50 protein-coding genes (2 of these 50 only partly in view) are annotated in these 56642 nt (G+C 67.4%); 25 read left to right on the plus strand and 25 right to left on the minus strand.

Going from position 1 to position 56642, the window contains the following annotated elements:
• Window positions 1-29 carry the start of a zinc-finger domain-containing protein gene (locus H4O10_RS13680; RefSeq protein ID WP_005410967.1) on the minus strand. The gene continues 169 nt to the left of window position 1, outside the view, so 29 of the gene's 198 nt are visible here — the first part of the coding sequence; its start codon is at window positions 27-29; its stop codon lies beyond the left edge, outside the window.
• Between the two features lie 421 nt (window positions 30-450).
• On the opposite strand from H4O10_RS13680, the gene H4O10_RS13685 reads away from it, so the two are divergent.
• Window positions 451-3795, plus strand: coding sequence for a GH92 family glycosyl hydrolase (locus H4O10_RS13685; protein WP_049453156.1), 3345 nt, complete (start codon window positions 451-453; stop codon window positions 3793-3795).
• Complete coding sequence (locus tag H4O10_RS13690) at window positions 3792-4535, plus strand: basic secretory protein-like protein (protein WP_005410969.1); 744 nt, start codon at window positions 3792-3794, stop codon at window positions 4533-4535. The genes H4O10_RS13685 and H4O10_RS13690 overlap by 4 nt, the downstream gene beginning before the upstream one ends.
• Before the next feature lie 535 nt (window positions 4536-5070).
• On the opposite strand, the gene H4O10_RS13695 is transcribed toward H4O10_RS13690, so the two are convergent.
• The gene (locus H4O10_RS13695; protein WP_049453701.1) at window positions 5071-7362 is read right to left on the minus strand and encodes an NADP-dependent malic enzyme; all 2292 of its coding nucleotides are present in this window, start codon (window positions 7360-7362) and stop codon (window positions 5071-5073) included.
• Window positions 7363-7591: 229 nt separating this feature from the next.
• On the minus strand, window positions 7592-8935 hold the full coding sequence (locus tag H4O10_RS13700) for a dicarboxylate/amino acid:cation symporter (RefSeq protein ID WP_005410972.1): 1344 nt from the start codon (window positions 8933-8935) through the stop codon (window positions 7592-7594).
• Between the two features lie 332 nt (window positions 8936-9267).
• Here H4O10_RS13700 and H4O10_RS13705 point away from each other — a divergent pair, with 332 nt between their 5' ends.
• Together H4O10_RS13705 and H4O10_RS13710 are read left to right on the plus strand one after the other, a co-directional pair.
• A complete protein-coding gene (locus tag H4O10_RS13705) occupies window positions 9268-10437 on the plus strand; it encodes a porin (RefSeq protein WP_005414426.1) in 1170 nt (389 codons plus the stop codon).
• A gap of 66 nt (window positions 10438-10503) precedes the next feature.
• Complete coding sequence (locus H4O10_RS13710) at window positions 10504-13146, plus strand: PAS-domain containing protein (protein ID WP_049452981.1); 2643 nt, start codon at window positions 10504-10506, stop codon at window positions 13144-13146.
• Between the two features lie 558 nt (window positions 13147-13704).
• Here the strand turns inward: H4O10_RS13710 and H4O10_RS13715 are convergent.
• The 4 genes from H4O10_RS13715 to H4O10_RS13730 are packed head-to-tail and all read right to left on the minus strand — an operon-like array spanning window position 13705 to window position 17509.
• Window positions 13705-14355 (minus strand): response regulator transcription factor, encoded by a 651-nt coding sequence (locus tag H4O10_RS13715; protein ID WP_005414428.1) that lies wholly within the window; start codon window positions 14353-14355, stop codon window positions 13705-13707.
• Between the two features lie 28 nt (window positions 14356-14383).
• Window positions 14384-15439, minus strand: a complete 1056-nt coding sequence (locus tag H4O10_RS13720) for an ABC transporter substrate-binding protein (RefSeq protein ID WP_005414429.1) — start codon at window positions 15437-15439, stop codon at window positions 14384-14386.
• Entirely contained in the window at window positions 15436-16827 is a 1392-nt protein-coding gene (locus tag H4O10_RS13725; protein ID WP_005414430.1) for a sensor histidine kinase, read from the minus strand. The genes H4O10_RS13720 and H4O10_RS13725 overlap by 4 nt, the downstream gene beginning before the upstream one ends.
• Window positions 16820-17509 carry a response regulator gene (locus H4O10_RS13730; RefSeq protein WP_005414431.1) on the minus strand — a complete coding sequence of 230 codons (690 nt, stop codon included), beginning with the start codon at window positions 17507-17509 and terminating at the stop codon, window positions 16820-16822. The genes H4O10_RS13725 and H4O10_RS13730 overlap by 8 nt, the downstream gene beginning before the upstream one ends.
• A 242-nt stretch (window positions 17510-17751) precedes the next feature.
• Between H4O10_RS13730 and H4O10_RS13735 the strand changes: the two genes are divergently transcribed.
• The 6 genes from H4O10_RS13735 (at window position 17752) to H4O10_RS13760 (ending at window position 24837) form a co-directional block, all read left to right on the plus strand.
• Window positions 17752-18891 carry a porin gene (locus tag H4O10_RS13735; RefSeq protein ID WP_033835202.1) on the plus strand — a complete coding sequence of 380 codons (1140 nt, stop codon included), beginning with the start codon at window positions 17752-17754 and terminating at the stop codon, window positions 18889-18891.
• Between the two features lie 74 nt (window positions 18892-18965).
• Window positions 18966-20294, plus strand: a complete 1329-nt coding sequence (locus H4O10_RS13740) for a CitMHS family transporter (RefSeq protein ID WP_005419191.1) — start codon at window positions 18966-18968, stop codon at window positions 20292-20294.
• A 24-nt stretch (window positions 20295-20318) separates the two neighbouring features.
• Complete coding sequence (gene phbB / locus H4O10_RS13745; RefSeq protein ID WP_088470112.1) at window positions 20319-21059, plus strand: acetoacetyl-CoA reductase; 741 nt, start codon at window positions 20319-20321, stop codon at window positions 21057-21059.
• 182 nt (window positions 21060-21241) lie between these two features.
• A complete protein-coding gene (locus H4O10_RS22330; RefSeq protein WP_065426815.1) occupies window positions 21242-21862 on the plus strand; it encodes a hypothetical protein in 621 nt (206 codons plus the stop codon).
• Window positions 21837-22379, plus strand: a complete 543-nt coding sequence (locus H4O10_RS13755; protein WP_049450563.1) for a hypothetical protein — start codon at window positions 21837-21839, stop codon at window positions 22377-22379. Before H4O10_RS22330 ends, H4O10_RS13755 begins: the two co-directional genes overlap by 26 nt.
• Before the next feature lie 160 nt (window positions 22380-22539).
• Window positions 22540-24837, plus strand: a complete 2298-nt coding sequence (locus H4O10_RS13760; protein ID WP_049452530.1) for a TonB-dependent receptor — start codon at window positions 22540-22542, stop codon at window positions 24835-24837.
• 519 nt (window positions 24838-25356) lie between these two features.
• Here H4O10_RS13760 and H4O10_RS13765 read toward each other — a convergent pair.
• On the minus strand, window positions 25357-26610 hold the full coding sequence (locus H4O10_RS13765; protein ID WP_049453363.1) for a flavohemoglobin expression-modulating QEGLA motif protein: 1254 nt from the start codon (window positions 26608-26610) through the stop codon (window positions 25357-25359).
• Window positions 26611-26820: 210 nt separating this feature from the next.
• A complete protein-coding gene (gene rsgA / locus H4O10_RS13770; protein WP_032965961.1) occupies window positions 26821-27930 on the minus strand; it encodes a ribosome small subunit-dependent GTPase A in 1110 nt (369 codons plus the stop codon).
• A 114-nt stretch (window positions 27931-28044) separates the two neighbouring features.
• Here rsgA and H4O10_RS13775 point away from each other — a divergent pair, with 114 nt between their 5' ends.
• Genes H4O10_RS13775 through H4O10_RS13785 form a run of 3 tightly spaced genes read left to right on the plus strand, consistent with a single transcriptional unit; the run spans window position 28045 to window position 30663 of the window.
• Entirely contained in the window at window positions 28045-29319 is a 1275-nt protein-coding gene (locus H4O10_RS13775; RefSeq protein ID WP_005414441.1) for a pyridoxal phosphate-dependent aminotransferase, read from the plus strand.
• Window positions 29320-29321: 2 nt separating this feature from the next.
• Window positions 29322-29939 (plus strand): SGNH/GDSL hydrolase family protein, encoded by a 618-nt coding sequence (locus H4O10_RS13780; RefSeq protein WP_033835206.1) that lies wholly within the window; start codon window positions 29322-29324, stop codon window positions 29937-29939.
• Window positions 29940-29943: 4 nt separating this feature from the next.
• Window positions 29944-30663 (plus strand): class I SAM-dependent methyltransferase, encoded by a 720-nt coding sequence (locus H4O10_RS13785; RefSeq protein ID WP_049453361.1) that lies wholly within the window; start codon window positions 29944-29946, stop codon window positions 30661-30663.
• Window positions 30664-30783: 120 nt separating this feature from the next.
• Here the strand turns inward: H4O10_RS13785 and H4O10_RS13790 are convergent, their stop codons facing one another.
• The gene (locus tag H4O10_RS13790; RefSeq protein ID WP_033835208.1) at window positions 30784-31563 is read right to left on the minus strand and encodes a polysaccharide deacetylase family protein; all 780 of its coding nucleotides are present in this window, start codon (window positions 31561-31563) and stop codon (window positions 30784-30786) included.
• A gap of 59 nt (window positions 31564-31622) precedes the next feature.
• On the opposite strand from H4O10_RS13790, the gene grxD reads away from it, so the two are divergent.
• The gene (gene grxD, locus H4O10_RS13795; RefSeq protein ID WP_033835209.1) at window positions 31623-32549 is read left to right on the plus strand and encodes a Grx4 family monothiol glutaredoxin; all 927 of its coding nucleotides are present in this window, start codon (window positions 31623-31625) and stop codon (window positions 32547-32549) included.
• 77 nt (window positions 32550-32626) lie between these two features.
• On the opposite strand, the gene H4O10_RS13800 is transcribed toward grxD, so the two are convergent.
• Together H4O10_RS13800 and H4O10_RS13805 are read right to left on the minus strand one after the other, a co-directional pair.
• Complete coding sequence (locus H4O10_RS13800; protein ID WP_005410992.1) at window positions 32627-33166, minus strand: DUF924 family protein; 540 nt, start codon at window positions 33164-33166, stop codon at window positions 32627-32629.
• A gap of 43 nt (window positions 33167-33209) precedes the next feature.
• Window positions 33210-33986 carry an AMP nucleosidase gene (locus H4O10_RS13805; protein ID WP_005414446.1) on the minus strand — a complete coding sequence of 259 codons (777 nt, stop codon included), beginning with the start codon at window positions 33984-33986 and terminating at the stop codon, window positions 33210-33212.
• A 152-nt stretch (window positions 33987-34138) separates the two neighbouring features.
• On the opposite strand from H4O10_RS13805, the gene H4O10_RS13810 reads away from it, so the two are divergent.
• From H4O10_RS13810 to H4O10_RS13830, 5 genes are all read left to right on the plus strand, one after another.
• A complete protein-coding gene (locus H4O10_RS13810) occupies window positions 34139-35548 on the plus strand; it encodes an amidohydrolase (protein WP_049453359.1) in 1410 nt (469 codons plus the stop codon).
• Window positions 35548-36831, plus strand: coding sequence for an amidohydrolase family protein (locus H4O10_RS13815; RefSeq protein ID WP_080353449.1), 1284 nt, complete (start codon window positions 35548-35550; stop codon window positions 36829-36831). Before H4O10_RS13810 ends, H4O10_RS13815 begins: the two co-directional genes overlap by 1 nt.
• A gap of 20 nt (window positions 36832-36851) precedes the next feature.
• Window positions 36852-37484: a 2-hydroxychromene-2-carboxylate isomerase gene (locus H4O10_RS13820; protein ID WP_049433577.1), complete on the plus strand. Its 633-nt coding sequence runs from the start codon at window positions 36852-36854 to the stop codon at window positions 37482-37484.
• A 94-nt stretch (window positions 37485-37578) separates the two neighbouring features.
• Entirely contained in the window at window positions 37579-38520 is a 942-nt protein-coding gene (locus tag H4O10_RS13825) for a DegV family protein (RefSeq protein ID WP_005410997.1), read from the plus strand.
• 77 nt (window positions 38521-38597) lie between these two features.
• Complete coding sequence (locus tag H4O10_RS13830; protein WP_005410998.1) at window positions 38598-38936, plus strand: hypothetical protein; 339 nt, start codon at window positions 38598-38600, stop codon at window positions 38934-38936.
• A 77-nt stretch (window positions 38937-39013) separates the two neighbouring features.
• Here the strand turns inward: H4O10_RS13830 and H4O10_RS13835 are convergent, their stop codons facing one another.
• From H4O10_RS13835 to H4O10_RS13850, 4 genes are all read right to left on the minus strand, one after another.
• Window positions 39014-40426, minus strand: a complete 1413-nt coding sequence (locus H4O10_RS13835; RefSeq protein ID WP_049403547.1) for an efflux transporter outer membrane subunit — start codon at window positions 40424-40426, stop codon at window positions 39014-39016.
• Window positions 40423-41505, minus strand: coding sequence for an HlyD family secretion protein (locus H4O10_RS13840; protein ID WP_012481236.1), 1083 nt, complete (start codon window positions 41503-41505; stop codon window positions 40423-40425). The genes H4O10_RS13835 and H4O10_RS13840 overlap by 4 nt, the downstream gene beginning before the upstream one ends.
• Before the next feature lie 21 nt (window positions 41506-41526).
• Window positions 41527-43056, minus strand: a complete 1530-nt coding sequence (locus H4O10_RS13845; RefSeq protein ID WP_033835214.1) for an MFS transporter — start codon at window positions 43054-43056, stop codon at window positions 41527-41529.
• 153 nt (window positions 43057-43209) lie between these two features.
• Window positions 43210-44127, minus strand: coding sequence for a LysR family transcriptional regulator (locus H4O10_RS13850; protein ID WP_049453357.1), 918 nt, complete (start codon window positions 44125-44127; stop codon window positions 43210-43212).
• 141 nt (window positions 44128-44268) lie between these two features.
• Here H4O10_RS13850 and H4O10_RS13855 point away from each other — a divergent pair, with 141 nt between their 5' ends.
• The gene (locus H4O10_RS13855) at window positions 44269-44715 is read left to right on the plus strand and encodes a universal stress protein (RefSeq protein WP_049453355.1); all 447 of its coding nucleotides are present in this window, start codon (window positions 44269-44271) and stop codon (window positions 44713-44715) included.
• A 5-nt stretch (window positions 44716-44720) separates the two neighbouring features.
• Window positions 44721-45191: a hypothetical protein gene (locus H4O10_RS13860; RefSeq protein WP_005411004.1), complete on the plus strand. Its 471-nt coding sequence runs from the start codon at window positions 44721-44723 to the stop codon at window positions 45189-45191.
• A 39-nt stretch (window positions 45192-45230) separates the two neighbouring features.
• Here the strand turns inward: H4O10_RS13860 and H4O10_RS13865 are convergent, their stop codons facing one another.
• The 6 genes from H4O10_RS13865 to H4O10_RS13890 form a co-directional block, all read right to left on the minus strand.
• Window positions 45231-46676, minus strand: a complete 1446-nt coding sequence (locus H4O10_RS13865; protein WP_049403544.1) for a GGDEF domain-containing protein — start codon at window positions 46674-46676, stop codon at window positions 45231-45233.
• Window positions 46677-46834: 158 nt separating this feature from the next.
• A complete protein-coding gene (fghA, locus tag H4O10_RS13870; protein WP_049453354.1) occupies window positions 46835-47665 on the minus strand; it encodes an S-formylglutathione hydrolase in 831 nt (276 codons plus the stop codon).
• Between the two features lie 63 nt (window positions 47666-47728).
• The gene (locus H4O10_RS13875; RefSeq protein ID WP_049433572.1) at window positions 47729-48088 is read right to left on the minus strand and encodes a YqcC family protein; all 360 of its coding nucleotides are present in this window, start codon (window positions 48086-48088) and stop codon (window positions 47729-47731) included.
• 8 nt (window positions 48089-48096) lie between these two features.
• A complete protein-coding gene (locus H4O10_RS13880) occupies window positions 48097-49206 on the minus strand; it encodes an S-(hydroxymethyl)glutathione dehydrogenase/class III alcohol dehydrogenase (RefSeq protein WP_033835220.1) in 1110 nt (369 codons plus the stop codon).
• Window positions 49207-49264: 58 nt separating this feature from the next.
• Entirely contained in the window at window positions 49265-49540 is a 276-nt protein-coding gene (gene frmR, locus H4O10_RS13885) for a formaldehyde-responsive transcriptional repressor FrmR (protein WP_005411009.1), read from the minus strand.
• Between the two features lie 70 nt (window positions 49541-49610).
• Complete coding sequence (locus H4O10_RS13890; protein ID WP_049433571.1) at window positions 49611-50516, minus strand: LysR family transcriptional regulator; 906 nt, start codon at window positions 50514-50516, stop codon at window positions 49611-49613.
• Between the two features lie 129 nt (window positions 50517-50645).
• Between H4O10_RS13890 and H4O10_RS13895 the strand changes: the two genes are divergently transcribed.
• On the plus strand, window positions 50646-51749 hold the full coding sequence (locus tag H4O10_RS13895; RefSeq protein ID WP_088470117.1) for an alkene reductase: 1104 nt from the start codon (window positions 50646-50648) through the stop codon (window positions 51747-51749).
• 112 nt (window positions 51750-51861) lie between these two features.
• Here the strand turns inward: H4O10_RS13895 and H4O10_RS13900 are convergent, their stop codons facing one another.
• Window positions 51862-52539 (minus strand): SMI1/KNR4 family protein, encoded by a 678-nt coding sequence (locus H4O10_RS13900; RefSeq protein ID WP_049433570.1) that lies wholly within the window; start codon window positions 52537-52539, stop codon window positions 51862-51864.
• A gap of 114 nt (window positions 52540-52653) precedes the next feature.
• Here H4O10_RS13900 and H4O10_RS13905 point away from each other — a divergent pair, with 114 nt between their 5' ends.
• Window positions 52654-53070, plus strand: coding sequence for a VOC family protein (locus H4O10_RS13905; protein WP_005414461.1), 417 nt, complete (start codon window positions 52654-52656; stop codon window positions 53068-53070).
• A 12-nt stretch (window positions 53071-53082) separates the two neighbouring features.
• Here the strand turns inward: H4O10_RS13905 and H4O10_RS13910 are convergent, their stop codons facing one another.
• Window positions 53083-53778: a hypothetical protein gene (locus H4O10_RS13910; protein WP_049453352.1), complete on the minus strand. Its 696-nt coding sequence runs from the start codon at window positions 53776-53778 to the stop codon at window positions 53083-53085.
• Window positions 53779-53854: 76 nt separating this feature from the next.
• Between H4O10_RS13910 and H4O10_RS13915 the strand changes: the two genes are divergently transcribed.
• Entirely contained in the window at window positions 53855-54517 is a 663-nt protein-coding gene (locus tag H4O10_RS13915) for a TetR/AcrR family transcriptional regulator (protein WP_024956057.1), read from the plus strand.
• A gap of 109 nt (window positions 54518-54626) precedes the next feature.
• On the opposite strand, the gene H4O10_RS13920 is transcribed toward H4O10_RS13915, so the two are convergent.
• Window positions 54627-55511 carry a LysR family transcriptional regulator gene (locus H4O10_RS13920; protein ID WP_005411016.1) on the minus strand — a complete coding sequence of 295 codons (885 nt, stop codon included), beginning with the start codon at window positions 55509-55511 and terminating at the stop codon, window positions 54627-54629.
• Between the two features lie 107 nt (window positions 55512-55618).
• Here H4O10_RS13920 and H4O10_RS13925 point away from each other — a divergent pair, with 107 nt between their 5' ends.
• Window positions 55619-56642: the 5' portion of an NAD(P)-dependent alcohol dehydrogenase gene (locus H4O10_RS13925; protein ID WP_049453350.1), read on the plus strand. The gene runs 35 nt beyond the window's last position; the window shows 1024 of its 1059 coding nt (coding positions 1-1024); its start codon is at window positions 55619-55621; the stop codon falls past the right edge of the window.

The following is a 56642-nucleotide window of genomic DNA, read 5'->3' on the forward strand; positions in this document are numbered from 1 at the left end:
TTGGCGGGCGCAGTGGCGGTATGGCTCATGGCGGATGTCGATGAACGGGTTGCGAGGCCTGTGATTCTAGCATCCAGGCCGCCCCGACATTGCGCCGCAACGGGTCTTTGCGCGTACCGGGCCGATTCCCTGCGACCTTGCGTGCCACTTCGGGATGAGGTGCCGGCGGGAATTCCCGACCGATCCTGCAGATTCACCCCGGGAAACCACCGACAACGATATTTACCGCATTTGGATCGAACTAAATGGCACTTGTCAGGTTGCCACGGCTGTTGCAGGATCGGGCCAGGTCGTGAACCGGCCTGCCCCAATCCGACCCGATCGCATGGCCCGCCCCCACCGGACCGGCATCGCCTCTTCCACTGCCATCGCGGCGGGCGGAGCGATGCTGTCCGTGGTGTCCGCCGATGCGGGTTATGCCCGCCGCCAGCCCTTCCGGGAGACCCTTGCATGACCCTGTCCGATCCACGCCGCGCCCTGCTTCCGCTCGCCCTGGCCCTGGCCTGTGCGACTACCGCGATGCCGGTGCTGGCACAGGGACTGCAGAGCTCGTTCGAGCCGGGCCAGCCGGCTCCGGAACCGGCCGCAGGCGCATTGCAGGTCATGATCGGCAATGGCCCCGCGGCGCCCTACGCCGCCAAGCGCAATGTCGGCTACAGCGGCCTGCACGCACTGCGCTACAGCAGTGAAGGTGGCAATGTGCGGCGCGAACTGTTCAAGGCGGACGTGACCATCGAGGCCGATACCACCCTGTCGTGGTTGGTGCTGCCGGAGATCGTCGGCAAGGACACCGTGGCTTCGACCTATGTGTCTCTGGACCTGCTGCTGGACGATGGCAGTCGGGTTTCGGCCGGCGCTGCGCGTGACCAGCATGGGGTGGCCCTCGGCGCCCGCGCGCAGGGCGACTCGAAGACGCTGTACCCGCAGCAATGGGCGCGCAAGGCGGTGCGGCTGGGCGATGTGCCCGCGCTGAAGGGCCGCCGCGTGGTGGCGATCGAACTGGAGGTGGCCAGTGCCGACGGCGCACCGGTCTCCGGCTGGATTGATGACGTTCGCCTGGACGCAGTGCCACGGCAGCAGCCAGCGCGCGTCTCCGACTGGGTGCTGACCACCCGCGGTACGCAGGCCAACGGCACCTTCTCGCGTGGCAACAATTTCCCGGCCACGGCGGTGCCGCACGGGTTCAACTTCTGGACCCCGGTCACCGATGCCGGTGCGCTGAACTGGCTGTACCGCTGGAACGAGCAGAACGACGCTCAGAACCGTCCGCAGCTGCAGGCGCTTGCGCTGAGCCATCAACCCAGCCCGTGGATGGGCGACCGCCAGACCTTCCAGGTGATGCCATCGGCCAGTCGTGGCGTGCCGGAGGCTGACCGCCGCAAACGTGCCCTGTCGTTCGACCGCAGCCACGAAAGCGCCCGCCCTTACCGCTACGACGTGCGCTTCGACAACGGCGTCGCGGCATCGATCGCGCCGACCGACCATGCCGCGCTGTTCCGCTTTGACTTCCCGGAGGGAGGCGACGCCAACCTGCTGTTCGACAACGTCGATGCCCGCGGTGGCCTGACTCTGGACGCCGCCACGCAGACGCTGTCCGGCTACACCGACACGCGCAGCGGCCTGTCCAACGGCGCCAGCCGCATGTACGTGGCAGCCAGCTTCGACAGACCCTGGCGCAGCAGCGGTCGCCTCGACACCGGCCGACCGACCGGTTACATCAAGTTCGATGCCGGCAGCGACCGGCGGGTGACCATGCGCATCGCCACTTCGCTGATCTCGGTGGAGCAGGCACGACACAACCTGGCGCTGGAAATCGCCGCCACCGATACGCTGGAGAGCGTGGCCGGCCGTGCGCAGGATGCATGGGACGCACGCCTGGCCCGCTTCGACATCGGCGATGCCAGCGACGACCAGAAGACCACGCTGTATTCCAGCCTGTACCGGCTGTTCCTGTACCCGAATTCAGGCCATGAAAACGTGGGCAGCGCCGCCGCACCGGAGTGGCGCTACGCCAACCAGGCCAGCGCCAGCGATGACAACACCGAGGGCAGCGCGACCCGCACCTTTGCCGCCGTGCGCGATGGCAAGGTGTTCGTCAACAATGGCTTCTGGGACACCTTCCGCACCACCTGGCCGGCCTACGCGCTGTTCACGCCCGACGATGCCGGGCAGATGGTGCAGGGTTTCATCGAGCAGTACCGCGCTGGCGGCTGGATCGCGCGCTGGTCGTCGCCGGGCTACGCGGACCTGATGGTCGGCACCAGCTCGGACGTGGCCTTCGCCGATGCGTGGCTGAAGGGCGTCGGCGGCTTCGATCCGGGCGAGGCCTACGCCGCCGCGCTGAAGAACGCGACCGTGGTACCACCCGACCGCCATGTCGGCCGCAAGGGCATGGACCGTTCGACCTTCCGGGGCTACGCCAGCGCCGACGTGCATGAGGGCATGTCGTGGACGATGGAAGGCGCACTCAATGACTTCGGCATCGCCAACATGGCCGATGCGCTGGCCAAGCGCGCGACCGCACCCGCCGCACGCGAGCGCTACAGCACCGAAGCCGACTACTTCCGCCACCGCGCTGCCAGCTACGCGACGATGTTCGACCCTGCCGCCGGCTTCTTCCAGGGCCGCAGGGCCGATGGCCGCTGGCGCGTGGACGCCAAGGACTACGACCCGCGCGTGTGGGGCCACGATTACACCGAATCCAACGGCTGGACCTTCGCCTTCACTGCCGCCCATGACGGCGAAGGCCTCGCCGCGCTGTACGGTGGCCGCGACAAGCTGGCGGCGAAGCTGGATACCTTCTTCGCCACGCCGGAAACCGCAGACCCGGCACTGGCCGGTTCCTACGGCGGCACCATCCACGAGATGACCGAAGCGCGCGACGTACGCATGGGCATGTACGCGCACAGCAACCAGCCGGCGCACCACATCCCGTGGATGTACCTGTATGCCGGGCAGCCGTGGAAGACCCAGCAGCACGTGCGCGAAATCCTGTTGCGGCTTTACGTCGGCAGCGAGATCGGCCAGGGCTATCCGGGCGATGAGGACAACGGCGAAACCTCGGCATGGTACGTGCTGGCCTCGCTGGGCCTGTACCCGCTGCGCATGGGCGCCCCGGAGTACGTGATCGGCTCGCCGGCCTTCGAGCATGCACGCGTGGAGCTGCAGGGTGGCGCGGTGCTGACCGTGAACGCGGCCAACAACTCGCGCGAGAACGTCTACGTGCAGTCGCTGAAGATCAACGGCAAGCCGTGGACGAAGACCTGGGTGCCCCACGACCTGATCGCCAAGGGCGCGACCCTCGACTTCGTGATGGGACCCCGTCCCTCGCGCTGGGGCAGCGGCGTGGACGATGTGCCGCGCTCGTTGACCGCGCGCGGCCAGCGCCCGCAGCTGCTGCACGACCTGCTCGGCAGCGGCGCGAAGGCGACGCTGGCCGACGGCCGCGCCCTGCCCGCACTGGTCGATGACGATGCGAGCACCACCGTGGGCCTGGGCGGCGGCGCAACCATCGCGCTGACCGGACTGAGCGACGGCACGCCGACGATGTACACGCTCACCAGCGGCGACGGCCGCATCCAGGGCGGTGAGTGGACGCTGGAGGCGCGCAACGGCGGCGGCAGCTGGACCGTGCTCGACCAGCGCAGCGGCGAAGACTTCGAATCCGCCCGCCAGACCCGTCCGTTCCGCATCGCCAGACCCGGCCGCTACAGCGAATACCGCCTGCGCCTGGCGGCACCGGCACGGCTGCCACTGGCGGAGATCGAACTGCTGGCGGCCGGCACCGTACAATGAGCGGCATGCGCTACCGTCTTCTGCCTCTGGCCCTTGTTGCCCTGTCCTTCTCAAGTTTCGGCCAGACCCAGGCGTTCGATACGCAGCTGACCCGCGACGGCGTGACGCTGAACTACCAGGACGCCCGTGGCGCCCTGGCCGCGCCGCAGCGCAAGCGGGTGATCGATACGTTCTTCTTCGCCTACCTGCGCGAACGCGCGGACTTCCACCCGGCCGCGCCGGCGATGGTGCGCATTGTGATCGATCCGGCCTACACCGGCATCGCCTTCGTCGGCGACAAGGACCAGGCAGCGACGATCACCATCAACCCAGGCTGGTTGGCGCAGCACCCGAACGACATCGACCTGGTCACCCATGAGGCGATGCACATCGTGCAGGGCTATCCAGGTTACGGCGATGCACGGGTGCCGGGCTGGCTGGTGGAAGGCATCGCCGACTACGCACGCGACCGCTACGGCATGGACAATGCCGCCGCAGGCTGGGTGCTGCCGGGCAAGGTCGAGAAGGGGCAGAATTTCGACAGCGGCTACCGGGTGACCGGCGCGTTCCTGAAATGGGCCGAGGCCGAGTATCCCGGCCTGGTGCTGGCGCTGGACAAGGCCCTGCGCGACGGCCGCTATACGCCGGCGCTGTGGCAGAAGCACACCGGCAAGGCACTGCCGGCGCTGTGGACGCAGTACGCCAAGCCGCGTTCGGATGCACCGCCGCCGGCACCAGCGCGCCGCGGCAAGCGGCGCTGACTGGGCGATCAACTGGGTATTGCGGCGACTGGGTAGAGTCGACTGTTAGTCGACTGCCTTTCGTACGGCCCCCGAAAACCCCGCGCTTCGCGCGATAGTCGACCAACGGTCGACTCTACCTCGCTGGCGTCTACGCCTCAGCGCGACTGCACGAAGCCGGCGTACAGCGCGAACAGCTGCTGGAAGTACCGCCGCGTCACTCGATTGCGCATGACACCCTCGCCCATGGAAAGTTGGTCGGGCCCAGGGTGGGAAGGCCGGTCCGGTCCCTTCCCACGGCCAGGCCGCGTGGACGTATTGGGCCGCAACGGCGTTGCAGGGACATGACCGGGTTGCGTAGCGCGTGTGGCAGCGGTGGGACCGGCATCGGGACCGGTAGAGTCGACTGCTAGTCGACTATCGCGCGATCGCGCGGGATTTTCGGCGTCCGAATCAAGAGCAGTCGACCAACAGTCGACTCTACCCGTTTCCGCTTTGCGGAAACAGAAACGCGCCCCGTGGGGCGCGTTTCTGCAGCTGTCGCTGAAAAGAGGGCTTACGCCTTCTTTTCCGCTTCCAGCTGCTTGCGAATCTGCGCATCCACCGCCGCAATGGCGGTCATGTTCAGGATCCTGCGCGAGGTCGCGCTGGTGGTCAGGATGTGCACCGGCTTGTTCACGCCCATCAGGATCGGGCCGATCGCCACGCCGTCGGTGAACACACGCACCAGGTTGTAGGCGATGTTGGCCGCTTCCAGGTTCGGCAGCACGAACAGATTGGCGCGGCCCTGCAGGGTCGAGCCCGGCAGCAGCTTCTGACGCAGCGCTTCATCCCACGCGGTGTCGCCCTGCATTTCACCGTCCACGTTCAGACGCGGGTTGCGCTTGAGCAGCAGCTCGCGCACCTGGCGCATCTTCAGCGCGTCCTTGGAATCGTGGCTGCCGAAGTTGGAGTGCGACAGCAGCGCCACCTTCGGCTCGATGCCGAACAGCTTCATGCGGTAGGCCGCCTGCAGGGTCGCTTCGCACAGCTGCTCGGCGGTCGGGTCTTCCTGCACGTGGGTATCGACGAAGAAGAACACGCCCTGCTGGTTGATCACGCCGGTCATCGCAGAGGTCGAGGTGACCTTCGGCTCCAGCGGCAGCACGCTGCGCACGTAGCCCAGCTTCTTGTGGAAGCGGCCGACGATGCCGGTCAGCATCGCATCGGCTTCGCCACGGGCCACCATCACCGCCGCGATCAGGGTCGGGCGCGAACGCATCAGGTTCTTCGCCGCGGCCACGGTCACGCCACGACGGCCGGTCAGGCCGTGGTAGTACTGCCAGTATTCGTTGAAGCGCGGGTCGTCGTTGATGTTGGTGACTTCAACGTTCTCGCCGATCTTCAGGCGCAGGCCGAGGCGCTCGATGCGCGACTCGATCACTTCCGGGCGGCCGATCAGGATCGGGCGCGCCAGGCCGTCGTCGACCACGTTCTGCACCGCCTGCAGCACCACTTCCTCTTCGCCCTCGGCGTACACCACGCGCTGCTTGTCGCTGCGCGCGCGGTCGTAGACCGGCTTCATCATCAGGCTGGTGCGGTAGACGAACTGGGCCAGCTTGTCACGGTAGGCGCCCATGTCCTCGATCGGGCGCGAGGCCACGCCCGAGTCCATCGCGGCCTGGGCCACGGCGGCCGACAGCTCCACCAGCAGGCGGCGGTCGAACGGGCGCGGGATCAGGTATTCACGGCCGAAGCTCGGCGTCTCGCCACCGTAGGCCGAGCCCATGTCGGTGGCCGCACGACGTGCCAGCGCCGCGATGGCGCGCACGCAGGCGATCTTCATTTCCTCGTTGATCGCGGTGGCGCCCACGTCCAGCGCACCACGGAACAGGTACGGGAAGCACAGCACGTTGTTGACCTGGTTCGGGTAGTCCGAACGGCCGGTGCCGATGATCGCGTCCGGACGGGCGGCGCGCGCCAGTTCCGGCATGATTTCCGGGGTCGGGTTGGCCAGCGCGAAGATCACCGGGTCCGGCGCCATGGTCTTGACCATGTCGGCGGTCAGGATGCCCGGTGCCGACAGGCCCAGGAAGATGTCCGCGCCGTCGACGATATCGGCCAGGGTGCGCTTGTCGGTGTCGCGCGCATAGCGCTGCTTTTCCGGATCCAGGTCGGTACGACCGGTGTGGATCACGCCCTCGCGGTCGAAGGCCAGGATGTTTTCCGGCTTCAGGCCCAGCTGCACCAGCATGTTCACGCAGGAAATGCCGGCTGCGCCCATGCCCGTGGTCGCCAGCTTCACGTCCTCGATCTTCTTGCCGGTGATCGCCATGGCGTTGAGCACGGCCGCACCGACGATGATCGCCGTGCCGTGCTGGTCGTCATGGAACACCGGAATCTTCATGCGCTCGCGCAGCTTGCGCTCGACCACGAAGCACTCCGGCGCCTTGATGTCTTCCAGGTTGATGCCGCCGAAGGTCGGCTCCAGCGAGGCGATGATGTCGACCAGCTTGTCCGGGTCGGTTTCATCCACTTCGATGTCGAACACATCGATGCCGGCGAACTTCTGGAACAGCACGCCCTTGCCTTCCATCACCGGCTTGCCGGCCAGCGCGCCGATGTTGCCCAGGCCCAGCACCGCGGTGCCGTTGGAGATCACCGCCACCAGGTTGCCGCGGGCGGTCAGCTCGCTGGCCTGCTGCGGGTCGGCCTTGATCGCTTCACAGGCGTACGCCACGCCCGGCGAATACGCCAGCGACAGGTCGCGCTGGGTCAGCATGGGCTTGGTAGCGGAAACCTTGATCTTTCCCGGCGGGGACATCCGGTGGTAATCGAGGGCGGCCTGTTTGAAATCTTCGTTGGACATCGATGTGGGTTACATGAATGGGCAGAAGGGACAGGGGATGATACCCCCGTTGGAGCGTCTGGACCTGTCGCTATCCTGTCGCAACCATGTTGCGACCGCACAATTCCGTGCCGTATGCGACCTGAGCCCAGACCAGCATCGGCGCTACCCATGACAGTCATGGGACGCCCTGAAACGCCGCGGGGCCGTACCACTGTCGTGATCGGCCCCGCGGTACCACACACCTGGGTCAGCCCTTGGCCGGCAGCGCCTCGGGCAGTGCGTCCACCGGCGGCGGCAGCTCGCTTTCGCGGCCATCCAGCGCCAGCTGCAGGCGGTTGCGGTCCAGCGCGCCTTCCCAGCGCGAAACCACCACGGTGGCCACCGCATTGCCGATGAAGTTGGTCAGCGAGCGGCATTCGCTCATGAAACGGTCCACGCCCAGGATCAGCGCCATGCCGGCCACCGGTACCTCCGGCACCACGGCAAGGGTGGCGGCCAGGGTGATGAAGCCGGCACCGGTGACGCCGGCCGCCCCCTTGGAGCTGAGCATGGCAACCAGCAGCAGGGCGATCTGGTGGCCCAGGGTCAGTTCGGTGTTGGTGGCCTGGGCAATGAACAGTGCCGCCAGGGTCATGTAGATGTTGGTGCCGTCCAGGTTGAACGAGTAGCCGGTCGGGACCACCAGGCCCACCACCGACTTGCTGCAACCGGCGCGTTCCATCTTCTCCATCAGCGACGGCAGCGCCGACTCCGACGAGGAAGTGCCCAGCACCAGCAGCAGCTCGGCCTTCAGGTAGCGCGCCAGCTTGAACACCGAGAAGCCGCACAGTCGGCAGACCACACCGAGGATCACTGCCACGAACAGGAACGCGGTGAGGTAGAACGAGCCCACCAGCCACGCCAGGTTGACCAGCGAACCGACGCCGTACTTGCCGATGGTGAAGGCGATGGCGCCGAAGGCACCGATCGGGGCGGCCTTCATCAGGATGTGCACCAGCTTGAACACCGGGGCGACCAGCGCCTCCAGGAAGTTCAGGATCGGCTTGCCCTTCTCGCCCACCGAGGCCAGCGCGATGCCGAACAGCACCGCGATGAACAGCACCTGCAGGATGTTGCCGTCGACGAAGGCGCTCACCAGCGTCTTCGGAATGATGTCCATCAGGAAACCGACCAGGGTCAGGTCGTGCGACTTCTCGACGTAGCTGTGCACCGCGGTCTGGTCCAGCTCGGCCGGGTTGATGTTCATGCCGGCGCCGGGCTGTACCACGTGCGCCACGATCATGCCCACGATCAGTGCCAGCGTGGAGAAGAACAGGAAGTACGCCATCGCCTTGGCGAACACCCGGCCCACCGTGCGCAGGTGGGTCATGCTGGCGATGCCGGTGACGATGGTGAGGAAGATCACCGGCGCGATGATCATCTTCACCAGGTTGATGAAGGCATCGCCGAGCGGCTTCATCTTCTCGCCGATCAGCGGTTCGTAGTGGCCGAGGATGGCGCCCAGGACGATCGCCACGATCACCTGGAAATACAGCTGGCGATAGATCGGCAACGGCTTTGCAGGCGCCGGGGCTGCGGTCGGGATGTGCATGGCGGACTCCGGAAGGGGCGTTTTCAGGCACGTACGGCCCCGGGACAGCACGGGAACCGTTACCGTGGAAACTGATCGCAGGCCCTGTGCTGCATGCGCAGGAGGTGCGACCAATGGACGCCTTTGTACGCGCCGGGCACGCCGGCGCAGATAACCTATTGGTACTAGCCCCCCGGTTCAGGTGGCGGCGATGCCTACACTGGCGCCGCACCGCCCGATCCTGGGGAGGCCGGTGGCCCGGGCTGAACGGCCGGGCGCGTCATTGCGAAAGTTTCGGCCCCTGCGGCCGTTGTTGTCCTGTCCACACGCAATCTGAGAGAGCCGCACCCAACATGCGCCCGATTCCCACCTTGCTGGCCCTGTCGCTGGCCGCGCTTCCCGCCTTCGCTTCGGCTGCCGATTTCGACAACTGGCCGACCAAGTACGCCTTCGGCGACGGCACCGAGTTGGCCGCTACCGCCAACATCGCCTACGACTACAACGATTTCTCCTCGGGCAGCGGCCTGGAGGACGACGACGCCGTGCGCCGCAAGGAGTTCGGTGCGACGCTGAAGAAGAAGGGCGTCTACGACGCGATGGTCTACTACGACTTCCAGTCCGATACCTGGCTGGACGTGTTCGTGCGCTTCGAGAGCAAGGCCTTCTTCGGTCGCGACATCGGTCGCTTCCGCTTCGGCTACATGAAGACGCCGGTCGGCCTTGATGCGAACACCTCTTCGCGCGCCGGCAGCTTCCTGGAAACCGCACTGCCCGTGCAGGCCTTCTACGAAGGCCGCCGCACCGGCGTGGAATGGGTGCTGGAGCGCCCGCAGTACCTGCTGCAGGCCGGCGCCTATGGCGGCAAGGACCTGCAGGGTGACAACCCCGGCACCACCCAGGCAGTACGTGCGGTGTGGACCCCGGTGAAGGCGCCCGGTGACGTGATCCACCTGGGCCTGGCCTACTCGCAGGAAAATCCGCGCGGTTACAGCGATGGCCGTGACGTGCACCACGAGGCCAGCGCGCGCCTTCGCGCACGCCCGGAAGCCGGCCTGACCGACATCCGCTACGTCGATTCCGGCGCCCTGGTCACCGCCGACCAGATCCGCCGCACCGGCCTGGAAGGCATCTGGATCCGCGGCCCGTTCTCGCTGCAGGCCGAAGCCCTGCGCGCCACGGTCACCCGCCATGACGGCAAGCCCGACTACACCGGCAGCGGCCAGTATGCGATGGCCAGCTGGGTGCTGACCGGCGAGTCGCGCCCGTACAACGCAGGTGCCGTGGCCAACATCAAGCCGGCGCACGACTACGGCGCGGTGGAACTGGTGGCCCGTTACAGCCGCATGGACCTGGACGATGGCAGCATCCTTGGTGGCCGCCAGCACGACCTGACCCTGGGCGCGAACTGGTACCTGACCAGCCACTTCAAGTTCCAGGCCAACTACGTGAAGGTCGACGCCAGCCGTCGCGGTGTGCACAGCACGCCGGAGATCTTCGAGCTGCGCGCGCAGATGCACTTCTGACCCCTTCCACGTCAGATCCCGGCGGGCGTGCACGCCACGCCCGCCGGCCCTGCGTAGACTGCCGCCATGTACTGGCTCAGCCGCCATCGGATGCTGTTGCTGACCATCCTGGTGATGGTCGGTGGCACCGTGCTGTGTGCAGTCGCCGCCGGCCACTACGCCTGGCGGCGCGCCCTCGGCGAGGAAAGCAGCCAGGTGCAACGCCAGCTGCAGCTGTACGGCCAGGGCCTGCAGCAGCGCATCGACCGCTTCGGCACGTTGCCGCAGGTACTGGCGCTGGATCCGGATCTGCTGCACGCCCTGCGTGTGCCACCCTCGCCCACCGAACAGCAGCGGCTGAACCTCAAGCTGCAACGCGCCAATGAAGTCACCCGTGCCTCGACCCTGACCCTGGTCGGCTACGACGGCGTGGCAGTGGCGGCCAGCAACTGGGACCAGCCGACCAGCAACGTCGGCGAGAACTACAGCTACCGCCCCTACTACCGGCAGGCACTGGCGCAGGGCCGCGGCCGCTTCTACGGCATCGGCATGACCACCGGCGTACCCGGCTACTACCTGTCGCAGGCCATCGAGGAAGACGGCAAGCGGCTCGGCGTGGTGGTGATCAAGGTCGAGCTGTCGGCGCTGGAGCAGGAATGGTTGAGCAGCCCGGACGTGGTGCTGGCCAGCGACGACCATGACGTGGTGTTCCTGGCCAACCGTGACAGCTGGCGCTACCGCCTGCTGCGCCCGCTGGGCGCCGATGAGCGCCGCGAAATGCTGGACGCCCGCCAATACGCCGACCGCGCGCTGCAGCCATTGCGCGCGCGTACTGAAGACGTGCTTGCCGATGGTGGCCGCATGGTGCGCCTGCTCGATCCCGCACTGCCGCAGCCGATGCTGTGGCAAAGCCTGCCGCTGCCCGCCGAAGGCTGGAACCTGCATCTGCTGCACGACGCCAGCGCCGCCACCGCCGCCGGTCGCGCGGCCGCCCTCACCGGCGGTGCCGCGTGGCTGGCGCTGGGCTTCCTGGTGCTGTTCGTGCAGCAGCGCCGACGCCTGGCCAAGCATCGCCTGCGAAGCCGCCGCGAACTGGAAACCCTGCTCAAGCAGCACGCACAGGAACTGCGCACCGCACAGGATGGCCTGCTGCAGGCGGCCACCGACGCCGACAGCGGACTCAGCCGCAGCCTCGAACACCTGCCGCAGGGCGTAGTGGTGATCGACCGCGAACTGCGCCTGGTCGCGTGGAACTCGCGCTACCTGGAACTGTTCCGTTTCCCACAGGACCTGGTTCGCGTCGGCCGGCCGATCGAGGAACTGTTCCGCTTCAACGCACGCCGTGGCCTGCTCGGTCCGGGCCCGGTCGATGAAGCAATCGAGCGCCGCCTGAACCACCTGCGCAGCGGCCGCCCGCACATGCGCGAGAGCGAGAAGGACGACGGCACGGTGCTGGAGATCCGTGGCAATCCGCTGCCTGACGGCGGCTTCGTCACCAGCTATGCCGACATCACCAGCTACAAGAACGCCGCGCGCGAACTTCGCTCGCTGGCCGATGCGCTGGAGCACCGCATCGCCGAGCGCACCCATGATCTGGAAGAAGCACGCCGCGAAGCCGAGCAGGCCAACCGCTACAAGACCCGTTTCGTTGCCTCGGCCGTGCACGACCTGCTGCAGCCCCTCAACGCGGCGCGCATGTTCGTCTCGGTGCTGCGCGGCAAGCTGAGTGACCCGGCGCAGCAACAGACCAGCGACCACATCGATGCTGCATTGGCCGCGCAGGATGCGATCCTCAACAGCCTGCTGGATATCGCGCGCCTGGAATCGGGCAGCCTGCCCACGCGCGTACAGGCGTTCCGGCTCGGGCCTTTGCTGCAGACGCTGGCACGCGAGTTCGGCATCGCCGCGCAGTCACGCGGGCTGGCGGTCGACTGGGTCGATACCGCTGCGGTGGTGGTCAGCGATGAAGCGCTGCTGCGCCGCATCCTGCAGAACTTCCTGTCCAACGCACTGCGCTACAGCGAACGTGGCCGCGTGCTGCTCGGCTGCCGTCGCCGCGAAGGCCTGCTGTGGATCGAAGTTCACGACCAGGGCCCCGGCATTCCCGATGCGCTGCAGGGCGAGATCTTCGAGGAGTTCCGCCGCCTGCACGACGGCCAGCAGCGCGGCGCCGGCCTTGGCCTGGCGATCGTCGACCGCATCGGTCGGCTGCTCGGCCACCCCATCCGCCTGCGCTCGCAGCTGGGCCAGGGCAGCGTGTTCGCGGTGGGCGTGCCGTTCGGCGAAGCCAGCGCGATTCCCGCTACTGCTCCTGTGCCGGTGCTGGTGCAGGAACCGGCCGCGGACAATCCGCTGCGCGGTCGCCGGGTGTGGGTGATCGACGACGATCCGCACGTCTGCGCCGCCAGCCGCGCGCTGCTGGAGCGCTGGGGCTGCGAGGTGGCGCTGGCCGACGGCCCGCAGGCGGCGCTGCAGCTGGCGGCAACAGGCGCGGTGCCGGAACTGGTGCTGCTGGATGTGCGCATGGGCGATCACCACGGGCCGGTGCTGTACGAGACGCTGGCCGAGTTGTGGCAGGCCCGTCCGCCGGTGGTGCTGGTTACCGCCGAGCGCGATGCGGGATTGCGTGAGATGGCCGCCGAGCGCGGCTGGGGAATGATGGCCAAGCCGGTGAAGCCGCCGGCGCTGCGGGCGTTGATGAGCCAGTTGTTGATCCGGCATCGCGGGTAGTTTCCAGCCAACGGCGCAGCCCCTCGTGGGTGGTCGCACAAAGCAGTTCATCGGTGGGGCCGGGCAGATGGGCTGCACAGGGGCCGCTGCAAGTACGTCCCTGTAAGCTCGGTCGCCGCATCCATGCGGCTCACGCCCCTGTGCAGCCCATCTGCCCGGCCACGGACACGTTACGTGCGCGTCCACCCTCGGAGAAGAAAAAAGATCAAAAGCGAGTCGCGCGCTGCGCTTGCTCGTGTAGAGCCGAGCCCATGCTCGGCCTCACGGACGGGCCGGAAAGCAGCCGAGCGTGGGCTCGGCTCTACGAAAAATGGCCTGCCAGGCTGCCTTTGCTTTTGATCTTCTTTTCTCTTCCGTGGGTGACAGGCCACCGAAATCTGTCAGAGGTCGGTCGGGTTGGGTGCGCGGGGGTGTCAGCCGCATGGATGCGGCTGCCAAGCCTCCAGGGACGGATTCACGGCGTCCCCCGCGCACCCAACCCGACCGGCCCGCTCGCAGCTTCTGCTTTCAGCGACCAACCCAAACCCACCCACGAGGGGCTGCGCCGTTGGCTGGAAACTACAACCCGATGCCGGCGTCGCCCTCAGGCTCCAGCGCCTTCACCAGCACCGCCGCCTGTGTGCGGCTGTGGCATTCGAGCTTCTTCAGGATCGCAGTGACATGTACCTTCACCGTGTTCTCGGCCAACCCCAGCGTGTAGGCGATCTGCTTGTTGAGCAGGCCATCGGCCAGGCACAGCAGTACCCGGAACTGCTGCGGGGTCAGCTGGGCCAGGCGGCTGGCCAGCAGTGCGTCGGCCTCGGAGCGTTCGGCGGCCATCGCCGGGAACCACAGGCCACCATCGAGCACCGCCTGCACCGCCTCGCCGATGGTCTCGGCCGGAGCAGACTTTGGAATGAAACCAGCCGCGCCGAACTGCTGGGCACGACGGATCACCCGCGGATGGTCGTTGGACGAGAGGATCACCACCGGAATGTCCGGATGCGAGCCGCGCACGTGCAGCAGGGCGGAGAAACCGTGCGCGCCGGGCATGGTCAGGTCGAGCAGCACCAGGTCCACGTCCGGGTGCGCGTCGAGTGCTTCGGCCAATGCCTCGGCGCTGGCGACCTCGCGCACCTGCGCCAGCGGCAGACTCTGCCGCAGTGACTGCACCACCGCCGAACGCAGCAGCGGGTGGTCATCGGCGATCAGGATGGTGTATTCGCTCATGCCGCCATTGTACGGGCAGGCCGGAGCCTCAGCGCCCCGCCGGCTCCACGCTGCTGCGCCAGGCATCGAGGAACTGGCGGCGCTTGAGCGCGTCCAGGTACACCAGCAGGCCCGGGCCGAGCTGGATCGGGCGGCGGCTGCGGCCGGGCGCATCGTCGCCACGTGCGTTGCCGGTCACGATCGGCATCAGGCGTGCCTCGCGCGACAGCACCTGCTGGCCACGCGGTGACAACAGGTAGTCGAGGAAGCGCCGGGCTTCTTCCGGGTGTGGGCCGGTACGTGGAATCACCGCGGTACGCAGCACCACCAGCGTGTAGTCCTCGGGCTCCACGATCGCCAGCGGCGCACCCGCGTCGATGCGCGCCTGCGCGTAGGAGCCGAGTACGTTGTAGACCAGCGACAGCTGTCCGCTGGCGACCTTGTCCAGCAGCACGCCGGTGCGCTCCTCGCGCACCACGTCGTTGTCGCCCAGCGCGCCCAGCAACGCGCCGGCGATGCTGCCACGCTGTGCATCCTGGGTAGACAACAGGTAGCCGACACTGCTGCGCTCGATGTCATAGGTACCGACCCTGCCGCGCAGCGGTGCCCCCTCCGCGCGCAACCGGTCCAGCAGTTGCCGACGCGTGTGCGGCACCTTCGCAGCCGGCAGTGCGCGGGTGTTGTAGACCATCACCACCGGCTCGTAGCTGATGCCGAAGGCCTCGTTGCGCCACTGCGCCCAGGCAGGCAGCGCGGCGGTCTGCGCCGAACGATGCGGCAGCGCGTGGCCGTCGTTGACCAGCTTGGTCTGCAGGTCCATGCCGCTGGAGATCAGCAGGTCCGGCGATGCCGGTCCGCCGCGGTCGTGCAGGTACCGCGCGTACAGGTCCTGGGTGATGATGTCCTCGTACACCACCTCGGTGCCGGGGTGCAGCCGCTGGTAGTCGGCAATCACTACCGCGAACACCTCGATGTCGGTGGTGCCGTGGATGCGCAGCTGCGCAGTGGCCTTTGCCTGGGCCGGGAAGCGGCGCACGTCGCCCGGTGCTGCAAGCACCGGCAGGGCCAGCAGCAAGGCAACGGCAGCAGCGAACAGGCGGATCATGGAGTGCTCCGGGGCAGGCGGATGGTGGCGACCAGCCCGCCCTGCGGACGGTTGCTGAGGTCGATGCGACCGCCATGGCTGTCGACCACGCGCTTGACGATGGCCAGGCCAAGCCCGGCGCCGCCGGACGGCGCGCCTTCGCCACGGGCGAAGCGCTCGAACACGCGTTCGGCATCGGCGGCGGCAATGCCGGCACCGTGGTCGGCGATGGTCAGCACGGCCTGCCCGCCTTCCACGGTCAATGCGATCTGCAACGGACCGTCACCACCGTACTTCAACGCGTTGTCGACCAGGTTCTTGATCGCCTCGCGCAACAGCAGCGCATCGCCATGTACCTGTACCGGCTCGGCGGTCATCGCCAGTTGTACGCGCGGTGCCGGGCCGGCCTGCGGCAGTGCTTCATGCAGGGCCTGGTGCACGGTCTCGGCCAGGTCCACCGCTGCAAAGCGCTGCAGATGCGAGCGATGGATCACGCTGGCATCGCTGAGCAGCTGGTTCAGCAACCGGCTCATGTGGGTGGCATTGCGTTCGATCGCCTGCAGGCTGCGCCGCATGTCCTCGGGGTCGTCGTCATCCAGCGCCAGCTGTGCCTGCGCGCGCAGGGCAGCCAACGGCGTACGCATCTGGTGCGCGGCCTCGGCCATGAACGCGCGCAAGGTCTCGTTGCTGCTGGACAGTCGTTCCATGAAGCGGTTCAACGCCGCCACCATCTGGTCCATCTCGCGCGGCACGCGCGCATCCAGCGGTTTCAGATCGGACGGCTCGCGGCGCGACAGCTCGCGTTCCACCCGCACCAATGGCCGGAACGCGCGATGCACGCCAAAGGCAACCAGCGCCAGCAGCAGCCCGGACAGCACACCGATCGCCAGCAATGCACGGTTGACCATGTCCTGCGCAACCGCTTCACGTGCACGCCGGGTCTGGCCGACCTGCACCTGCACCTCGCCCTGCGCCGACGCGGCGGCGAAACTGCGGCCGACCACCACGAAGCGCACGGTCTCGCCGCTGTACGCCGCATCAAACAGCTGCGGTTGCGTGCCGGGCCGGCGCGGTGGCGCCGGCAGGTCGCCGTAGCCGGTGATCAGGTTGCCGCGACTGTCGGCGACCCGATAGAACACACGGTCTTCCGGGGCCATCGCCAGCAGGTCCAGCGCGGCATAGGGAAGATCGACCTGCCACTGGCCATCGACCAGGGCCACCGAATCGGCAATGGACAACGCCGAGGACACCAGCAGGTGATCATAGGAACGGTTGGCGGCGCGCTGGCCATAGCCGCGCGCCGCAAACAGCAGGGCCACCGCGAACACCGCCAGCAACGCGCCGAGATAGAGCAGCAACGTGCGCCGCAGCGAGCCAGGCGCGGCATTCGCGGTACGCGCGTCAGCCATCGGCGTCGGCGCTGCCGTCACTGGCTTCCAGCAGGTAGCCAACGCCGCGCACCGTGGTGATGCGCAGCGGTGCGCCTGCCAGCTTCTTTCTCAGGCGACCGACATACAGCTCGATGGCATTCGGGCCGGCTTCGTCGTCGAAGCCGAACAGGCCGTTGCCGATTTCGTCCTTGCCGACCACCTGGCCAATGCGCCCGACCAGGATTTCCAGCAACCGATATTCGCGGTTGGGCAGTTCGATCGGTTCACCGTCGAGGCTGACCCGGTGCGCGGCGTTATCGAACTGGAAGCCACCGATCTGCACCACTTCGCTGGCCTGACCACGCGCACGCCGCAGCAGCACGCGGCAGCGTGCTTCGAACTCGCGGAAATCGAACGGTTTGCCCAGGTAGTCGTCGGCGCCGACGTCCAGCGCCTGCACACGGTCTTCGATGCCATCGCGCGCGGTCAGCATCAGCACCGGCGTGCTGTCGCCGCGCTCGCGCATGCCGGCCAGCACGCGCAGGCCATCGAGCTTGGGCAGGCCGATATCCAGCACCACCAGGTCGAAGCTCTGGTAGCGCAGCACGCTGGCCGCCGCCAGGCCATCGGCCTGCCAGTCCACGGCATGCCCACTGCGGCGCATGCGGCGGATGATCGCATCGGCCAGATCCGGGTTGTCTTCGACCAGCAGCAGGCGCATGGGCACGGGGGTGGGAAGGGAAACGAATGCTACCGCATGCCGCTGCCGCGCTCGCCGCGCCCCGCCCGGAGGTGGCAGCGGGCCGCTTTACGCTGCACCGCACAATCCGTTGACAGGACGATGACAGCTTGCGCGACCCAGACTGCGGCCGCGCACCGTCCGGTGCCCACGATTGCCGCGCGCCTGGCGCGCACCTGGGAGGGGTTGTGGAATTCACGTTTGCCTGGCGGCGCCCTGCCGCCATGATGGCGCTGGCTGCCCTGTCGGCGCCGGCCTTCGCCGCGGAAGACGACCGTCCGGTCACCGCCACCCTCGGTGGTCGCCTGCACCTGGACTTCGCCACCTTCGACAACGACAACCGGGGCACCCCGAACAAGGACGACACCGAAATCCGCCGTGCGTGGGTTGACGTGTCCGGCAAGTTCTTCGTGGTCGACTACAAGCTGGAAGCCGATTTCTCCGGCGACCGCGTCGAGGCCAAGGACGTGTACCTGGCACGCAGCTTCGGCAAGGCCGGCAAGCTGACCGTGGGCCAGTTCAAGCAGTACTTCTCGCTGGATGACCGCACCAGCTCCAACTACGGCAGCTTCCTGGAACGTGGCAACGCCGGCACCACGTTGGCGCCGCTGTACCGCCTGGGTGCGTCATGGCAGGCCAACCCCGGTGACTTCACCTGGGCGGCCAGCCTCTACAGCCTGGAGAGCATCGACGCCTGGCAGGTGAAGGGTCGCGCCGCCGGTGGCCGCGTCACCTGGGCACCCTCGCCCAGCGATGGCAACGTGCTGCACCTGGGCCTGTCGCTGGCCCGCGAGGCCTACGACAACCCCGGCGCCAACGGCGTGCCCGGCCTGCGCATCCGCCCGCGCCCGGCCGGCCATCTGTCCGACAACAGCCGCCTGACCCTGGTCGACTTCTCCGCCGGCCGCGATACCGACGTCAACAAGTGGTCGCTGGAATACGCGCAGGTGCGCGGCCCGCTGTCGTGGCAGGGCGAGTTCAGTGGCGCCACCTTCGACGACGGCGCGCAGCGCGGCGATGTAATGGCGGCCTACGGCATGCTCAGCTGGTTCGTCACCGGCGAAAGCCGTGCCTACGACCGCAAGACCGGTCGATTCGCGCGGGTCAAGGACATCCGGCACAAGGCCGGAGCCTTCGAAGTGGCGCTGCGCTACGACCAGATGTGGGGCGCGCAGCATCTCGACGGTGCGCCGGACCTGCGTCGCGGCAGCACCGAAGCCTGGACGCTGGGTGGCAACTGGTACCTGCGCGACAACCTGCGCTTCATGCTCAACGTGATCGAAAGCCGCAACCGTGATCGCCTGGCCGGGGTCACGGTGGACCGCACGCGCGCGGTCACCGGCCGCCTGCAGTACGACTTCTAGGCCCGACATTCCGGGCATTCCGCCCGGGCCCCTTCCACTCCCCACGTCCTGTTTTCGCAAGGAGTCCGCAGATGATGCTGAGCATCCTCGGCTTTGGCATGGTCATTACGTTCATGTACTTGATCATGAGCAAGCGCCTGTCGCCGCTCGTCGCCCTGATCACCATCCCCATCCTGTTCGCGCTGATCGGTGGCTTCGGTGCCGGCATCGACGAGATGATGCTGGAGGGCATCAAGAAGATCGCGCCGACCGGCGTGATGCTGATGTTCGCCATCCTCTACTTCGGGGTGATGATCGACGCCGGCCTGTTCGATCCGCTGGTGCGGGTGATCCTGCGTTTCGTCAAGGGCGACCCGATGAAGATCGTGCTTGGCACCGCGGTGCTTGCGATGCTGATCTCGCTCGATGGCGATGGCTCGACCACCTACATGATCACCGTCTCGGCGATGCTGCCGCTGTACCAGCGGTTGGGCATGAACGCGCTGAACATGACGTGCGTGACCATCCTCGCCGGCGGCGTGATGAACCTGACCCCGTGGGGCGGCCCGACCGCACGCGCGGCCACCGCGCTGCACGTGGACCCGGCCGACGTGTTCGTGCCGCTGATCCCGTCGATGGTGATCGCCTGTGCCGGCGTGCTGCTGCTGGCCTGGTACCTGGGCCTGAAGGAACGCCGCCGCCTCGGCGTGGTGACCCTGCCCAAGGGCGGCAGCTGGATGGACAACAGCGTGTCCGATGACAGCAACCCGCTGCCGACCGTGGAAGACGCCGAAGACATCAAGCGCCCGAAGCTGCTGTGGGTGAACCTGGCCCTGACCGTGGCACTGATGACCGCGCTGATCATCGGTGTGCTGCCGATGCCGGTGCTGTTCATGGTCGGCTTCGCCATCGCCCTGGTGATCAACTATCCGAACCTGGCCGAGCAGCGCCGCCGCGTGGTCAACCATGCCGGCAACGTGCTGTCGGTGGTGTCGCTGATCTTCGCCGCGGGCATCTTCACCGGCATCCTCAACAACACCGGCATGGTCGAAGCGATGTCACACAGCTTCCTGGCGGTGATTCCGGAATCGTGGGGCCCGTACCTGGCGGTGATCACGGCGGTGGCGTCGATGCCGTTCACCTTCTTCATGTCCAACGACGCGTTCTACTTCGGCGTGCTGCCGATCCTGTCCGAGGCCGCTGGCAACTACGGCATCACCCCGGTGGAAATGGCACGCGCCTCGCTGGCCGGCCAGCCGGTGCATCTGCTCAGCCCGCTGGTGCCGTCCACCTACCTGCTGGTGGGCCTGGCCAAGGTCGAATTCGCCGACCACCAGAAGTTCACCCTGAAGTGGGCCATCGCCATCTCGATGCTGCTGATGATCGGCAGCCTGCTGTTCGGCCTCTATCCCCTCGCCGCCTGACCCTTTGCCAAGGAGCCTTCTGCAATGACGCTTCGAATCGCTTACGTCACCAGTGGAATGGGCAGTGTCGGCACTGCCATCTGCCAGAGCCTGGCCCGCAGCGGCCACACCGTGGTTGCCGGCTGCGCGCCGAACTCGCCGCGCAAGGCCAACTGGCTGCGCGAGCAGCGCGACCAGGGCTTCGACTTCATCGCCTCCGAAGGCAACGCGACGGACTGGGCCTCGACCAGCGCGGCGTTCGCCAAGGTCCGCGCCGAAGTCGGTGAAGTGGACGTGCTGGTCAACAACTCCGGCGGCAGCCGCGACCTGCTGTTCCGGCAGATGACGGTGGAGGACTGGAACGCGGTGATCGCATCCAACCTCAACGCGCTGTTCAACCTGACCAAGCAGGTGGTGGACGGCATGGCCACGCGGGGCTGGGGCCGCATCATCAACATCGGTTCGGTCAGTGCCCACAAGGGACAGATCGGCCACGTGAACTACGCCACCGCCAAGGCCGCGATGCATGGCTTCAGCCGTGCGCTGGCTGCCGAAGTTGCGTCGCGCGGGGTCACCGTCAACACGCTGTCGCCGGGCTACATCGCCAGCCAGGCGATCAGCAGCTTCCCGCCGGATGTGCTGGACCGGCTGGCCGCCTCGGTACCAGTGCGCCGCCTGGGCCGCCCCGAGGAAGTGGCCGGCCTGTGCGCGTGGCTGGCGTCGGATGAAGCCTCGTATGTGACCGGTGCCGACTATCCGGTCAACGGTGGTCTGTACATGGGTTGAGCCCTCCCCCACGGAGTGCGCGGGGGCCGGATCACCTTCAGTTGTGAAGGTGATCCGGCCCCTTTTGTTTCTGCATTTCTGAGACGCACTTCCCGATACATCGGCAGAACCGGTGCTATACCTGCCAGCGCTCGCCGAGCCCGATGGATGAACGGCTGGAATCGCGGATCAAGGAGGTTGGCATGCGTGCATTGCTGATTGCGCTTCTCGTGGTCGCCACTACGCTGCTGGCGACACCGACCCGCGCGGAGCCCCCGCCTATGCGGGTGATCACGGGCCTGGGCTGCCCCGACTGGCTGATCCCAGGCGCGCCCACGCTCGACGCGCAGATCACCGGCCATCCGGAGTGGACCTTCGCCTGGGCTCCCGCGTCCTATACCAATCGCGATCCCATCCGGATCTACATCCAGTCCTTCGACTGCGATTCCTCCGACATTGCAGGCTATTACTTCCGGATCGCAGCCATTGCCCATGAAGTGGGACACGCCCTGTATTTCGAAGGTATCGCCTTGAGCACCCGAGGTGCGTTCATCCAGCACTTCTGCACCATGGAGGGGAAAGCGGTACTCAACAACCTCACCGCGCGTAGTGAGCTTCTGGTGACCAGCCTGGGGTACTACGACATCGGCGTAGCTGCGTCCAACGGTCCTGGCCTCATCGCACAGGCCGATGCCGGCGGTGAAGACCTGGACCGGCAGGTAGGTAAGCTGTTCTGCGACAACAACGTAACGTCAACCACCGGCGAGAACTACAACGACTTCTACGGAAGAATCTACGATGAAGCGATCGCAGCCCGTCCCTGAACTTCTTCTGATCCTGAGCCTGTTGGTTGCCGGTTCTGCAACAGCAGCCACGTCCGCTGCCACTGCGGAAGAGGCGGATGCAACCTGGCGGCTTGTGGAGCGCTGGTCCTTGCAGCTGTCACGCTCTGACCTTGTCGCGCAGCTGTCACCCCTGGCTCCGGCCGGCTCGCGTTCGGAAGCAAGAATGGGCCGGGGCGACAGCGCCACCATCGATCTGGCGCCATTCGCGGTCGCTGGGAGGATCAAGGGGCCCTCTGGCCAGATCTACACCGACGCGTCGGGGCGAATCATCAAAGGCATTACGCTGCGGCTGAGCGGCGCCTGCATCTCGCGAAAGCAGATGGGTCGTCGCTACCCCGACTTCAATGTCCTTTCCGTGCCGTCAGGGCATAGCCTGGACGAGTCGACGGTGTTCGGCACAGTAGTGAACGGCATCCAGATCGGGTTCTCATTCTCCGAACATGACCGTGACTGCATGGACCAGCTCAAATTGAGCTGGCCTGGGGAGCGCTTCTGATTCCCACCGGCCTACCACCATGACGAACATGTTGCAGGACACGCACCACTGCCCTGCATCGTTCGTTGGTTTTTCGTAAAGAAGGTTTCATGTTCCGTTCGCATAGTGGCCATGCACCGCGCACGCGTGCCGGTGACCACCCCCAATGCAACGGACCACCATGCAGACCCGACACCTGACGATCGCCGTGGCGATCGCCCTCTCCGCCGCCACCAGCGCCCATGCCGCCACCGCCGCCGATACCGGCGCCAGCACCGATGCCGCGCTGAGCGCGCAGACGCTGGATACCGTCTCCGTGATCGGCCAGGGCGAGACCCGCCAGGTGCAGCGCATCACCACCGTCGACAAGCAGGTGCTGCCGCCGGGCACCAGCGGCCAGAAGATCCTCGACCGCCTGCCGGGCGTGTCGGTGCAGTCCAACGATGCCTTCGGCGCCAACGAAGAATCGCAGACCATCAGCCTGCGCGGCTTCGACAAGAGCCGCCTCGGCTACACGCTGGACGGCATCCCGCTGGGCGACAACAGCTACGGCAACTACAACGGCCTGAGCATCGCCCGCGCGATCATCGCCGAGAACCTGGCCGGTGCCGAGCTGTCGCAGGGCATCGGTTCGCTGGGCGTCGCCTCGACCAGCAACCTGGGCGGCACCATCCAGTACTTCTCGATGGACCCGTCCACCGAGTTCGGTGGCCGCGCCAGCATCACCGTCGGCGACAACAGCCAGCGCCGTGGCTACCTGCGCGTGGATACCGGCGACATCAACGGCTTCTCGGCCTACGTGTCCGGCGTGCACCAGGACCAGGACATGTGGGCCGCGCCCTACCAGAACCAGACCACCCGCCAGTTCAACGCCAAGGCGGTGTGGAATGTCGGCGACCACCGCTTCGGTGCGTTCGTGGCCACCTCGCGCGCCAGCCAGGCCAACTACGCCTACCTGTCCAAGGACATGCTGGCGCGTGGCCTGGGCTGGGATTGGAACATCTACGCGCCGGACTGGGATCGCGCCGTGGCCGCCGCGTACTGCGCGCCGGGCACCTACAACAAGGCACGCTGCAAGTTCAGCGGCGGCGTCAACAGCATCGACGATGCCTACTACCAGAGCCGCGCATTGCGCGACGACAATCTCTATTCGGTCGATGCCGACCTGCGCCTGGGCGGGCAGGGCCGCCTGAAGCTGCTGGCCTACCACCACGACAACCGTGGCCAGGGCCACTGGTGGGCACCGGGCCAGCCATCCTACCCGGGCACCGACAGGATGCTGCCGATCTCGATCCGCAGCACCAACTACACGATCAACCGCGATGGCCTGACCGCCGCATTGTCGTGGACGGTGGGCATCCACGAACTGGAAGCCGGCCTGTGGTATGAGCAGAACGACCACAACGTCTCGCGCAACTTCTACTACATCAGTGGCCCGTTCCTGGACGACCTGTACCTGAAGAACCCTGATCGCCTGCTGTTCAACCAGGACTTCGACATCCGCACGCGCCAGTTCTACGTACAGGACCGCATGCGCTTCCTGGACCAGCGCCTGACCGTGGACGTGGGCATCAAGAGCCCGAACACCCGCATGCGTGCCACCGCCCAGCCGGGCGTGGAAACCAGCATCGCCTCGGGCACGCTGACCGCCAAGGAATCGGTGCTGCCGCAGGTGGGCCTGGGCTTCAAGCTCAACGCCAACAACGAGCTGTTCGCCTCGTACGCCGAAAACATCGCCGCCTTCGTCGGCGGTGGCAGCGGCGGCCCGCTGCAGGTGTCGCCGGAATCGTTCGCGGCCAGCGCCGGCCTGGAGCCGGAGAAGTCCAAGAGCCTGGAAGCCGGCTTCCGTACCTTCGGCGAGAAGTACCAGGCGTCGATCGCGGGTTACAACGTGAAGTTCGACAACCGCCTGCTGTCGTTGAACCCGTGCTCGAGCATCGAAGTCGGCACGCGTCCGGAGTGCGTGACGCGCTTCATCAACGTCGGTTCGGTGAAGAGCTACGGCGCGGAACTGACCTTCATCCTCAAGCCGATCGACGGCCTGCAGTGGTACAACGCGCTGTCCTGGAACAAGACCACCTACGAGGATGACTACACCTCGGGCGGCGCCATCGTTCCGGTGGCCGGCAAGATCACGGTGGATACGCCGCAGCGCATGGCCTCCAGTGAGATCAGCTGGAACCGCGATGGCTTCTTCGCCAGCCTGCGTGCCAAGTACACCGGCAAGCGCTACTACACCTACACCAACGACCAGTCGGTGCCGGGCGTGACCACCTTCGACGCCGGTGCGGGCTACGACTTCGGCCCCGGCCTGGGCCTGCGCAACGTGCGGGTGTCGTTGAATGCGACGAACCTGACCAACAAGCGCTATGCCGGCCAGCTGAGTTCGTTCGCACCGACTGATCCGAAGGGCACGCGTTATGCGATCCATGCAAGCGCGCCGCGACAGTTGTTCATGACGTTGGCGGCGGAGTTCTAAATCGAAAGCGGGCGCTGCGGCGCGTTGATTGTTCCTGCATGGCGTGGGTAGGCAGGCCCATGCAGGACACGCCGTAAACCCCGCTCCACGGTCCGGCCCAGCCGCTGGCGGCTGTGCGTTCGGGCGCTTGCGAAGCAGTGCTTCGCAAGCAAAGCGCCCTCACCCTTGGGGGCTCGATCGGCGCATCCATGCGCCTCACGGTCCTGCATGGGCCTGCCTACCCCCGCTGGACAGTTCCCCGCGCCGGCGCGGAGGCAATGGAAAGCAAGAGCAAAAGCAAAGCGCCGGGCATTGCCCGGCGCTTTGCTTTTCAAGCTCTTCAAGCGCAATTCCTCTGGTGGACCTGCTGCCGCGCCCGCAGAAAACTATCTGGAGGAGGCGGGGCACCCTGGCCAGGACCGTTGGCGCCATGGATGGCGCCATCGAGCACCATGGAGGGGTTTTTGCGTGTCCTGGCCAGGGTGCCCCGCCTCCTCCCCACCGATAGCAGGCAGGCGCTGGAGAATCCGCCAACGCCTTTCATTCCGGCGCCAGCTGGTCCATCCGTATCCGGTTGGCAAACAGCGAGAACGCCAGCATCCCGGCCAGGCCGTTCGCCCGGCTCACCCAGTGCGGCAGCCAGCGCGGAGGCTTCAGCACCCCCGCCTCGAACAACGGCGCGAACGCGATCGCATCGGCCAGGCTCATCTTGCCGGCGAACAACCAGCGGCAGACCTGCAGGCGGTCCTCGGCCAGCATGTGGCGGAAGAAGGTGTGCACCGACACCAGGCCGCGCAGGTACACCGTGTCCTTGGTGAAGGCCAGGCCGCCACTCGGCGGCACGCCGCGGAACACGCGCTGTGCCGAGGCGAAGCTCTCCTCCGCATTCTGTCCGGCGTCGCAGAAATAGCGGAACACTTCGATGAAATCGGCGCCTTCGCGTGCCATCGCAATCGCTTCGGTACGCAGGCTGATGCGCTTCAGGCGCTCGATGTCGATGCTGCCGGTGATCTGCTCGGCGAACGTGGCCAGGCCTTCCTGTGTCGCGGTCACCCGTGGCGAGGACAATGCCAGGCTCGGCAGCACCGGTTGTTCGCGGCCGTTCAATGCGGTCAGCGAATGCACCAGCGCTTCGTGGTGGAACAGCTGCGCGCGGTCGTAGGCACTGAAGCGGGCACTGGTGCGCAGTCGGATACGGGTCGGACCGGCAGCCGCCTTGGACACCAGTTCCGGGTCGAGCTGCACCTGGATGATGCGCGATTCGAAGAAGGCATCCAGGTCGTTCTGCAGCTGCAGCTGCAGCGCGATGGCCGAGACCGGCACCTGCTCTTCCGGCGCCAGCAGTTCGTGGTCCAGTTCGGCGGCAATCTGGATGAAGTGGCGCGCCGCTTCGCGCGTGCTCGGGCCATTGCCCGGCAGCGGCTGCTCCGGCGCGCCGAACAGCTGCACCGAACAGGTATCGACGGCGGCGGTGCCCAGCCCTTCCAGCAGTTGCGCGGCCAGATCCCAGCTCTGCGCCGACTGCCGCACGTAGTGGCCCAGTGGGTGGCTGTCGTCGCAGTCGGCGGCGATCGCGGCCAGCGCGCGACGTTCTTCGCTGAAGTCCAGCCGTGGGTAATCCACCTTCGGCAGCACCGGCTGACCACGTGCCACGCTGTCCAGGAACGGTGCCTGCACCGTTGCCGGCCAACTGGTCAGGCCCAGCAGGCGGATGCCTCCCACGGCCTCGACCAGGCGCGCATCGAGCGCTGCATGGTGGGCCACGTCACGGTCCAGCGTCGCAGTCGGTTCCATGCGCGGACTATAGCGCCCTGCCCGCGCGTTGGTAGGTGCCAATCTTGGTTGGCATCCGCCGAAGGCGGGCTTCGGACACGTCCGTGCCAACCAGGGTTGGCACCTACCAGAAGCAGGTTTCCTGCACCTGCCAGGCGCGGGCAGAGGCGGGATTCATTGCGCAGATCAGCGCCCATTGCGGTGCAATGGGATCCGACCCCGCGGTACCGATCAGCGCCTACGCGGCTTGCCGGCCGGGCGGAACTGCTGGCCCTTGCCCTTCTTGCCGCCACGCTCCTGCGCGGTCTCGGCCTGGCGGACCGCCAGCTTGGCGGCGGCGGCGGCCACTTCTTCCTTCAGCTTGAAGTAGTTGAGCAGCCGGCTCTCTTCGATCTCACCTGCGTCGATCGCTGCGCGTACGGCACAGCCCGGTTCCTGCTGGTGCTTGCAGTCGTTGAAACGGCACTGTGCGGCCAGCGCTTCGATATCGGCGAAGCCGCCTTCGGACAGCGTCTCTTCACCGGTCGGCTTCAGCTCGCGCATGCCGGGGGTGTCGATCAGGCAGGCGCCGGTCGGCAGCGGCATCAGTGCGCGGTGCGTGGTGGTGTGGCGTCCGCGCGAATCGTTGGCGCGCACCGCGTTGGTCTTCATCCGCTGCTCGCCCAGCAGGGTGTTGGTCAGCGTGGATTTGCCGGCACCGGACGAGCCCACCAGCACCACCGTGCGACCCGGGCCCAGCCACGGTTGCAGCACCGCCACGCTGTCGGCATCCAGGCCGTTGATCGCATGCAGGGCGATACCCTGCATCTCCAGCTCTTCCAGCACCGCCAGCGCGTCTTCGCTGTACTCGGTCTGGTCGGCCTTGGTCAGCACCACCACCGGTTCGGCACCGCCACCGCCGACCAGCAGCAGGTAGCGCTCGATGCGCCTCGGATTGAAGTCGGCATCCAGGCCGCAGACGATGAACACCGTATCGATGTTGGCTGCGATCACCTGCTGGTGGTAATGCTCGCCGGCAGCACCACGCTTGATCGCGGTACGACGCGGCAGCAGGGCGACGATGCGGATGCCATCGAGCAGCACCCAGTCACCCACCGCCGGCCGTTCATGGCTGGGGAAGCGCGGGCGCTGCCATTCCGGCAGCGACTCGGCCTTGATCGACGCATCCGGGCCATCGGCCACCACGTAGTGGGTGCGGTGCTGTTCGATCACCCGTGCCGGGCGGGCCTGCGGATGTGCGGCCATCGCGGCCTGCCAGTCGGCCTGCTGCGCCGGGCCCGGCCAGGGCCAGCCGATGGTCTGCAGGGCGATGAAATCGGGGGTCTGGGTCATCGCCGCCATTCTACCTGTGCCGGCGCCCTGCCAGCCCAGCAATGACGGGCCCCGCGCCCTTGCCATGCATTGCAGCAATTCCGGTAGGATGGAAGCCCCATGCCTTTTGACGGCCCAGCTCCCATGTCCACCAACTCGCCCAAGCCCCTGGCCATCCGCGAGCGCCTTTCCGAAGTGCGCTACGAAATCCGCGGAGAACTGGCGCGGCGAGCCCGGGAGCTGGAGGCGCAGGGCCGCAAGCTGATCAAGCTCAACATCGGCAATCCGGGCGCTTTCGGCTTCCGCGCGCCGGAGCACCTGCAGCGTGCGATCGCTGACGACATGGGCCGCACCGACCCGTACACGCACCAGCAGGGCCTGCCGGTGGCGCGCGAAGCCATCGCCAGCTACTACGCCCGTCGTGGCGCGCCCGATGCGCACCCGGACCGCGTCTTCCTCGGCAATGGCGTCAGCGAGCTGATCGACCTGTCGCTGCGTGCGCTGCTCAACCCGGGCGATGAAGTGCTGGTGCCCTCGCCCGACTACCCGCTGTGGTCGGCCTCGACCATCCTCAACGATGGCCGTCCGGTGTACTACCGCTGCGCACCGGAGAACGGCTTCCAGCCGGACCCGAGCGAGATCGAGACGCTGGTGTCCTCGCGCACCCGCGCCATCGTGCTGATCAATCCGAACAACCCCAGCGGCGCCAGCTACCCGCGCGAACTGCTGGAGCGCGTGGTCGAGATCGCACGCCGCCACAACCTGTTGCTGCTGGTCGACGAGATCTACGACCAGATCCTGTACGACGACGCGGTGTTCCAGCCGGTCGCGCCGCTGGCCGGTGATCATCCGTGCCTGACCTTCAGCGGCCTGAGCAAGGTGCACCGCGCCTGCGGCTGGCGCGTGGGCTGGGCCCACCTCAGCGGCGACGATGCCCGCCTGGGTGACTTCCGCGCGGCACTGGACCTGTTGGGCGCGCTGCGCCTGTGCGCCAACGTGCCGGGCCAGTACGCCATCGAGGCCGCGGTGAACGGTCCGGACACCATTTCCGAACTGTGCACGCCGGGCGGCCGCCTGTATGAAACCCGCCGCGCGGTCATCGAGGCCTGCGAAGCCAGCGAGCACCTCTCGCTGGTCGCACCGGCCGGCGCGCTGTACGCGTTCCCGGCCGTGGTCGGCGCCGCTGCGAAGGGCTTCGACGACCACAACTTCGCGCTGGACCTGATGAACAACGAAGGCGTGCTGGTGGTGCCGGGCTCGAGCTTCAACGTGCCCTACCGCCATCATTTCCGCGTGACCCTGATGCCGGAGGCCTCGGTGATGCGCGATGTGTTCGCGCGCATCGACCGCGTGCTGGCGCGACGTGCCGAGGACGCGACCAAGGTCGTGCCGCTGAAGCCGCGCCGCTCGGTGGCCTGAGCGTGGCGCTGTCCTACCTGGCGCTGGGCGATTCGTACACCATCGGTGAAGCGGTTGCAGTCGAAGGCCGCTGGCCGCACCAGCTGGCCGCCACGCTGCGTGCGCAGGGCATTGAGCTGTCCGATCCGCAGACCATCGCCACCACCGGCTGGACCACCGACGAACTCGATGCGGGCATCGATGCGGCTGCGCCGCAGGGGCCGTTCGATTTCGTCAGCCTGCTGATCGGCGTCAACAACCAGTACCGCGGGCGTCCGCTGGACGAATACCGCAGCCAGTTCCAGGTGCTTCTGCAGCGGGCGATCGGCTTCGCTGGCGGTGATGCCGGACGCGTGCTGGTGCTGTCCTTCCCCGATTGGGGCGCGACCCCGTTCGGCGCAGGCAGTGGCCGCGACCTGGCCGCGATCGAGATCGAGACCGACGAGTTCAACGCGGCAGCCGAGGTGATCAGCACCCAGCAGGGCGTGGCCTTCGTCGACATCACCGATATCAGCCGCGCACAGGGCGAAGACCCGACGATGATCGCCGAGGATGGCCTGCACCCTTCGGCGCGGATGTACGCGCTGTGGAGCGCACGCGCCCTTCCGGTGGCCGCGCACCTGCTCGGCGGCACGGACTGAGGCGATGGACGGCACGCCACGGAACGGCCCGCCCCTGCCCTGCACTCCCCTGACGGCCCCGCAGGCCCGCTTGATTGCCGAGGCCTTCCGCCCGGCGCAGGCCTGGGGCAGCCGCCGCGACTACTACTACACCCGTGGCAAGCTCGGCAGCGATCCGCTGTACGACGGCGTGCTGCAGCATCTGCCTGACGATGGGCAGCCGGTGCTGGACCTGGGCTGCGGGCTGGGCCTGTTCGCCCATGTACTGCGCCAGCGCGGCGGTACCCAGCGCTACCTTGGCGTGGACGTGGATGCCGGCAAGATCACCCGCGCGCAGCGTGCTGCCGCCGACCTGCATGACGTGCGCTTCGATTGCGTGGATGTGCAGGCGCCGCTGCCGGCGCAGGCCGGGCACGTCCTGCTGCTGGACGTGCTGCAGTACCTGGACGCGGGCCCACAGCAGGCACTCCTGCACGCGGCCAGCGCGCAGGTGGCCCGCGGCGGCTGCCTGCTGCTGCGCACGCCGCTGGCCACCGGCGATGGCCGCGACCGCACCACGCGGGTGGCGGACCGGCTGGCCTGGCTGATCGGCTGGATGGGCACGCGACCGCGCCACTACCCCGATCCGCAGGTATTGCAGACAACGCTTGCCGAAGCTGGATTGCAGGTGACCGCACCCCGCCCGCTGCACGGGCGTACCCCCTTCAACAGCTGGCTGCTGGTGGCCAAACGCCCCGCGTTGTAGGGCCGAACCCACGCTCGGCTGTGCTGTTGCGGTAGATCCACGCCATGCGTGGATGGTCTCGCGACCACTCCTGTAGGGGCGAGCCCACGCCCGGCTGCCCCAAGCGGCCAGAAGCCTGGTTTACAGGACCGGCAGCCGCGCCTTCAGCCCCCGCTCGTCCAGCGCCTGCAGAACGCGTTCGATGATCACCCGATTGTGACCGTGGGCGGCGCCCTCATGCAGCAGCACGATGGCGCCGGGTTGCAGGTCAGGCAACAGCCGCGACAGCACGCCCTCCGGCGTGCAGCCGACGCCGTCGTAGCCCCGGGCACTCCAGCCCACGCGCACCAGGCCCAGCGCCTTCAACACCGGTGCCACGAACGGATTGGTCATGCCCACCACCGAGCGGTACCAGCGCACTGGATGCCCGCTCAGGGCCTGCAGTGCATGCTGGCAGCCCTCGATCTCCGCCCGCATCGCCGCCGGGCCCAGACGCCAGAAGCGCGCCTGTGGGTGGCTGTGGCTGTGGTTGCCCAGGTCGTGGCCGCGGCGCAGGATCTCCTGCACCAGTTCCGGCTGTGCCAGCGCACGTTCCCCCACCAGGAAGAAGGTGGCCCGCGCCTGGTGGCGGTCCAGCAGGTCGAGCACGGCGCGGGTTTCCGGGCCGGGGCCGTCATCGATCGTCAGCCAGACGCTGTTGCCGGCCTCTGGCAACCGGCTCAGCACCGGTGCGTAGAAGCGGCTGTTGGGCAGGAATATCGGCACCATGAACAGCGCGTGGCTGGCCACCATCAGCGGCAGGCCCCAGTGCCAGCCTGCCAGTACCCATACCAGGATCACGGCCAACTGCGACGCCACCAGCCAGGGCAGCCAGCGCCAGGGCCGGGTCGGGATGCGATGCAATGTTCCTGCGTTGCTCATCCCCCATGATGCCATGAGGGGTAGAATTGATGATTCGAATTCCCGGAAACCCGACGTCCATGTCCCTCGATCCCGCCCTGCGTTCGCGCATCGAATCCATCCTCAACGCCAACCGCGTCGTGCTGTTCATGAAGGGCCAGCCGTCGATGCCGCAGTGCGGTTTCTCGGCCAAGGCCGTGGGCGCCCTGCAGGACCTCGGCGTCGAGTTCGCCCACGTCAACGTGCTGGCCGACCAGGAAATCCGTGAAGGTATCAAGGCCTACGGCGACTGGCCGACCATCCCGCAGCTGTACATCGACGGCGAACTGGTCGGTGGCAGCGACATCGTGCTGCAGATGGCCGCCAGCGGCGAGCTGAGCAGCGTGCTGGGCCTGGCCGCACCGGACCGCACCCCGCCGAGCATCACCGTCACCCCGGCCGCCGTGGAAATGCTCAAGGGCGCGCTGGCCGACGCTCCGGGCGCTGCCCTGCAGCTGAGCATCGACGCCGGCTTCCAGCCGAACTTCCAGCTGGCTCCGCACGACGAAGGCGCGATCGCTGCCGAGTCCAACGGCCTGCGCGTGCAGTTCGACCTGGCCAGCGCGCGTCGCGCTAACGGCATCACCATCGACTGGGTGGACGACATCCGCGGCAAGGGCCTGGCCATCGACAATCCGAACGCACCCAAGCCGGTGCAGGAAATCAGCGTGCGTGATGCCGATGACCTGGTGCGTGCCGGCAACATCACCCTGGTGGACGTGCGCCCGGCCGAGGAGCGCGAGATCGCTGCCGTGGGCGTGCCGTTCAAGAGCTTCGACGGCAACGGCCGTGCGGAGCTGGAGGCCCTGCCCAAGGACACCGCACTGGCGTTCATGTGCCACCACGGCGGCCGCAGCGCACAGGCTGCCGAGCAGTTCCGTGCACTGGGCTTCACCAAGGTGTTCAACGTCACCGGCGGCATCAACGCCTGGTCGGAAGAAGTGGACAACGGCGTGCCGAAGTACTGATCGGCACTGAAAAAGGGGACGGAGGGGATTAAGTCGTTTATGGCACAAACGACTTAATCCCCTCCGTCCCCTTTTTCTTAGCCGGCGAACCCGCCTTCGGCCAGGTAATCCAGCTCTTCCGCCGTGGGGAAGCGACCGAGCACGGCATTGCGATGCGGGAAACGACCGAAGCGGCGGATGATGTCGCGGTGCAGTTCGGCGTACTGCAGGTATTCCTTGTCACCCAGCACGTCGAACATCGCCACCGAGCGGTCCTGGTCCAGCGGATCCTCGGAGTGCTCGAACGGCAGGTAGATGAAGGCGCGCAGCTTCGGCACCAGCTGCAGGTCCAGGCCTTCCTCGATGGCGCGCATGGCGTAATGCCGGGCCAGGCCATCGGTGGCGTAGGAATGGGCAGTACCCCGGAAGCAGTTGCGCGGGAACTGGTCGAGCAGCAGCATCAGGGCCAGCGCCCCTTCGGCACTGCCCAGCCAATGTTCGCGCGCGCGCGAAGCGGCGGCGAAATGCTCATCCAGAAACAACTGGCGGAACTGCGCGTCGAACGCGTCGTCGCGGGCGAACCACTTCGCAGGGCCCGCCTCCTTCCAGAATTCCACCACTTGCGCGGCAACGTCCATCACCTACTCCCCAGGGCCGGCGCGCCGCGCCAGGCCATCATCATCATTCGTCGAAGCGCAGGTGGCGGACCGACTTGCCGTTGCGCCGGATAAGCTTAAGCGCCTCGATACCGATCTGGATATGGTTTTCCACGAACTGGGAGCTGACCTTGGCATCGGAGGCTTCGGTCTTGACCCCATCGGGGATCATCGGCTGGTCCGACACCAGCAGCAGCGCACCGCTGGGGATGTGGTTGGCGAAGCCGGCGGCGAACACGGTGGCGGTTTCCATGTCGATGGCCATGCAGCGCATCGCCCGCAGCCGCTCCTTGAAGGCCTCGTCGTGTTCCCAGACCCGGCGGTTGGTGGTGTAGACGGTACCGGTCCAGTAGTCGTGGCCGAGGTCGCGGATCATGGTCGAGACCGCACGCTGCAGCGCGAACGCCGGCAACGCCGGCACTTCCGGCGGCAGGTAGTCACCCGAGGTACCCTCACCACGGATCGCAGCGATCGGCAGCACCAGGTCGCCCAGCTGGTTCTTGCGCTTGAGGCCGCCGCACTTGCCCAGGAACAGCACCGCCTTGGGCATCACCGCCGACAGCAGGTCCATGATGATCGCGGCATTGGGGCTGCCCATGCCGAAGTTGATCATGGTGATGCCGTCGATCGTGGCGCTTGCCATCGGCCGGTCCAGGCCGATGACCGGCGCACCGGTCAGCTCGGAAAAGGTATGCAGGTAGCCGCCGAAGTTGGTCAGCAGGATGTGCTGGCCGAACTGGTCCAGAGGCACGCCGGTATACCGGGGCAGCCAGTTGTCGACGATTTCCTGCTTGCTTTTCATGGGCGGTCCGGTACGGCGGGGGACCGGGTATTTTCGGCCACCCGGCCGGTGCAGTCGAGCCGCCGTCGACCGTCCTGTGAAGAAGGTCACTTGGCAAGCCCGCCGCCACCGGGCTAGCGTCGGCGGTTGGACCAGGTTGCAAGGGGAACTGCATGGCATCGACGTTGTTGCGCGCCGGGGTGGTCCTGGCGCTGCTTTCATTGAGTACGGCTCCGGCGGTGGGCGCCTCGCGCTTTGTCGCCGATCCCTACCCCAGCACCTACCAGGCCCATCCCGATGCGCCGGTACTGATCCACAACGCCACCGTGCTGACCGGTACCGGCCTGCGCCTGGACAACGCCGATGTGCTGCTGCGCGACGGCCGCATCGTTGCCGTCGGCCGCCAGCTGCAGGCCGATGCCGGCGTCACCCGCATTGATGCACAGGGCAAGTGGGTCACTCCGGGCCTGATCGACGTGCATTCGCACCTGGGCGTGTATCCCAGCCCGGGTGTCGGTGCGCACAGCGACGGCAACGAGATGACCGCACCGGTCACCGCCAACGTCTGGGCCGAACACTCGGTGTGGCCGCAGGACCCGGGCTTCGCCACCGCGCTGGCCGGCGGCGTGACCAGCATGCAGGTGCTGCCGGGCTCGGCCAACCTTGTCGGTGGCCGCGGCGTGACGCTGAAGAACGTCCCGGCCATCACCTACCAGGCGATGAAGTTCCCCGGTGCGCCGTGGGGCCTGAAAATGGCCTGCGGCGAGAACCCCAAGCGGGTCTATGGCGAGGGCAAGGGCGTGACCCCGGCCACGCGCATGGGCAACGTGGCCGGCTATCGTGCCGCCTTCATCGATGCCGCCGACTACATCGCCAAGAACAAGCCCAAGCCGGCCAAGCGCAAGAGCTGGTTCGGCAGCGACAAGGGCGACAGCGCCGGTGATGCCGGCGGCAAGCGCGATCTCAAGCTGGACACGCTGGCCGGCGCGATCGAAGGCGACATCCGCGTGCACATCCACTGCTACCGCGCCGACGAGATGGCCACCATGCTCGATCTGGCCAAGGAATTCGGCTTCAAGGTAGCCGCCTTCCACCACGGCGTGGAGGCCTACAAGCTGGCCGACAGGCTGGCCGCCGACGGCGTCTGCGGTGCGCTGTGGGCCGACTGGTGGGGCTTCAAGATGGAAGCCTTCGACGGCATTCCGGAGAACATCGCGCTGGTCGACCGGCCGAAGAACAGCTGCGCCATCGTCCACTCCGATTCACCCGAGGGCATCCAGCGCCTGAACCAGGAAGCAGCCAAGGTGATGGCGTCCGCACGCCGCGCGCGCATGCCGGAGATCACGCCCGAACACGCCATCACCTGGATGACCGCCAACGCCGCCAAGGCGCTGGGCATTGAAGGCCAGACCGGCACCCTGGAGGCCGGCAAGATGGCCGACGTGGTGGTCTGGAACGGCAACCCCTTCAGTTCGTATGCGCTGGCCGAGCAGGTCTTCATTGATGGCCGCAGGTTGTACGACCGCAGTGCACCGGCAGCGACGCCGCGTTCTGATTTCCAGCTTGGCCAGGAGGTGCGTTGATGATGGTGCTCAAGCAGTTGGCGCAGTCTGCCGCGAAGGGCAGCCGAGCATGGTTCGGCGCTACTGTCATGGTGCTGGCCTGCATCTCCGCATCCGCACAGGCACAGGACCTGCTGGTGCGCAACGCAACGGTGCACACGGCCAGCGCACGCGGCAGCCTGCACAACGCCGATGTGCTGGTCCAGGGTGGCATCATCCGCGCGGTCGGCCCCGGCCTGTCCGCGCCGGCCGGGGTGACCGTGGTCGAAGCCAATGGCAGGCCGCTGACCCCGGCCCTGTTCGGTGGCATCACCGAAACCGGCATCGAAGAGGTCTCGGGTGAATCGAGCACGGTGGACAGTTCGTTGAAGCTCGGTGAGCAGCCGCTGCGCCCGGAATTCGACGTCACCCTCGCCTACAACCCGGCCTCGGTGCTGATTCCGGTCACGCGCCTGGAAGGCATCGGCTTCACTGCATTGGGAGCAGCCACTGGTGGTGGTTTCGTGGCCGGCCAGGGCGGCGTAATGCGTCTGGACGGCAGCGCCGACCCGATCGGCCCGCGTGCCCTGTTCCTGCGCATCGGCGCGGCCGCCTCCGAACTGACCGGCCATTCGCGCGCCGCGCAATGGATGCTGCTGCAACAGATGGTCGACGAAGCACGCGGCCAGGTTGCTGTGGATTCCCCGCACGCGCTGTTGACCCCGGCCGGGCGCCGTACGCTCAGTCGCTACCTGGCCGGCCAGGGCCGCATCGTGGTGGAGGTGGATCGTGCCTCGGACATCCGCCAGCTGCTGCGCTGGGCCACACGCGAGAAGGTGAAGATCGCCATTGCCGGTGCCAGCGAAGCCTGGCAGGTCGCGCCGGAGCTGGCCGCTGCGCACGTGCCGGTATTCGTCGACGTGCTGGCCAACCTGCCGGCCAGCTTCGATCAGCTCGGTGCCACCCTGGAAAACGCCGCGCGCCTGCAGCGTGCCGGCGTGGCGGTTTCTTTCGTGCAGCGCGGCGACGCCACCCACAATGCGCGCAAGATGCGCCAGCTGGCTGGCAATGCAGTGGCCAACGGCCTGCCCTGGGCTGACGGTCTGGCCGGGCTGACCCGGGTACCCGCACAGGCGTTCGGCGTGGCCGACCAGATCGGCAGCATCGAGCCCGGCAAGCGCGCCGACCTGGTGCTGTGGGAAGGCGACCCGCTGGACGTGGCGCACTATGCCGAACAGGTCTGGCTGGGCGGCCGTGCGATGCCGATGCGCTCGCGCCAGACCGACCTGCGTGATCGCTACCTGCAGCGCAATGCGCAGCCCTGACCGCATTGAAGGACACCACCATGGCCACCCTGCGCTGGTACTTCGACTTCGTCTCGCCCTACTCCTACCTGCACTGGCAGAAGCTGAAACAGTTGCCGCAGTTCGCGCAGATCCAGACCGTGCCGATCGCCTTCGGCGCGGTGCTGCATCACCTGGGCAATCTCGGGCCGGCCGAGATTCCGGCCAAGCGCCGTTTCATCTACCGCCAGCTGCAATGGACCGCGCAGGCCGAGGGCACGCCGATGCGCTTCCCGCCCGGCCATCCGTTCAATCCGTTGTCGGCGCTACGCCTGTGCCTGGCCGCCGGAGCCAGCGCACAGGCGGTGGACGTGCTGTTCGACTGGATCTGGCGCGACGGCCATGCCGGTGACAGCGCCGAAGCCCTGCGCGAACCAGGTGCGCAGCTGGGCATCGAGGATGTCGCCAGCGCCATCGCCGCCCCGGCGGTCAAGGAACAGTTGCGGCGCAACACCGAGGCCGCAATCGGCGCCGGGGTGTTCGGGGTCCCAACCCTGGCCATCGACCAGGAACTGTTCTGGGGCAACGACGCCCATCCGCTGATGGCGGCCGTGCTGGCCGATCCTGCCCTGCTGCAGCAGCCCGAATGGCAACGCCTGGACAGCCTGCCGGTGGCGGTGCAGCGCGATCGCTGAACAGGGGTGGCGCGTTTCCCTCGGGCGCGGGCTCTGGTTTTGAGATAGATTTCACGTTTCCGAACCTACAACCGCCCTGGAGGGGGAGCCGCGGATGCGCATCGGAATCGTCGTCGACTCGGCCTGCGACCTGCCGCAGGACTTCATTGCCGAGCACAACATCGTGCTGCTGCCGATCACCGTCCGCATCGGCGAAGCCGTGCTGGCCGATCACCGCGATGAGCAGGCCACGCTGAGCTTCCTGCACGCGCACGTGGCCGAACACGGCGCCGAGGCGGAAACCATTCCCTTCAGTGTCAACCAGATCCGCGACCTGTTCCTGCAGCAGCTGGTGATCGATTACGACCACGTGTTCTGCATGACCATCACCAAGACCCGCAGCCCGATCCACGACAACGCACTGCAGGCCAGCTTCGCCATCCTCAACGACTACAAGCCGGTGCGCCAGGCGGCAGGCTACAACTCACCGTTCGCGCTGCGCGTGCTCGATACCCAGAACCTGTTCGCCGCGCAGGCGGTTACGGCGGTGGAAGCCGTGCGCCTGCGCGAGAGCAACGCCAGCGTGCAGCAGATCCGCGAGCGGCTGGAGGAACTGGCCGGCAACGTGCACGGCTACATGGTCACCCGTGACCTGTACTACATGCGTGCGCGCGCACGGCACAAGGGCGACCGCAGTGTCGGCCTGCTCAGTGCGGCGCTGGGCAGCGCGCTGGACATCAAGCCGGTGCTGCACGGCTACCGCGGCGAAACCGGGCCGGTAGCCAAGATCAAGGGCTTCGACAATGCCGTGCAGAAGCTGTTCGCGGTGGTCGGCCAGCGCGTACGTGCCGGACTGATGACGCCGACGGTGTGCGTCAGCTACGGCGGAGAACTGGACGAGCTGCGTGCCCTGCCCGGCTACGCACAGCTGAAAGAGGTCTGCGCCACCCATGGCGTGACCGTGTACGAATCGGTGATGAGCCTGACCGGCATGGTCAACGTCGGCAAGGGCGCGGTCACCGTAGGCTTCGCCGATGGGCCGCATCGGTTCGAATGAGCGCTGGCCACGGCCGGAATCTGCACATCGATTCCACTGCGGTTGTGCCAGTCTTGCCGCACTTCAAGGAGAACTCCATGCCTGCGCAGTACCACATCAGCCTGCCCGACCCGTCCAAGGCCCGTGGCAATGACCCTGACCTGTCCTTCCACTCGCAGGGCGCCGCCGGTTTCGCCGAAGAGCTGCAGGACGCCCTGCGCAGCGGCACGCTGTTCGAGCGCTGGAAGGCCAAGCAGCCCGACCCGGACGCGGTGGAACCGCAGTGGGGCGTGACCGATCCGGAGGCCACCGTGACCGGCGAGCAGAAGGACCTGCGCATCAACCTGGTCGCCACCACCCGCATCGACAGCGACGTGTTCAAGCAGCGCCTGCGCCTGCTGGCCGGCAGCCACTGGGAACTGCGCGACGTGCGTTGAGGCCCTGCCCTGGTAGGTAGTGCCGGCCGCTGGCCGGCATCCGCAACATCCATGAAGGTGCCGGCCAGCGGCCGGCACTACCAGCCTCCACCCAGCGCGCGGTACAGCTCTACACGCGCGATCGCGGCGGTGGCCTGGCTGTTGGCCAGCGCGGCCTGGTTGTCCAGTGCGATGCGCTGGGTGGTCAGCACGTCCAGCATGTCGACCACGCCGGCCTGGTACTGCCGGCGCGCCGCCCCCAGTGCCGTCTCGCTCTCATCCACTGCCACGTGCAGCTGCACCGTGCGCTGCTGCTCGGCACTGTAGCCATCCATGGCGTCATCCACTTCGTGCCATGCCTGCAGCACGGTACGGCGGAACTGCAGGGCAGACTGTTGCTGCTGCAGCCTGCTCAGCGCGAGATTGGCCTTCAGCCGTCCGCCCTGGAAGATCGGCAGGCTGATCGACGGACCGATGCTGAAACGGTGCGCGTTCCAGCCATCCAGATCATCCAGCTGCTTGGCCTGGAAGCCGGCGTCGCCATTCAAGGTGATGCGCGGCAGGAAACTGGCCTTGGCCACGCCGATGCCTGCCGTTGCCGCATGCAGTGCCGCTTCGGCACGACGGATGTCCGGGCGACGCTCGGCCAGTTCACTGGGCAGCCCCATCGCTACGGCCGGCAACGCCGGCCAGTCACGGCGTGCATCCTGCAGCTGCGCGTCCAGCGCCTGCGGCGGCTGCGCCAGCAGGAACGCCAGCGCATTGCGCAGCTGCGATTCGCGATGCCGCAACGGCGCGATGCGTGCCTGCAGCGATGCCACCTGCGCGGCCGCGCTGGACACCTGCAGCGTGCTGGCCACACCCTGGCGTTGGCGTGCTTCGGTCAGGCGTTTGATGTCGTGGGCGATGCTGAGGTTGTCCTCGGTGATCGCCAGCAGCTGCCGCGTCGCGCGCAGCTGCAGATAATCACGCGCGGTTTCCGCCAGCAGCGCGATGCGCGCTGCATGTGCATCCTCCTCGGCCATCTGCACGCGCGCTTCGGCCGCTTCCACCTGGCGCCGCACGCGGCCCCACAGGTCCAGTTCCCAGCTCAGGCCGATACCGGCCTGGAACAGCCCGTAGTCATCACGGCCGCCGTTGCCGGACGGATCATTCAGGCCCACCTCGCTGTTGCGTGCACGCACGCCACTGGCGCTCGCGCTGACGCTGGGCAGGCGATCGGCGCCGGTGATGCCGCGTGCAGCACGGCTCTGCTGCACGCGGTTGGCCGCCAGCTGCAGGTCCAGGTTGGCCGCCAGCACCTGGTTGGCCAGCTGCCCCAGCAGCGGATCGTCGAAACCGGCCCACCAGGCCGCGTCCTGGTCGATGGCGTTGCCGGCGACGGCCTCACCCTGCCAGTGGCTGGGCAGTTCCGCCTGCGGGCGTACGAAGTCCGGACCCATCGTGCAGGCAGCCAGGGCCGTGCAGAGGCTGGTCGCAACGAAGGTGCGGAACACGGTGACTGCGCTCATGCGCCCTCCCCGCTCTTGTGGCCCGGACTGTGCTGCACGCTCTGCGCGCGCGCGCGGCTGCCCAGGTCAACGCTGGCTTCCACCGACATGCCGGCACGCAGCTGGTCCAGCAGCGGCTGGCCCGGCTCCAGCACGATCTTCACCGGAATGCGCTGCACCACCTTGGTGAAGTTGCCGGTGGCGTTCTCTGGTGCGACGGCAGCAAAGGTGACGCCGGTGGCTGGTGCAATGCTGTCGATGTGCCCGCGCAGCGGCTTGCCCGGGAATACGTCCACCTTCAGTTCGACCTGCTGGCCGGCCTGCATGCGGGTCATCTGCGTTTCCTGGAAGTTGGCGACCACGAAGGCGCGCTTCAGCGGTACCACCGCAGCCACCGGCGTACCCGGCGTCAGGTAGGCACCCACGCGCACTGCGCGGCGACCGACCATGCCATCGATCGGTGCGCGCAGCACGGTGTGCGACAGATCCAGTTCGGCGCGTGCCTGCGCGGCTTCCGCACGCTGCACCGCCGCCTGTGCAGCCTGCACGCCCGCGCTGAGGATGTCGGTGCGCTGACGTGCGGTCGACAGCGCGGCCTGGCCCTGCTGCAGATGCGCACTGGCCACGGCCTGCTTCGACTGCGCCTGCTGCGCGTTCTGCACGGTACCGGCGCCGTCACGGGCCAGTTCGCGGTAACGCTGCTGGTCGGCACTGGCCAGGGTCAGTTCGGAACGGCTGACATCGACACTGGCCCTGGCCTGCGCGATCAACGAGTCCTGCTGGGCCAGTGCGGCCTGCGCATTGGCCAGCTGTGCACGGGCATTGGCGAGGTCGGCACGGGCCGCCTGCAGGGCGACCTGGTAGTCGCGGTCGTCGATGCGGGCCAGCACATCACCGGCCTTCACCGACTGGTTGTCCTCGACTTCCACGGCACTGACGAAGCCGGGAATCTTCGGCGCTACCAGGGTGTAGTCGGCCACCACGTACGCATTGTTGGTGGTCTGGTGGCCGCCATCGCGCAGCAGCAGCCACGCGCCGACGGCCAGGGCCAGCACGCCCAGGCCCAGGCCGGTGTTGAGGGTGGTTCGATTGATCGTCATGAGGGGGTTCCTGCGAAAGGTTCAGGCCACGGCACGTGGCGGATGGATGCGGGTGGGCATCCAGGCAATGAGGGGAATGAAGGCCAGCGCCACCAGTGCGACCACCCAGTACAGGTCGGCCGAAGTCAGCGCCTGTACCTGTGCATGCAGGCGCGCGCCCAGCTGCGGGCCATCGGCCAGCCACGGTTGCTCGCCAAGGCGGTCGACCAGCACGGTGGAATGGAAATGACGGCGGCCCTGGGCGACGGCATCCAGCACGCCACCGGCGAGCACGGCAGCGAAGCCCTTGACCGTGTTGAACCAGGCCGAGGCGAACGGGCCGTCCTGCGGCGCCAGGCCGCCGGTGGCCAGCATCAGCAGCGGCAGCACCGCCATCGGTTGCGCGAACACCTGCAGCAGCTGCACCCACAGGAAGTTGTCGCGGATCCAGGCCACGTCCAGGTGCGAGCCCAGCCAGCAGGCCAGCGCCAGCATCGCCAGGCCCGTGGCCTGCACCCAGCGGCAGTCCACCGCGCGGATGTTCAGCAGCGCCGCCACCAGCGGCAGCGCGATCACCTGCGGCAGCGCCACCCACAGCAGCATCGGTGCGGTCTGCAGCGGCCGGTAGCCCTGCACGCTGGCCAGGAACCCGGACGGGATCGAGATCACTGCCAGCAGCACGAACAGCACGCCGCCCAGCGTCACCAGCGAGTAGCTGAGATTGCGGTTGGCCAGCAGCTGCAGCTTGAAGAACGGCAGCGGATGGAACCATTCATTGATCATGAACAGCACCATCAGGCCGGCACCGCCACCGATCATCAGCGTGATCATCGGCGAGTCGAACCAGTTCAGCCGCGGGCCCTGCACCAGGCCCAGCACCAGCAGCACCAGCGCCGGCAGGCCCAGCAGCAGGCCGACGCCATCGAACTGGGCAAAACGCTCCAGCCGCAGCGGGTCCTGCGGCAGGCCCCAGCCGACCATCGCCATGGCGGCCAGGCAGTACGGCACGATCTGCCAGAACGCCCAGTGCCAGCCCACCTGCTCGACCCAGAACGCGGCCAGCGGCGTGCCCATGCTTGGGCCGAACGTCGCCGTCAGCGCGTAGCCGGCCAGGCCGTACAGCTTGATGCCCGGGGGCAGGAAGCGCAGCGCCACGCTCATCAGCAGCGGCGGCAGCGCGCCACCGCACAGACCCTGCAGCGCGCGCAGCAGCAGGAACACCTGCAGGTTCGGGGCAAGCGGGCACAGCACGCCCAGCACCATGAAGCCACCGATCATCGCCAATGCGAAGCGGCGCAGCGAGAAGGTGGCGGCACACCACGGTGCGAAGGCCATCGCGCTGACCGACATCGCGCTGTAGAGGGCGACGACCCAGCTGCCGTCGTCGACGCTGAAACCCATCGCGCCACGGATGTCGGCCAGGGCGACCTTGGTGATGTTCTCGTTGAAGCCCGACACCAGCACCGCCAGCAGCACGCCACACAGGCCGACCAGAATGCGGCGATCGAGCCCGGGGGCGGCGGCAGGACGGGGCGCTGCGGCGGCCGGGACAGCGGCGGCCGGCGTACTCATCGCCGGGCACCTATCCGTGCAGTGCACGGCATGTTGGGGGTCATTGGAATGCGCTCAGTGAAACTCCGGGGAGCGCAGTCTAGGGAGCCGGTACCCTGCGAAAAATGGCGCAACCCGCATCCCAGGCGTGCGCCAGGCGCACGCCTGCAGATGTCAGCGCGGGGCCTCCCCTGCGCTTTCGCACATGGTCTTGATCGAGCGCCGCAGCCACTGGTGGGCGGCGTCGTTGTCCAGGCGTGGATGCCAGGCCTGCACGATGGCGGCGGTCCGCACCGGGATCGGCAGCGGGAACAGGCGCAGCGGCAGGCGCATGCTGACGATCCGCTCCAGCATCACGCTCGGCATCTGCGGCAGGATCAGGTCCGATTCGGCCGCCGCGAAGATCGCGCCGTGGAAGGTCGGGCTGATCAGCGCCACCCGCCGCTGCAGGTCCAGCGCGGCCAGATCATCGTCGATCGGACCACGCGGCAGGCCGCGGCGCGACACCGCGATGTGGTCGCAGGCGGCAAAACGCTCGGCGCTGATCTCCTCATCGAACAACGGATGATCTTCGCGCGCGGCGCCCATGAACGAGGTACTGAACAGGTTCTGCACCTTGGTATCGGGCGCATGCTTGCCGGCCGTGCTGATGTACAGGTCGATCCGGCCCTGCGCCATCGCATCGTCGTCGGTATCGCCTTCGGGCACGAAGCGCAGCACTGCGCGCGGCGCCTGCTGGCGGAACAGCTCGCGCAGGCGTCCGCCGAAACCACCGACGAACACATCATTGGCACGCACGCTGAAGGTCTGCTCGAGCACGCGCATGTCTACTTCGCGACCGGCGTTGAAGACGCGGTGGGCCTGCTCGATCACATCGCGGACCTGCTCGCGCAGCTGCAGGGCGCGGGGCGTGGGCGCCAGACCGCGGCCGGCACGAACCAGCACCGGGTCGCCCAGCGCGGTGCGGACCCGGCCCAGGGTACGGCTCATCGCCGGCGCGCTCAGGTTCATCCGGCGCGCGGCGGCGGCCACGCTGCATTCGTCAATCAGCACGTCCAGTGCCAGCAACAGGTTCAGGTCCGGCAGGGGCATGAGAGTCTCCAGTAAATCAGATGACTTTACGGCACTTGCAACCACGGTGGATTGCGTTCGACGCATTCATTGACTGCCGCGCACGGCATGGGTGCGCGCGGTGACATCGGCGACCATCCCCGGCCTGCCAAGGAGACATCCATGTTCAATACCCTGCTGGTCGCCCTGGATGGTAGCCCCCAGCACGCACGCGTGCTGGACCTGGCCGCCGCCATCGCCGGCCCCCACAGCCGCCTGCACCTGCTGTGCGTGCTCGACCCCGAATTCGCGCTGGCGGCCGATGCCAGCGAAGCCGACCGCATCGAGTACCCGGAAGCCGCCCGCCAGCGCTCGCGGGCCGAAGCGGTGCTGGCCGAAGCCCTGGCCGAGCTGTGCGAACGCGGCGTCGACGCCATCGCGCAGATTCCCTCCGGCGACCCGGGCGAAGTGATCAGCGAGCAGGCCCGGCGCCTGAAGTGCGACCTGATCGTCATCGGCCACCGCCACCTGTCCCGGCTGGAACGCCTGTTCGAACCCTCGATCGGGCAATGGACCATCGACCACGCGCCCTGTCCGGTGCTGGTGGAAACCCGCGACCCACAGCCCTAGCCACCATGGCCTCCCGTTCCCCGTTGTTTCCCACCCGGGTCAACTACCGCGCCTTCGGTCGACAGTTCGGCCGCGGCGAACAGGCGCTGCTGGGCGCGATACGGCAGTTGCGCGACCCCGATCTGCAGGCCGATGGCCTTGCCCAGCTGAGCGGACTCGGGCTTGGCCAGGAGGGATGCGACGCCTTCATCGGCCTGCTGCCCCTGCTGGCCACCCCCGCCGCTCCGATCGATCTGCTGCCGGCCGGCTCTCCCTTCATTGCCGCCAGCGAGCTGGACCTGCTGGTCTGCCTGCTGCGCATCGCACAATGGCGGCATGCGCGGCCCCGCGAAGACGACACGCTGGCACCGTTGCGCCGTCAACTGGCACGCTGTGCGATGGCCGTGCAGGCGGCAAACCTGCCGTTGCGGCAGCGCTCGTTGTCACCGGTCGGGCTGAGGCTGCTCGATCCGACCGGCTGGTTGCGGCAGCGATAAGCCGTCGCGTCCCCCGTGTGATCGCATGCAGAGAGCTGCTCAGCAGTCCATCGTTCCGTGCGTGCTGCCCTCGTCGTCCAGCACGTGCGCATGCAGGATCACCTGGTTGCGGCCAGCCCGCTTGGCGGCATACAGGCCGGCATCGGCGTCTGCCAGCAACTGATCGGCACTGGCCAGAGCCGGCGGATGCAGGTAACCCACGCCGACGCTGATGCTGACCGGGCCTTCCGGCAATGGCAGCGCTTCGACCGCTTCGCGCAGCCGCTCGGCCAGCGCCAGCACGCCCGACAACGGGCTTCCGGGCACGATGACGGCGAACTCTTCACCGCCATAACGCGCAACGCTGTCACCACCGCGACCGGCTATGGTCTTCAGCACCCCGGCCACCGCCTGCAGGCAACGATCACCGGCCGGATGGCCGTGCTGGTCGTTGAAGGCCTTGAAGTGGTCGATATCCACCAGCAGCAGGCCCAGCTCGGTGCCGCTGCGCCGTGCGCGATTCCACTCGGACGTCAGCCGTGCGTCGAACTCGCGGCGGTTGGCCACGCCGGTCAGGCCATCCTGCCGCGCCAGTTGATCCAGTGCTGCCTGGCGTTCCAGAAGATCGGTCTGCAGCAGGACGCTGCGCAGGCCGAAGCCAAGGGTGGCTACGACGAAGCCGGCAACGGCCAACGGCCGCGCATGATCGACCACCAGCGTGCCGACCACCAGCAGCAGCAATGGCAGGATGATCGGACCGGCGGCCTGCACCGTCCTCGCCAGCCGCGGGTGTGCCGTGGTGCCTGTGTCCGGCCTCGTGTCCAGCGCCAGGCAGGCGATCAGCAGAAAAGGTACGTCGATCAGCAGATCGTTGAACGCACCGAATGCATCATCGGAGGTGTAGTGGTTGATGTAGTAGGCCACCAGCAGATAGGCCAGTGCGTACAGCGCCAGTGCGCGGAAGAACCTGCGCCGTTCGGGCACGTCGCCGGCCAGCCATCGCACCACGGCGAACGCGGCGATACACAGGTTCTGGATGTCGAACATGCGCTGCATGTTGGACATCGCATGGGCGTCGACCTCGACACGGGCGGCGAACGATGCGGTGTGCACGAAGAACAGCACACCCAGCAGCGCCGCCATCGCCGCGTCGATCAGGCTGATGCTCAGGCGCTCGCGGCGTGCCCGCGCCAGGATGAACACCAGGGGCACGCCATACAGCACGTACAACAACAGGCTGACGCGTGGGGTGAAGTCAGCCCGGCCGGCACCCAGCGCATCCACCATGTTGAACGTCATGCCGCCGGCCCACAGCAGCAGTGCCATCGCGGTAGAACGCCAGCCCAGAGTGGCGCGGTCACGTTGCGCCCGCACCAGGCACGCGGCGGCGGCCAGCAGCGGTGCGCCGGTCAGGAAAACGAAGGAGCCTACCCCGGCGGGGCCAGGCCACAGGGCCAGCACCATGCCATGGCACAGCACATACAGCAGCGCCAGCACTACCGGCATGCATCCCCCGATCCGCAAGGCCTTCTACGCGCACGATAGCGCGGGGCGGCGCCATAAGGGTGTGATCCATCGCTGAAAAAGGGGACGGAGGGGATTAAGTCGTTTGCGGCACAGCGGCAAATGACTTAGTCCCCTCCGTCCCCTTTTTCCCAGGGCGCTCAGCCCTGCAGGGCGCGGGCGTGGTGGGCGATGTGCTCGCCGATGAAGCTGGCGATGAAGTAGTAGCTGTGGTCGTAGCCGGGCTGCAGGCGCAGGGTCAGCGGATGGCCGGCGGCATCGCAGGCCTGCTGCAGGCGCTGCGGCTGCAGCTGGGTCTGCAGGAACTCGTCCGCCTCGCCCTGGTCGACCAGCAGCGGCAGACGCTCGTCAGCCATAGCGATCAGCTCGCAGGCATCCCATTGCGCCCAGTCGGCCGGGCTGTCGCCCAGATAGGCATGGAAGGCCTTCTGCCCCCATGGCACGTGGCTGGGCGCGACGATCGGCGAAAACGCCGACACGCTGCGATAGCGCCCGCGGTTGCGCAGCGCGATCACCAGCGCGCCATGGCCGCCCATCGAATGGCCACTGATCGCGCGCGCGTCGGTCACCGCGAAGTTCGCCTCGATCAGCGCCGGCAGCTCCTGCGCCACGTAGTCGTGCATGCGGTAATGCTTCGCCCACGGTGCACGGGTGGCATTGAGGTAGAACCCGGCGCCCTTGCCGATGTCGTAGCCTTCGGCATCGGCCACGTCATCACCGCGCGGGCTGGTATCAGGCGCAACGATGATCACACCGTGTTCGGCGGCGTAGCGCTGTGCGCCGGCCTTGGTGATGAAGTTCTGCTCGGTGCAGGTCAGGCCGCTCAGCCAGTACAGCACCGGCAGCTTCTGTGTTTCCGCCTGCGGTGGCAGGTACACGGCAAACTGCATGTCGCAGCCCAGCGTGGTCGAATGATGGCGGTAGACGTCCTGCCAGCCGCCAAAACAGGCGCGGTGTTCAATGCGTTCCATGGTGCTCTCCTGCGCGGCGCGTCAGCGCACGCGTGCTTCTGGTAGATGCCGACCTTGGTCGGCTTATCCACGCCCGGCGTGGATGCCTTGGTTGATCAGTTCATCCAGCTGTGCCAGCAGGCGCAGCAACGATTCGACGCCAGGCTGGCCGTCCAGGTTGCGATACGCCGCCACCGCCACGTCGCTGCGCGGTGGCCACTGGCCGTCGGCGCGGGCCTCGTAGAGGCGCGGCAGGAATACCTGCGCAAGCCACTGCTCGAACGGCATGCCATCGTCGCTGCCGAAGGCCGAAGTCACCGCACGCGGTGGTCCCACCTCGCCGTCGACCCAGCCCAGCGCACGCAACGCCTGCTCGATCGACACCACCAGAGCCGCGCGCGGGTCTTCCGCACGCGGCCGGCGCAGGGCATCGAACCAGCCCATGACGCGGCTCAGTAGTGGACCACCGAACGGATCGACTTGCCTTCATGCATCAGGTCGAAGGCGTCGTTGATCTTGTCCAGGTCCATGGTGTGGGTGACGAACGGGGCCAGTTCGATATCGCCCTTCATCGCATCCTCGACCATGCCTGGCAGCTGGCTGCGGCCCTTCACGCCGCCGAAGGCGGTGCCCATCCACTTGCGCCCGGTCACCAGCTGGAACGGACGGGTGGAGATCTCCTGGCCCGAACCGGCCACGCCGATCACCACGCTCTGGCCCCAGCCACGGTGCGCGCATTCCAGCGCCGCGCGCATCACGTTGACGTTGCCGATGCACTCGAAGCTGTGGTCCACGCCCCAGGTGGTCATTTCAACGATGACCTGCTGGATCGGCTTGTCGAAATCCTTCGGATTGATGCAGTCGGTGGCACCGAATTCGCGCGCCAGCTCGAACTTGGACGGGTTGGTGTCCACCGCGATGATGCGGCCGGCCTTGGCCTGGCGTGCACCCTGGATCACCGCCAGGCCGATGCCACCGAGGCCGAACACGGCCACGCTGTCGCCTTCCTGCACCTTGGCGGTGTTGTGTACCGCGCCGATGCCGGTGGTGACGCCGCAGCCGAGCAGGCAGACATGTTCCGGGTTGGCGTCCGGGTTGATCTTCGCCAGCGAGACTTCGGCAACGACGGTGTACTCGCTGAAGGTCGAGCAACCCATGTAGTGGTACAGCGGCTCACCGTTGTAGCTGAAGCGGCTGGTGCCATCGGGCATCACACCCTTGCCCTGGGTGGCGCGCACGGCCACGCACAGGTTGGTCTTGCCGCTCTTGCAGAACAGGCACTCGCCGCACTCGGCGGTGTACAGCGGAATCACGTGGTCGCCGGGCTTGACGCTGGTCACGCCCTCGCCGACCTCCACCACGATGCCGGCACCTTCATGGCCCAGCACCACCGGGAACAGGCCTTCCGGGTCATCGCCGGACAGGGTGAACGCATCGGTGTGGCAGACACCGGTATGGGTGATCTTCACCAGCACCTCGCCTGCCTTCGGCGGGGCGACGTCGATCTCGACGATCTTCAGCGGCTGGCCGGGACCAAAGGCGACGGCGGCACGGGACTTCATGGTGGATTCTCCAGAGACAGGCAATGACAGGATGGGCGGCGCCATGTTGCGCCATCGTTTATTTCAGGTACGAGCGGATCAACGCGCTCATGTCGCGCACGCGTTCGGCGCGTTGTTCATCGGAGGCTGCGGGTTGCCCGAACTCCTCGCGCAGATGAGCCTCCATCACCTCGGACATCAGGCCGTTGACCGCGCCACGGATGGCGGCGATCTGCTGCAGCACCGGCCCGCAGTCGGCGCCGGCTTCCAGCGCGCGGTCCAGCGCATCGCACTGGCCGCGGATGCGGCGCACGCGGGCCAGGACCTTTTTCTTCTCTTCGGGGGAGTGCGGCATCGCGGGCCACCTCGGAACTATACTGGGGGACAGTATACAAGCCGAAGTCACGAACTCAATCCTGGCCGGCTCAATCGAACAATCCCTCACCCGCCAACCGGGTCAGCTCATCCACCACGTAGCGCACCTTGGGCCGCAGGTGGCGCGTCGGTGGCCACAGTGCGTGGATATCGATGTGCCGTTGCATGTGCGCATCCAGCACCGACCGCAACGCGCCGGAATCCAGGTGGCGTCGTACCAGTGAAACCGGCATCTGGCAGATACCAAGCCCGGCGATGGCCGCCTCGATCACCGCGTCGCCGTCATTGAGTTGATACGGCGCATTCGGGATGAATGTCCCTTCGTCCTCCTCGCTACCGATCCGCCACCACACCGGTTGCCCGTGGCGGAAGCCAACAATGCTGCGGTGCTGCGCCAGTTCCTCCACCGTGCGCGGCACGCCGTGCGCCTGCAGGTACTCCGGCGATGCGCAGGTGACCAGTCGCTGGCGCCCCAGCCGCCGCGCCACCAGATGCTCGGCCTGGTGCAGCCCGCCGAAGCGGATCAGCAGGTCGATGCCGTCCTCGACGGGATCGACGAAATGATCGGTGAAGGTCATCGTCAACTGCAGGTCCGGGTACTGCCGGCACAGCCGCAACAGCACCGGCAGCACCACCAGGCGCCCGAACGAGGATGGCATGTCGATGCGCAGCCGCCCGCTGGGCAAGCCGGCCGAACCCAGGCAGGCCTCGGCGGCGGAGATTTCTTCCAGCGCCGCCGCGCACGATGCGTAGTACGCCTCGCCATCGGTGGTCAGCGCGATGCGCCGCGTGGTGCGGTGGAACAGGCGCACCCCCAGCCGCGCTTCCAGCCGGGCGATGGCCTTGCCCACCGCCGAGCGCGAGATACCCAGCGCGTCGGCGGCCTCGGTGAAGCTGCCTGAGCGGGCCGTGGTGACGAACGTGACCAGGCCATTCAACGATTCCAGCGGCAGCATCTATCGCGCTCCATTGGGGACAAATAGTCCCGCACCCAGGGAGATCGAAGCGCTTTATGCGCCCGCATGTCAACTCCATCCTGTGTGCATCGCGCCGCTGGCGCCTTCCCCCGCACCGAGATGACCGACATGACCGCCGTCCTGTTCCGCCCCTTCGACCTTGCAGGCACTTCCCTGCGCAACCGCATCGCGATGGCGCCGATGACCCGTGCCCGCAACCCCGGAGCGGTCGCCAACGAACTCACCGCGCAGTACTACCGGCAGCGCGCCAGCGCCGGCCTGATCATCAGCGAAGGCACGCCTGTCTCGCCGCAGGGCCAGGGCTACATCGACGTGCCGGGCATCTGGTCGGCCGAGCAGGTGGCCGGGTGGAAGCGTGTCACCGAGGTGGTGCATGCCGCACAGGGCACGATCTTCGCCCAGCTCTGGCACGTTGGCCGCATGTCGCATTCCTCGCTGCAGCCCGACGGTGGGCAACCGGTCAGCGCCGGTACCCGCCCGGTGGCCAGCGCACCGAAGAACACCTCGTTCGTGTACTTGGACGATGGCAGCCGCGGCCACGCCGATCCCACTCCGGCACGTGCACTGGAGACTGCGGAGATCCCCGGTATCGTCGACGACTTCGTGCGCGGGGCGGACAACGCCATTGCGGCCGGCTTCGACGGCATCGAACTGCATGCCGCCAACGGTTACCTGTTCGAGCAGTTCCTCAACCCGCTCATCAACCAGCGTGATGATCGCTACGGCGGCTCGCTGCCCAATCGTGCGCGCTTGATCCTGGACACCGTCGATGCGATGGCGCAGCGTATCGGTGCGCATCGCATCGGCGTGCGCCTGGCACCGAACAACCTCACCTTCGACATGCCGTTCTACCCCGACAACGAAGCCACCTATCTGTACCTGGCCGAGGAACTGGGCAAGCGTGGGCTGGCCTACGTGCACCTCAACGACAACCTGCAGGCGGGCCGGTCGGTGCTGGGCGAGGCGTTCCTGCGGCAGTTCAGGCAGGCCTACGGTGGCACCGTCATCCTGGCAGGTGGCATGACCCGCGAACGCGCCCTGCAGCTGGTCGAAGCGGGCACCATCGACCTGGCCGCGTTCGGCCAGCCGTTCATCGCCAACCCGGATCTGGTCGAACGCCTGCAGCGCAACATCGCGTTGGCCACGCCCGACCGCAGCACCTATTACGGGGGCGGCGAAGCAGGCTACCTCGACTACCCGGCCGCGGGCTGATCCCCCACGGGGCCCGCACGGGGTCGGATCCCTTTCCAACGGAAAGGGCTCTGCCCCCTGTTCGGCGAACAAGGCGTCAGAGCCACGCTGCGCGCGGATCCGACCCCGGCCTTCAGGCGTCCTCGCGCACGTAGGCGAACGACTCGTCCAACCGCTCGAAGCCGATCACCTCAGCGACGATGGCCTGTGCATCCTCGTCGCTGATGTTTCCTTCAGCGATATCGTCAACGCGGGCGAACAGCCGCTGCAGGGCTGCGTACTGGTCATCGCGCAGGAACGGCTGGTGGCTCTGCAGCCAGCGCCGCAGGTTGCTGGCCAGCTCGCCGTGCGACAGCAGCGTGTACGGCCCCTGGTAGTCAGCAACGGCTTCGACCATCTTGCGGAACAGGAAATCCTGATAGCTGGCGGCCAGCACATCGGCACGATCATCGTCATGCCACACCAGCACGACGGGGGACTCGGCAAAGCCGGGCGCGTTGCTCCAGAAGCAGTAGCTGTCGCCGCCGCCGGTCCGCGCGAAGGGCAGCAACTGCAGGTCAGTGCGCAGGGGATTGTAATGATCCTCCGCAGTCAGCTCCTGCCACGCCTCGAGCAGTTCATCGTGTTCCAACGGCTCATAGTCCTGGGCGTACAGCAGCACCGGCGGTTCTGCCTGCAGCGCCGGGAATACCACCTCGGACCATTCCGGATGGGTAGCACCCCAGCTCAACCGACCCGCTGCATGCAACTGCTTGAACAGGGGCGGGAAGGTCTGGCCCGTGGCCTGTTCGATGCCGGATAGCGCGCTCATGGATGTCCTTGTCGATGGAGACCGCCCAGCTTGCCCGAATCCGCGCAGGAGATGAACCGGCCGCAGCACGCGGCAGGACTAGACTGCGACCACCGGATGCCGCCCATCGCTGCCATGAACGCCACTGCCCACAGCTTCATCGTCAACCTCGACGTCCCCGACCTGGCCGCCGCCGAAGACTTCTACATCCGGGCCTTCGGCCTGCGCATCGGCCGCCGTCTCGGCCCGGGCGCCGTGGAGCTGCTCGGTGGGCCAACGCCGCTCTACCTGCTGCACAACGAGGCCGGCAGCGCCGCCACCGAAGACGGCGACGTGCGCGACTACGAGCGCCATTGGACGCCGCTGCACCTGGATTGGGTGGTGGATGACATCGAAGCCGCGCTGGTACGTGCAGTCGCAGCCGGAGCGACGCTCGAGCAATCCGTGCGCGAGCGCCGCTGGGGACGCATCGCCGTGCTGGCCGATCCGTTCGGCCACGGCTTCTGCCTGATCCAGTTCAGCGGCGAAGGCTACGACGCACTGGTCGAATGACCGCTGCACCGCTCACCACGGCAACGGCACCGCTTCGCCGTTGGCGCGCTCGCCGTAGTACAGCGACGGCAGCAGGCGCGAGAGGAAACTGAACTCCGTGTAGCAGTGCTTGAGCAGGCCCAGCCCGACCGCATCGCCGGCATCACGGTGCGGATCGGTGCTGTCCAGGCCGAGCACGAAGCGGCTGCGCAGCACACAGCCAAACGGCGTATCGCGTGCGACGTGCAGCATCTGCCCGTCGCAGGGGTCAGCATTTGCATCCAGACGGACCTGGTCGCCGAAGCCGATTCGCGCGGCGATCACCGCCGATACATCGCCTGCATCCTGTGCCGCCTGCAGGCGCTCGGGCACCAGCAACGTGCGCGGGTCATGGAACTTCAGGCGCGCCGCCACCGGCGGAATGTCGGCCAGCGATTCCACCGCATGGATGCTGGCGCCGTGGTAGCTGCGCCCGCGCTGCCAGGCCGCGTCCCAGCCGCGATGCTCGGCATGATCGACCGGATGCCACCAGCGGATGTGCTGGGTGGTCTCGAAGAAGGTGAACCACCAGTCGAGCATGCGGCCCTTGCAGCCGTGCAGATCGGTGCGCACCGCCACCAGCAGGGTGCCGTCTTCGCGGCGCTGGATGCCGGTCTCCAGGTGCATCGGCGCCGGGTCCAGCAGATCGTGGTGGTCCAGCCAGGCGCGTGCGTTCACAGCGGTATCCATCGGGGGCTCCTGCGGTGTTGGGAGCCCCGACAATACGGAAACGGTCTTCGTTTCTCAATTGTCCGGATGCGGTAAGATGGGCGCAATGAACAGCACCACCGTGCCCGAGCCCACATCACCGACCCGCCGCCGCGGCCGCCCTGCGCGGCCGGAAGCCGAAGTCCGCCACGCCGTGCTGCAGGCCACGCTGGAACTGCTGCTGGCGCAGGGCTACGAGGCCACCACCATCGAAGCGGTGGCGGCGCACGCCGGGGTGGCGAAGAAGACCGTCTACCGCCACGCCAGCAACCGCGAGGAACTGGTTGGGTTGGCGGTGCGTGAGTGGACCGACGGCTTCGCGCCACAACTGCAGCGCGATGCGCGCAATGCCCAAGAGGTCGTGCCGTTGCTGCAGGACATCCTGCACGCGGTGTGCGCGCAGGCGCTGTCGGCGCAGGCGGTGCAGGTATTCCGCCTGCTGGCCACCGACTTTCCCGGCAAGGACGCGCTGCTGCAGGCCTATCTGGACAATGGCATCGAACGCGGCCGTGCGCTGCTGGCCGACTGGCTGGCGCGCCAGCAACAGCGTGGGCTGCTGCGCGAGGGAGATCCTGTTCGCATGGCGCGATTGCTGCTGGCGATGGCCGTGGCCGAGCCGCTGCGCGAACGCGTGATCGGTGTGGTGGCCGAGGATGCGCCGGTGGACGTGCACCTGCGCGACTGCGTGGCGTTCTTGGCGCCGGTGTTGCAGGCGCCGTAAGGTTGCCCCATCCACGCGTGGCGTGGATCTACCGGCCGATCCCGATTCGTTGGTCGGCAATGGCCTGCCCCGGTGGGTGCCGACCGTTGGTCGGCACTCCTGCAGCAACTCACTCGCGCAGCATGTCCACGAACGCGCGCAACGCACCGGGCATCTGCCGCTGCTTCGGGTAGTACAGCGCGAAGCCGGCGAACGGTTCGCTCCAGTCTTCCAGCACTGCCACCATCTGGCCGGATTCGATATACGGCCGCGCCGTGTCTTCCAGCACGTAGGCCAGGCCGATGCCATCGAGTACCGCTCTGACCACGGTGCCCTGCTCGCACAGCGTCAGCCGCCCCGGCACATCGATCTCCAGCGCCTGCCCACCGCGCTCGAACTGCCACTTGTACAGATGCCCGCTGGCGAAGCGGAAGCGGATGCATTCGTGTGTGGCCAGGTCGCGCGGATGCTGTGGCGCCGGGCGCCGCCGCAGGTAGTCCGGCGAGCCGACAATCAAGCCACGCAGCGGTGGGCCCATCGGCACCGCCACCATGTCCTCGGGTACGAACTCGTGCAGGCGCACGCCGGCGTCGTAGCCTTCGGCAACGATATCGACCAGGCCATCGTTCTCGGTCAGCTCCACCCGCACGTCGGGATGGGCGTGCAGGAAGCGCGCCAGCCGTGGCCCCAACTGGGTCGGCACTGCGGCGCGGGTAGCATTGATACGCAGCAGGCCCGCCGGCGCGGCGCGGAACTGGTTCATCTCCTCCAGCGCGTCATTCACCTGGCCCAGCGCGGGCTGCAGGCGTTCCAGCAGGCGCTGCCCGGCCTCGGTCAGGGCCACGCTGCGGGTGGTGCGATGGAACAGGCCCACGCCCAACCGTTCCTCCAGCGCGCGGATCGCATAACTCACCGCCGAGGTCGACAGCGCCAGCTCGGCGCCGGCACGGCGGAAGCTGCGGTGACGGGCGACCGCCGCGAACGCGGCCAGGTGGGTGAGATTGTCAGTGGCCATGATTGTGCAGTTTCACTTGATGAATCATGCCGATATCCGTGCTTCTTGCGGCTGGGTACGGGGCGTATTGTAAAACGCCTTTCGACAAACCCTGCCAAGGATTCCCCATGTCCCTCGCCCGTGGTTACGCCGCCCATTCCCATACCGACCCGCTGGTGCCCTTCGAGTTCGAACGCCGCGCGGTCGGCCCGGACGATGTGCGCATCGAGATCCTCTACAGCGGCATCTGCCACTCCGACCTGCACCAGGCCCGCGACGACTGGGGTGGCTCGATCTACCCGATGGTGCCGGGCCACGAGATCATCGGCCGTGTGACCGAGGTCGGCAGCAACGTCACCCGCTTCAAGGTCGGCGACCACGCCGGCGTCGGCTGCATGGTCGACTCCTGCCGCCACTGCGATGCCTGCGAGCACGACCTGGAGCAGTACTGCGCAGAGGGCGCGACCTGGACCTACAACGGCCGTGAACGCGAAAGCGGCGCGCCGACCTACGGCGGCTATTCCGACCACGTGGTGGTCGAACAGCGCTTCGTGGTGAAGGTGTCAGACACCCTCGACCTGAAGGCCGCCGCCCCGCTGCTGTGCGCCGGCATCACCACCTGGTCGCCGCTGCGCCACTGGAAGGTCGGCCCGGGCCAGAAGGTCGGCGTGATCGGCCTCGGTGGCCTCGGCCACATGGGCGTGAAGTTCGCCAAGGCACTCGGCGCGCACGTGGTGATGATCACCACCACGCCGGAAAAGGGTGCCGACGCCAAGCGCCTGGGCGCCGATGAGGTGCTGGTCTCGCGCGATGCCGCGCAGATGAAGGCGCACGCGGGCAGCTTCGACTTCCTGCTCAACACCATCCCTGTTGGCCATGACACCAACCCGTACATGGGCCTGCTCAAGCGTGAAGCCACCATGTGCCTGGTCGGCGTGCTGACCGAACTGGACCCGCCGTTGACCGGTGGCAGCGTGATCTTCGGCCGCAAGCACCTGACCGGCTCGGCGATTGGCGGCATGGCTGAAACCCAGGAAATGATGGACTTCTGTGCCGAGCACGGCATCGTCAGCGATGTGGAGATGATCGACATCAAGAACGTCAACGAAGCCTGGGAACGCATGGCGAAGAACGATGTACGCTACCGCTTCG

It is taken from the genome of Stenotrophomonas sp. I18B00994, assembly GCF_014145825.1.
Classification (GTDB): domain Bacteria; phylum Pseudomonadota; class Gammaproteobacteria; order Xanthomonadales; family Xanthomonadaceae; genus Stenotrophomonas; species Stenotrophomonas maltophilia.

Bases quoted from the DNA above. Each gene is read 5' to 3' on its own strand.
- H4O10_RS13835 (WP_049403547.1), bottom strand. From the start codon at position 40,426: ATGAGCGCAGTCACCGTGTTCCGCACCTTCGTTGCGACCAGCCTCTGC.
- H4O10_RS13715 (WP_005414428.1), bottom strand. From the start codon at position 14,355: ATGAGCGAATACACCATCCTGATCGCCGATGACCACCCGCTGCTGCGT.
- frmR (WP_005411009.1), bottom strand. From the start codon at position 49,540: ATGCCGCACTCCCCCGAAGAGAAGAAAAAGGTCCTGGCCCGCGTGCGC.
- H4O10_RS13810 (WP_049453359.1), top strand. From the start codon at position 34,139: ATGGCATCGACGTTGTTGCGCGCCGGGGTGGTCCTGGCGCTGCTTTCA.
- H4O10_RS13845 (WP_033835214.1), bottom strand. From the start codon at position 43,056: ATGAGTACGCCGGCCGCCGCTGTCCCGGCCGCCGCAGCGCCCCGTCCT.
- H4O10_RS13755 (WP_049450563.1), top strand. From the start codon at position 21,837: ATGAAGCGATCGCAGCCCGTCCCTGAACTTCTTCTGATCCTGAGCCTG.
- H4O10_RS13865 (WP_049403544.1), bottom strand. From the start codon at position 46,676: ATGCCGGTAGTGCTGGCGCTGCTGTATGTGCTGTGCCATGGCATGGTG.
- phbB (WP_088470112.1), top strand. From the start codon at position 20,319: ATGACGCTTCGAATCGCTTACGTCACCAGTGGAATGGGCAGTGTCGGC.
- H4O10_RS13730 (WP_005414431.1), bottom strand. From the start codon at position 17,509: ATGCGCCTGCTGCTGGTCGAAGACAACCCGGATCTGGCCGATGCGATC.
- H4O10_RS13860 (WP_005411004.1), top strand. From the start codon at position 44,721: ATGGCCTCCCGTTCCCCGTTGTTTCCCACCCGGGTCAACTACCGCGCC.
- H4O10_RS13820 (WP_049433577.1), top strand. From the start codon at position 36,852: ATGGCCACCCTGCGCTGGTACTTCGACTTCGTCTCGCCCTACTCCTAC.
- rsgA (WP_032965961.1), bottom strand. From the start codon at position 27,930: ATGGCGGCGATGACCCAGACCCCCGATTTCATCGCCCTGCAGACCATC.
- H4O10_RS13760 (WP_049452530.1), top strand. From the start codon at position 22,540: ATGCAGACCCGACACCTGACGATCGCCGTGGCGATCGCCCTCTCCGCC.
- H4O10_RS13685 (WP_049453156.1), top strand. From the start codon at position 451: ATGACCCTGTCCGATCCACGCCGCGCCCTGCTTCCGCTCGCCCTGGCC.
- H4O10_RS13905 (WP_005414461.1), top strand. From the start codon at position 52,654: ATGAACGCCACTGCCCACAGCTTCATCGTCAACCTCGACGTCCCCGAC.
- H4O10_RS13740 (WP_005419191.1), top strand. From the start codon at position 18,966: ATGCTGAGCATCCTCGGCTTTGGCATGGTCATTACGTTCATGTACTTG.
- H4O10_RS13900 (WP_049433570.1), bottom strand. From the start codon at position 52,539: ATGAGCGCGCTATCCGGCATCGAACAGGCCACGGGCCAGACCTTCCCG.
- H4O10_RS13765 (WP_049453363.1), bottom strand. From the start codon at position 26,610: ATGGAACCGACTGCGACGCTGGACCGTGACGTGGCCCACCATGCAGCG.
- H4O10_RS13855 (WP_049453355.1), top strand. From the start codon at position 44,269: ATGTTCAATACCCTGCTGGTCGCCCTGGATGGTAGCCCCCAGCACGCA.
- H4O10_RS13710 (WP_049452981.1), top strand. From the start codon at position 10,504: ATGTACTGGCTCAGCCGCCATCGGATGCTGTTGCTGACCATCCTGGTG.
- H4O10_RS13805 (WP_005414446.1), bottom strand. From the start codon at position 33,986: ATGAAAAGCAAGCAGGAAATCGTCGACAACTGGCTGCCCCGGTATACC.
- H4O10_RS13720 (WP_005414429.1), bottom strand. From the start codon at position 15,439: ATGATCCGCCTGTTCGCTGCTGCCGTTGCCTTGCTGCTGGCCCTGCCG.
- H4O10_RS13825 (WP_005410997.1), top strand. From the start codon at position 37,579: ATGCGCATCGGAATCGTCGTCGACTCGGCCTGCGACCTGCCGCAGGAC.
- H4O10_RS13735 (WP_033835202.1), top strand. From the start codon at position 17,752: ATGATGGCGCTGGCTGCCCTGTCGGCGCCGGCCTTCGCCGCGGAAGAC.
- H4O10_RS13800 (WP_005410992.1), bottom strand. From the start codon at position 33,166: ATGGACGTTGCCGCGCAAGTGGTGGAATTCTGGAAGGAGGCGGGCCCT.
- H4O10_RS13725 (WP_005414430.1), bottom strand. From the start codon at position 16,827: ATGGCTGACGCGCGTACCGCGAATGCCGCGCCTGGCTCGCTGCGGCGC.
- H4O10_RS13705 (WP_005414426.1), top strand. From the start codon at position 9,268: ATGCGCCCGATTCCCACCTTGCTGGCCCTGTCGCTGGCCGCGCTTCCC.
- H4O10_RS13775 (WP_005414441.1), top strand. From the start codon at position 28,045: ATGTCCACCAACTCGCCCAAGCCCCTGGCCATCCGCGAGCGCCTTTCC.
- H4O10_RS13895 (WP_088470117.1), top strand. From the start codon at position 50,646: ATGACCGCCGTCCTGTTCCGCCCCTTCGACCTTGCAGGCACTTCCCTG.
- H4O10_RS22330 (WP_065426815.1), top strand. From the start codon at position 21,242: ATGCGTGCATTGCTGATTGCGCTTCTCGTGGTCGCCACTACGCTGCTG.
- H4O10_RS13920 (WP_005411016.1), bottom strand. From the start codon at position 55,511: ATGGCCACTGACAATCTCACCCACCTGGCCGCGTTCGCGGCGGTCGCC.
- H4O10_RS13790 (WP_033835208.1), bottom strand. From the start codon at position 31,563: ATGAGCAACGCAGGAACATTGCATCGCATCCCGACCCGGCCCTGGCGC.
- H4O10_RS13830 (WP_005410998.1), top strand. From the start codon at position 38,598: ATGCCTGCGCAGTACCACATCAGCCTGCCCGACCCGTCCAAGGCCCGT.
- H4O10_RS13915 (WP_024956057.1), top strand. From the start codon at position 53,855: ATGGGCGCAATGAACAGCACCACCGTGCCCGAGCCCACATCACCGACC.
- H4O10_RS13875 (WP_049433572.1), bottom strand. From the start codon at position 48,088: ATGGGCTGGTTCGATGCCCTGCGCCGGCCGCGTGCGGAAGACCCGCGC.
- grxD (WP_033835209.1), top strand. From the start codon at position 31,623: ATGTCCCTCGATCCCGCCCTGCGTTCGCGCATCGAATCCATCCTCAAC.
- H4O10_RS13695 (WP_049453701.1), bottom strand. From the start codon at position 7,362: ATGTCCAACGAAGATTTCAAACAGGCCGCCCTCGATTACCACCGGATG.
- H4O10_RS13880 (WP_033835220.1), bottom strand. From the start codon at position 49,206: ATGAAGTCCCGTGCCGCCGTCGCCTTTGGTCCCGGCCAGCCGCTGAAG.
- H4O10_RS13910 (WP_049453352.1), bottom strand. From the start codon at position 53,778: ATGGATACCGCTGTGAACGCACGCGCCTGGCTGGACCACCACGATCTG.
- H4O10_RS13700 (WP_005410972.1), bottom strand. From the start codon at position 8,935: ATGCACATCCCGACCGCAGCCCCGGCGCCTGCAAAGCCGTTGCCGATC.
- H4O10_RS13840 (WP_012481236.1), bottom strand. From the start codon at position 41,505: ATGACGATCAATCGAACCACCCTCAACACCGGCCTGGGCCTGGGCGTG.
- H4O10_RS13890 (WP_049433571.1), bottom strand. From the start codon at position 50,516: ATGCTGCCGCTGGAATCGTTGAATGGCCTGGTCACGTTCGTCACCACG.
- H4O10_RS13690 (WP_005410969.1), top strand. From the start codon at position 3,792: ATGAGCGGCATGCGCTACCGTCTTCTGCCTCTGGCCCTTGTTGCCCTG.
- fghA (WP_049453354.1), bottom strand. From the start codon at position 47,665: ATGGAACGCATTGAACACCGCGCCTGTTTTGGCGGCTGGCAGGACGTC.
- H4O10_RS13815 (WP_080353449.1), top strand. From the start codon at position 35,548: ATGATGGTGCTCAAGCAGTTGGCGCAGTCTGCCGCGAAGGGCAGCCGA.
- H4O10_RS13850 (WP_049453357.1), bottom strand. From the start codon at position 44,127: ATGCCCCTGCCGGACCTGAACCTGTTGCTGGCACTGGACGTGCTGATT.
- H4O10_RS13785 (WP_049453361.1), top strand. From the start codon at position 29,944: ATGGACGGCACGCCACGGAACGGCCCGCCCCTGCCCTGCACTCCCCTG.